The sequence below is a fragment of the Pseudomonas sp. B21-054 genome, assembly GCF_026016345.1.
Classification (GTDB): Bacteria; Pseudomonadota; Gammaproteobacteria; order Pseudomonadales; family Pseudomonadaceae; genus Aquipseudomonas.
This window is the reverse complement of the sequence record NZ_CP087204.1, coordinates 6,231,925-6,288,770: the sequence shown is the minus strand read 5'-3', so window position 1 is coordinate 6,288,770 and position 56,846 is coordinate 6,231,925. Positions and strand designations below refer to the sequence as shown.

The 56,846-nt window shown below is 57.7% G+C and carries 52 protein-coding genes and 1 tRNA gene (2 of these 53 only partly in view); 25 read left to right on the top strand and 28 right to left on the bottom strand.

Translation table 11 applies throughout. The features are described 5' to 3' along the window. The 4 genes from LOY70_RS27400 to LOY70_RS27385 all read right to left on the bottom strand — a co-directional run. Window positions 1–771, bottom strand: the 5' portion of a protein-coding gene (locus LOY70_RS27400; protein ID WP_265031598.1) for a serine/threonine protein kinase. 204 nt of this gene lie to the left of the window's left edge; the window shows 771 of its 975 coding nt (coding positions 1–771); it begins with the start codon at window positions 769–771; its stop codon lies beyond the left edge, outside the window. Window positions 772–957: 186 nt separating this feature from the next. After that, window positions 958–2,859 (bottom strand): PhoX family protein, encoded by a 1,902-nt coding sequence (locus LOY70_RS27395; protein WP_265031596.1) that lies wholly within the window; start codon window positions 2,857–2,859, stop codon window positions 958–960. A 67-nt stretch (window positions 2,860–2,926) separates the two neighbouring features. Further along, window positions 2,927–3,691 carry a TOBE domain-containing protein gene (locus LOY70_RS27390; RefSeq protein WP_265031595.1) on the bottom strand — a complete coding sequence of 255 codons (765 nt, stop codon included), beginning with the start codon at window positions 3,689–3,691 and terminating at the stop codon, window positions 2,927–2,929. A gap of 58 nt (window positions 3,692–3,749) precedes the next feature. Next, window positions 3,750–4,490 (bottom strand): ComF family protein, encoded by a 741-nt coding sequence (locus LOY70_RS27385; RefSeq protein WP_265031593.1) that lies wholly within the window; start codon window positions 4,488–4,490, stop codon window positions 3,750–3,752. Between the two features lie 90 nt (window positions 4,491–4,580). Between LOY70_RS27385 and bioB the strand changes: the two genes are divergently transcribed. From bioB to LOY70_RS27330, 11 genes are all read left to right on the top strand, one after another. Further along, window positions 4,581–5,636 carry a biotin synthase BioB gene (gene bioB, locus LOY70_RS27380; protein WP_123343780.1) on the top strand — a complete coding sequence of 352 codons (1,056 nt, stop codon included), beginning with the start codon at window positions 4,581–4,583 and terminating at the stop codon, window positions 5,634–5,636. Window positions 5,637–5,789: 153 nt separating this feature from the next. Further along, complete coding sequence (gene bioF, locus LOY70_RS27375) at window positions 5,790–6,968, top strand: 8-amino-7-oxononanoate synthase (RefSeq protein ID WP_265031592.1); 1,179 nt, start codon at window positions 5,790–5,792, stop codon at window positions 6,966–6,968. After that, window positions 6,961–7,692 carry an alpha/beta fold hydrolase gene (locus LOY70_RS27370; protein ID WP_123416075.1) on the top strand — a complete coding sequence of 244 codons (732 nt, stop codon included), beginning with the start codon at window positions 6,961–6,963 and terminating at the stop codon, window positions 7,690–7,692. The genes bioF and LOY70_RS27370 overlap by 8 nt, the downstream gene beginning before the upstream one ends. Next, a complete protein-coding gene (bioC, locus tag LOY70_RS27365) occupies window positions 7,685–8,497 on the top strand; it encodes a malonyl-ACP O-methyltransferase BioC (protein ID WP_265031588.1) in 813 nt (270 codons plus the stop codon). Before LOY70_RS27370 ends, bioC begins: the two co-directional genes overlap by 8 nt. Then, window positions 8,494–9,174, top strand: coding sequence for a dethiobiotin synthase (gene bioD / locus LOY70_RS27360; protein ID WP_265031587.1), 681 nt, complete (start codon window positions 8,494–8,496; stop codon window positions 9,172–9,174). The genes bioC and bioD overlap by 4 nt, the downstream gene beginning before the upstream one ends. A 121-nt stretch (window positions 9,175–9,295) precedes the next feature. Next, entirely contained in the window at window positions 9,296–9,592 is a 297-nt protein-coding gene (locus tag LOY70_RS27355) for a pyrroloquinoline quinone biosynthesis protein PqqE (RefSeq protein WP_123343785.1), read from the top strand. A 275-nt stretch (window positions 9,593–9,867) separates the two neighbouring features. Beyond that, window positions 9,868–11,673, top strand: coding sequence for a phenylacyl-CoA dehydrogenase (locus LOY70_RS27350; RefSeq protein WP_265031586.1), 1,806 nt, complete (start codon window positions 9,868–9,870; stop codon window positions 11,671–11,673). A gap of 331 nt (window positions 11,674–12,004) precedes the next feature. After that, window positions 12,005–13,294, top strand: coding sequence for a GGDEF domain-containing protein (locus LOY70_RS27345; RefSeq protein ID WP_123343787.1), 1,290 nt, complete (start codon window positions 12,005–12,007; stop codon window positions 13,292–13,294). A 91-nt stretch (window positions 13,295–13,385) separates the two neighbouring features. Beyond that, complete coding sequence (locus LOY70_RS27340) at window positions 13,386–15,182, top strand: acyl-CoA dehydrogenase C-terminal domain-containing protein (RefSeq protein ID WP_265031583.1); 1,797 nt, start codon at window positions 13,386–13,388, stop codon at window positions 15,180–15,182. Between the two features lie 139 nt (window positions 15,183–15,321). Then, a complete protein-coding gene (locus LOY70_RS27335) occupies window positions 15,322–17,100 on the top strand; it encodes an acyl-CoA dehydrogenase C-terminal domain-containing protein (RefSeq protein WP_265031581.1) in 1,779 nt (592 codons plus the stop codon). A 347-nt stretch (window positions 17,101–17,447) separates the two neighbouring features. Further along, window positions 17,448–17,606: a YqaE/Pmp3 family membrane protein gene (locus tag LOY70_RS27330; RefSeq protein ID WP_038436734.1), complete on the top strand. Its 159-nt coding sequence runs from the start codon at window positions 17,448–17,450 to the stop codon at window positions 17,604–17,606. Between the two features lie 75 nt (window positions 17,607–17,681). Here the strand turns inward: LOY70_RS27330 and LOY70_RS27325 are convergent, their stop codons facing one another. The 9 genes from LOY70_RS27325 to LOY70_RS27285 form a co-directional block, all read right to left on the bottom strand. Next, window positions 17,682–19,508: an alpha/beta hydrolase family protein gene (locus LOY70_RS27325; protein WP_265031577.1), complete on the bottom strand. Its 1,827-nt coding sequence runs from the start codon at window positions 19,506–19,508 to the stop codon at window positions 17,682–17,684. Continuing rightward, window positions 19,474–20,643 (bottom strand): pyrroloquinoline quinone biosynthesis protein PqqE, encoded by a 1,170-nt coding sequence (gene pqqE / locus LOY70_RS27320; protein WP_265031575.1) that lies wholly within the window; start codon window positions 20,641–20,643, stop codon window positions 19,474–19,476. Before pqqE ends, LOY70_RS27325 begins: the two co-directional genes overlap by 35 nt. After that, window positions 20,615–20,890: a pyrroloquinoline quinone biosynthesis peptide chaperone PqqD gene (pqqD, locus tag LOY70_RS27315; protein ID WP_123416066.1), complete on the bottom strand. Its 276-nt coding sequence runs from the start codon at window positions 20,888–20,890 to the stop codon at window positions 20,615–20,617. Before pqqD ends, pqqE begins: the two co-directional genes overlap by 29 nt. Next, a complete protein-coding gene (gene pqqC / locus LOY70_RS27310; RefSeq protein WP_265031573.1) occupies window positions 20,887–21,639 on the bottom strand; it encodes a pyrroloquinoline-quinone synthase PqqC in 753 nt (250 codons plus the stop codon). The genes pqqD and pqqC overlap by 4 nt, the downstream gene beginning before the upstream one ends. A gap of 11 nt (window positions 21,640–21,650) precedes the next feature. Then, window positions 21,651–22,562: a pyrroloquinoline quinone biosynthesis protein PqqB gene (gene pqqB, locus LOY70_RS27305; protein WP_265031571.1), complete on the bottom strand. Its 912-nt coding sequence runs from the start codon at window positions 22,560–22,562 to the stop codon at window positions 21,651–21,653. A gap of 81 nt (window positions 22,563–22,643) precedes the next feature. Further along, window positions 22,644–22,718, bottom strand: a complete 75-nt coding sequence (gene pqqA / locus LOY70_RS27300; protein WP_003177660.1) for a pyrroloquinoline quinone precursor peptide PqqA — start codon at window positions 22,716–22,718, stop codon at window positions 22,644–22,646. A gap of 157 nt (window positions 22,719–22,875) precedes the next feature. Further along, entirely contained in the window at window positions 22,876–25,305 is a 2,430-nt protein-coding gene (pqqF, locus tag LOY70_RS27295) for a pyrroloquinoline quinone biosynthesis protein PqqF (protein ID WP_265031569.1), read from the bottom strand. Window positions 25,306–25,392: 87 nt separating this feature from the next. Next, window positions 25,393–26,187 (bottom strand): carbon-nitrogen hydrolase family protein, encoded by a 795-nt coding sequence (locus LOY70_RS27290; protein WP_265031567.1) that lies wholly within the window; start codon window positions 26,185–26,187, stop codon window positions 25,393–25,395. Between the two features lie 12 nt (window positions 26,188–26,199). Beyond that, window positions 26,200–27,882 (bottom strand): flavin monoamine oxidase family protein, encoded by a 1,683-nt coding sequence (locus tag LOY70_RS27285; RefSeq protein WP_265031566.1) that lies wholly within the window; start codon window positions 27,880–27,882, stop codon window positions 26,200–26,202. A gap of 363 nt (window positions 27,883–28,245) precedes the next feature. Between LOY70_RS27285 and LOY70_RS27280 the strand changes: the two genes are divergently transcribed. Then, window positions 28,246–28,611, top strand: coding sequence for a type II toxin-antitoxin system RelE/ParE family toxin (locus tag LOY70_RS27280; RefSeq protein ID WP_207284157.1), 366 nt, complete (start codon window positions 28,246–28,248; stop codon window positions 28,609–28,611). Continuing rightward, window positions 28,604–28,918, top strand: coding sequence for an XRE family transcriptional regulator (locus tag LOY70_RS27275; protein ID WP_025215812.1), 315 nt, complete (start codon window positions 28,604–28,606; stop codon window positions 28,916–28,918). The genes LOY70_RS27280 and LOY70_RS27275 overlap by 8 nt, the downstream gene beginning before the upstream one ends. Before the next feature lie 35 nt (window positions 28,919–28,953). Here the strand turns inward: LOY70_RS27275 and LOY70_RS27270 are convergent, their stop codons facing one another. The 3 genes from LOY70_RS27270 to LOY70_RS27260 all read right to left on the bottom strand — a co-directional run bounded on the left by LOY70_RS27270 (window position 28,954) and on the right by LOY70_RS27260 (window position 32,704). Continuing rightward, entirely contained in the window at window positions 28,954–29,415 is a 462-nt protein-coding gene (locus tag LOY70_RS27270; protein ID WP_060743121.1) for an Lrp/AsnC family transcriptional regulator, read from the bottom strand. A 35-nt stretch (window positions 29,416–29,450) separates the two neighbouring features. After that, window positions 29,451–31,910 carry a hypothetical protein gene (locus LOY70_RS27265; RefSeq protein ID WP_413776660.1) on the bottom strand — a complete coding sequence of 820 codons (2,460 nt, stop codon included), beginning with the start codon at window positions 31,908–31,910 and terminating at the stop codon, window positions 29,451–29,453. A 113-nt stretch (window positions 31,911–32,023) separates the two neighbouring features. After that, entirely contained in the window at window positions 32,024–32,704 is a 681-nt protein-coding gene (locus LOY70_RS27260) for a GntR family transcriptional regulator (protein WP_123416060.1), read from the bottom strand. Between the two features lie 284 nt (window positions 32,705–32,988). Between LOY70_RS27260 and LOY70_RS27255 the strand changes: the two genes are divergently transcribed. From LOY70_RS27255 to LOY70_RS27225, 7 genes are all read left to right on the top strand, one after another. Continuing rightward, window positions 32,989–34,074 carry a phosphotransferase gene (locus LOY70_RS27255; protein WP_265031559.1) on the top strand — a complete coding sequence of 362 codons (1,086 nt, stop codon included), beginning with the start codon at window positions 32,989–32,991 and terminating at the stop codon, window positions 34,072–34,074. A 25-nt stretch (window positions 34,075–34,099) separates the two neighbouring features. Continuing rightward, window positions 34,100–35,455, top strand: a complete 1,356-nt coding sequence (locus LOY70_RS27250; protein WP_265031557.1) for an aspartate aminotransferase family protein — start codon at window positions 34,100–34,102, stop codon at window positions 35,453–35,455. 192 nt (window positions 35,456–35,647) lie between these two features. Beyond that, the gene (locus LOY70_RS27245; protein WP_265031555.1) at window positions 35,648–36,316 is read left to right on the top strand and encodes a haloacid dehalogenase type II; all 669 of its coding nucleotides are present in this window, start codon (window positions 35,648–35,650) and stop codon (window positions 36,314–36,316) included. Between the two features lie 110 nt (window positions 36,317–36,426). Continuing rightward, the gene (locus LOY70_RS27240) at window positions 36,427–37,752 is read left to right on the top strand and encodes an NAD(P)/FAD-dependent oxidoreductase (protein ID WP_265031554.1); all 1,326 of its coding nucleotides are present in this window, start codon (window positions 36,427–36,429) and stop codon (window positions 37,750–37,752) included. 509 nt (window positions 37,753–38,261) lie between these two features. Next, window positions 38,262–38,897, top strand: coding sequence for a 3'-5' exonuclease (locus LOY70_RS27235; protein ID WP_265031552.1), 636 nt, complete (start codon window positions 38,262–38,264; stop codon window positions 38,895–38,897). A 239-nt stretch (window positions 38,898–39,136) separates the two neighbouring features. Further along, entirely contained in the window at window positions 39,137–40,444 is a 1,308-nt protein-coding gene (locus tag LOY70_RS27230) for a nucleotide-binding domain-containing protein (RefSeq protein WP_265031550.1), read from the top strand. After that, on the top strand, window positions 40,441–41,052 hold the full coding sequence (locus tag LOY70_RS27225; protein WP_265031549.1) for an SLATT domain-containing protein: 612 nt from the start codon (window positions 40,441–40,443) through the stop codon (window positions 41,050–41,052). Before LOY70_RS27230 ends, LOY70_RS27225 begins: the two co-directional genes overlap by 4 nt. Before the next feature lie 74 nt (window positions 41,053–41,126). Here the strand turns inward: LOY70_RS27225 and LOY70_RS27220 are convergent, their stop codons facing one another. From LOY70_RS27220 to LOY70_RS27195, 6 genes are all read right to left on the bottom strand, one after another. Beyond that, entirely contained in the window at window positions 41,127–41,834 is a 708-nt protein-coding gene (locus LOY70_RS27220; protein ID WP_265031547.1) for a DUF6977 family protein, read from the bottom strand. Between the two features lie 17 nt (window positions 41,835–41,851). Beyond that, a complete protein-coding gene (locus LOY70_RS27215; protein ID WP_265031545.1) occupies window positions 41,852–42,490 on the bottom strand; it encodes a DUF4433 domain-containing protein in 639 nt (212 codons plus the stop codon). 209 nt (window positions 42,491–42,699) lie between these two features. Beyond that, window positions 42,700–44,901, bottom strand: a complete 2,202-nt coding sequence (locus LOY70_RS27210; RefSeq protein WP_265031544.1) for a S8 family peptidase — start codon at window positions 44,899–44,901, stop codon at window positions 42,700–42,702. After that, window positions 44,898–45,977, bottom strand: coding sequence for an AAA family ATPase (locus tag LOY70_RS27205; RefSeq protein WP_265031542.1), 1,080 nt, complete (start codon window positions 45,975–45,977; stop codon window positions 44,898–44,900). The genes LOY70_RS27210 and LOY70_RS27205 overlap by 4 nt, the downstream gene beginning before the upstream one ends. 455 nt (window positions 45,978–46,432) lie before the next feature. Next, complete coding sequence (locus LOY70_RS27200; RefSeq protein WP_265031540.1) at window positions 46,433–47,419, bottom strand: hypothetical protein; 987 nt, start codon at window positions 47,417–47,419, stop codon at window positions 46,433–46,435. 132 nt (window positions 47,420–47,551) lie between these two features. Further along, a complete protein-coding gene (locus tag LOY70_RS27195) occupies window positions 47,552–48,109 on the bottom strand; it encodes a plasmid mobilization relaxosome protein MobC (RefSeq protein ID WP_003177672.1) in 558 nt (185 codons plus the stop codon). Between the two features lie 448 nt (window positions 48,110–48,557). Here LOY70_RS27195 and virB5 point away from each other — a divergent pair, with 448 nt between their 5' ends. The 5 genes from virB5 (at window position 48,558) to LOY70_RS27170 (ending at window position 51,701) form a co-directional block, all read left to right on the top strand. Further along, window positions 48,558–49,289: a P-type DNA transfer protein VirB5 gene (gene virB5 / locus LOY70_RS27190; protein WP_265031537.1), complete on the top strand. Its 732-nt coding sequence runs from the start codon at window positions 48,558–48,560 to the stop codon at window positions 49,287–49,289. A 12-nt stretch (window positions 49,290–49,301) separates the two neighbouring features. Beyond that, entirely contained in the window at window positions 49,302–49,787 is a 486-nt protein-coding gene (locus tag LOY70_RS27185) for a hypothetical protein (protein WP_265031535.1), read from the top strand. Continuing rightward, window positions 49,784–50,044 carry an EexN family lipoprotein gene (locus tag LOY70_RS27180; RefSeq protein WP_265031533.1) on the top strand — a complete coding sequence of 87 codons (261 nt, stop codon included), beginning with the start codon at window positions 49,784–49,786 and terminating at the stop codon, window positions 50,042–50,044. The genes LOY70_RS27185 and LOY70_RS27180 overlap by 4 nt, the downstream gene beginning before the upstream one ends. Window positions 50,045–50,046: 2 nt before the next feature. After that, window positions 50,047–51,132, top strand: coding sequence for a type IV secretion system protein (locus LOY70_RS27175; RefSeq protein WP_265031531.1), 1,086 nt, complete (start codon window positions 50,047–50,049; stop codon window positions 51,130–51,132). 302 nt (window positions 51,133–51,434) lie between these two features. Continuing rightward, on the top strand, window positions 51,435–51,701 hold the full coding sequence (locus LOY70_RS27170; RefSeq protein ID WP_265031529.1) for an antitoxin VbhA family protein: 267 nt from the start codon (window positions 51,435–51,437) through the stop codon (window positions 51,699–51,701). 181 nt (window positions 51,702–51,882) lie between these two features. On the opposite strand, the gene LOY70_RS27165 is transcribed toward LOY70_RS27170, so the two are convergent. The 6 genes from LOY70_RS27165 to LOY70_RS27140 all read right to left on the bottom strand — a co-directional run. Beyond that, window positions 51,883–52,644, bottom strand: a complete 762-nt coding sequence (locus tag LOY70_RS27165) for a helix-turn-helix domain-containing protein (RefSeq protein ID WP_265031527.1) — start codon at window positions 52,642–52,644, stop codon at window positions 51,883–51,885. A gap of 2 nt (window positions 52,645–52,646) precedes the next feature. Beyond that, window positions 52,647–52,877, bottom strand: coding sequence for a hypothetical protein (locus LOY70_RS27160; protein ID WP_033045894.1), 231 nt, complete (start codon window positions 52,875–52,877; stop codon window positions 52,647–52,649). Between the two features lie 443 nt (window positions 52,878–53,320). Further along, on the bottom strand, window positions 53,321–53,731 hold the full coding sequence (locus LOY70_RS27155) for a hypothetical protein (RefSeq protein ID WP_265031524.1): 411 nt from the start codon (window positions 53,729–53,731) through the stop codon (window positions 53,321–53,323). A gap of 611 nt (window positions 53,732–54,342) precedes the next feature. Next, window positions 54,343–55,398: a tyrosine-type recombinase/integrase gene (locus LOY70_RS27150; protein ID WP_003177678.1), complete on the bottom strand. Its 1,056-nt coding sequence runs from the start codon at window positions 55,396–55,398 to the stop codon at window positions 54,343–54,345. A 126-nt stretch (window positions 55,399–55,524) separates the two neighbouring features. Next, window positions 55,525–55,601, bottom strand: a tRNA-Ile gene (locus LOY70_RS27145). A 15-nt stretch (window positions 55,602–55,616) separates the two neighbouring features. Then, on the bottom strand, window positions 55,617–56,846 hold the 3' portion of the coding sequence (locus LOY70_RS27140) for a bifunctional diguanylate cyclase/phosphodiesterase (RefSeq protein WP_265031520.1). 2,514 nt of this gene lie beyond the right edge of the window; only the last 1,230 of its 3,744 coding nucleotides appear in the window; its start codon lies off the right edge, out of view; its stop codon occupies window positions 55,617–55,619.

Below are 56,846 nucleotides of genomic sequence, written 5' to 3'. Positions count from 1 at the left end.
GAAGTCGTGGAACTCACGGTAGCCGTCCATCAATTCCGACAGCTGTCCCAGGCATTCCTGGCGATCGCCGGCGAGCATCATCCACAAATCCTGCACCGCCGGGCCCATGCGGCAGTCGTCCAGATCGACAATGTGGAACACCTCGTCGCGGCACATCATGTTGCCGGGGTGGCAGTCGCCATGCATGCGGATGTTCTTGTGAGGCGTGACGGCGTAGACCTCCTCGACACGCTTGAGCAGATCCCTGGCCACCGACTCGTAGGCCGGCAGCAGGCTGCGGGGGACAAAACCACTCTCCAGCACGGTGGCCAGCGAGTCATGGCCGAAGTTTTTCACGCCCAAGGCTTCACGATGCTCGAACGGACGCGTCGCCCCCAGGGCGTGCAGGCGCCCGAGCAACTGCCCCAGGCGATAGAGCTGATCGAGGTTGCCGGGCTCCGGTGCGCGGCCGCCACGACGGGGAAACAGGGTGAAGCGAAACCCGGCGTGCTCATGCAGGCTGGCGCCGTTGTGGATCAGCGGTGCCACCACTGGCACTTCGTATTCAGCCAGTTCGAAGGTGAAGCTGTGTTCTTCCAGGATCGCTTCGTTGGTCCAGCGCTGGGGGCGGTAGAACTTGGCGATCAGCGGTTCGCCGTCTTCGATGCCTACCTGATAGACGCGGTTTTCGTAGCTATTGAGGGCCAGCACCCGGGCGTCGCTGAGGAAGCCAATGCTTTCAACGGCATCGAGTACCAGGTCGGGCGTGAGGGTTTCAAACGGATGAGACATGCTGACTCCTGCGCAGCGGCAGGGCTGCCGCGTCCGGCCCAGCATGGTAGCGCAAAGCAGCCTGGATTGATCGGTGATCGTTCCCTCGCTCTGCGTGGGAATGCCTCATGTGACGCTCCGCGTTACGCTTTGGGACGCGGAGCGTCCCTGGCTGCATTCCCACGCAGAGCGTGGGAACGATCAGTATCAGGCGCCGATGACCCCGCCGTCTTCCCGGGTAATCACCATCACCGACGAGCGCGGCTTGCCGTTGGGCAGGTGCTCGGGGAAGGTCGAACCGCCGTTTTCCCCCGGATGCTGGATCCCGACGAATAGGGACTTGAAGTCCGGCGCAAAACTGATCCCGGTCACTTCGCAGCCCACCGGTCCGACCATGAAGCGACGGATTTCGCCGCTGTCAGGGTCGGCACAGAGCATCTGGTTGTTGCCCATGCCGGCAAAGTCCCCGGTGTTGCTGACGTCACCGTCGGTGAGGATCCACAGCCGGCCAGCCTTGTCGAAACCCAGGCCATCCGGGCTGTTGAACATGTTCTGCGCAGTGACGTTGGACGAACCGGCCTTTGGCGTGCCGGCGTGTACCGTCGGGTTGCCGGCGACCACGAACAAGTCCCAGTCGAAGCGCTTGGAGGCGTGATCGTCGCGGTCGGTGCGCCAGCGCAGGATCTGCCCGTAGACGTTCTTGGCCCGAGGGTTCGGCCCGCCCACCGGTTGGCCGTCTTCGCCGCGCTTGGCGTTGTTGGTCAGGGTGCAGTAAACCTGGCCATCTTTCGGGCTGACCACGATCCATTCCGGGCGATCCATGCGTGTGGCGCCAACCACGCTGGCGGCCAGGCGCGCATGAATCAGCACTTCGGCCTGGTCGGCGAAGCCGCTGCTGGCGTCCAGGCCGTTCTTGCCGTGGGTCAGTTCGATCCACTGGCCCTTGCCTTTCGGGTGGTCCGGGTTGCTGTCGCCGGCATCGAAGCGCGCCACGTACAAGGTGCCATGGTCCAGCAGGTCGCGGTTGGCCTTGGCATTGCGGTGGTTGATGCGGTCGCGGCTGACGAATTTGTAGATGAATTCGCCGCGTTCATCGTCACCCATGTACACCACGGCGCGACCGTCATTGGTCTGGGCCAAGGCGGCGTTCTCGTGCTTGAAGCGACCCAGGGCGGTGCGTTTGACCGGGGTGGATTGCGGATCGAACGGATCGATTTCCACCACCCAGCCATGGCGGTTGAGTTCGTTGGGATTCTTCGCCAGGTCGAAGCGCGGATCGTACAGGTGCCAGTTGATCTCGCGGCTGCTGACGGTAGCGCCGTAGCGCTTCTGCGCTTCGTCGAACTGCAGGTCGGACTTGCTGCTGCCGAAGCAGTCGGTGAAGTTCTCTTCGCAGGTCAGGTAGGTGCCCCACGGCGTCATGCCGTTGGCGCAGTTCTGGAAAGTCCCCAGCACTTTCTTGCCGCTCTTGTCGGCGCTGGTCTTCAGCAGGTCGTGTCCGGCCGCCGGGCCACGCAGGCGAATCGGCGTGTTGCCGTGGATCCTGCGGTTGTAGCGCGACTCCTGGACGAACTGCCATTGGCCGCCCCGACGCCGGACCTCGATCACCGACACGCCTTCGCTGGCCTGGGCCTTGTGCACGTCTTCGGCCGACTGCGGTTGGCCGCCGTGGGCAAAGAGGTAGCGATAGTTGGTGTATTCGTTGTTGATTGCCATCAGCGCCCGGTCGTTGTCGCCGGGGAACGGGAACAGGCTCATGCCGTCGTTGTTGTCGCCGAATTGCATTTCCTGTGCGCGGGCGGTGCCGTTGCCGCTCGGGTCGAACGCCGGTGCATTTTTCTGCAGCGGTTGGCCCCAACTGATCAGCACAGAGGATTTATAGCCCGGCGGCAGCGTGATGGTGTCGGTCGTGGCGGCGGCGATGCTGTCAAAACCCAGCAGCTTGCTGTTGCCCTCGCTCACGGCGGCGGCCAGCACGCTGCGACTCAGCAGGTTGCCGCCCAAAAACATCGCCGCACCGCACAGGGCGCCGGCGCTGATGAAACGGCGACGGCTCAGGCCGACGATCTTTTCCAGGTCGGTGGATTGGTGTTCTTCTAATAGGCTCATCATCAGGCTCCCTGCTGGTTTTGGCAGTCACCTTAATGCGGGTCGATGAATATTTTGTTTCAGCGCCTTATAACGGCGTGCCGAGCAGCACGTTTGTCGATGAAAATGCCACGTGCACCGCAGATCCGACTTCCAGGTTCTGTTCGTTCAGTTGCAGCGGATCGGCCAGGGCGCACAGCGTCTGGCCGTTGGGCAGGCCGATGCGCACTTCGCTGGGGCCGTCTTCGGCGGCGTCGACCTGTTCGATCACACCGCGCAATGTATTGATTCGTGGCTGTTCCGCGGGCTCGACAGCGTGCAATTCCAACCAACCGGCCTTGATCAGGGCCACCACTTCAGTGCCGGTCTCCAGTTCCAGGCGCAGCGTGCTGTCGTGGGTGATCTGGGCCTCGATGACCAGGCCCCGAGCCAGCTCCAGGCGAATCCGGTCGTTGTGGCCCTGGGCCTCGATGCTCTGGACCGTGCCGTGCAGCTGATTGCGGGCGCTGGTGCGCAGCATCAGCCGACTCAACAGGCCCAGATCCCCTGCGTCTTCGCTGGCTTCCAGCAGCTGCGCCTGTAAGGCTTGCAGGCGCTGATACAAGCGCAACACGCGTTGCCCTTCAGCCGACAGTTTGGCGCCGCCACCGCCCTTGCCGCCGACGCTGCGTTCCACCAAGGGTTGGTCCGCCAGGTTGTTCAACTCGTCAATGGCGTCCCAGGCCGCCTTGTAGCTCAGCCCCGCGCTCTTGGCGGCGCGGGTGATCGAGCCTTGCTCGGCAATGTGCTGCAACAGGGCGATGCGTTGTGGACGCCGAACGATGTGTTGGCTCAGTAGGGTGGGCAATGACATGACGGACAACTGCGGGCAAGGGTTGATGAACGGACGTTGGCGCTTGGGGCGCGGCGCGTCAAGTCGGGTCAGCGGGTTTCGGCGTACGGGCCAGGCAATACACATCGACCCGCGCAGCGCCGGCATCGGTCAGCAAGCGAGCCAGTGCCTCGGCGGTAGCGCCGGTAGTGAGGACATCGTCCACCAGTGCCAGGTGTCGGTTGCGCAACGATGCACCCGGGGCCAGGGCAAAGGCCTGGCGCAGGTTTCGCCGCCTGGCTTGGGCATCGAGTGCCTGCTGGGCGGGGGTGTCCTGGATGCGGCGCAACAGGTTTTCTTCGCAAGGGATCTGCAACGGCCCGCTGAGCCAGCGGGCGAGCAACGTCGCCTGATTGAATCCCCGTTGACGCAAACGCCGGAGCGCCAGCGGCACCGGTACCAACGCGTCGGGCCGTTCCAGCCCTTCATCGAAATGATGTTGCAGTGACTGGGCGAGCAGTTCGCCCATCAACCGGCCAAAGGGCCATTTCGCCTGATGCTTGAAACGGGTGATCAGGCTGTCCACTGGAAAGTCGTAGGCCCAGGGTGCCAGGACCCGCTCGAAGGCCGGTGGCTGCGCGGCGCATTGGCCACAACGCAGCCCGGCCATGGGCAGCGGCAGGGCGCAGACGCCGCATTGATCGGCGAGCCAGGGCAGCTCGCTTTCGCAAGGTGTGCAAATCGGCTGCGGGGTGTCGGTGTATTCGCCGCACAGCAGGCAGGATTGTTTGTTTTTTAACCAGATGTAAACCGGTCCTTCGTATCGTGGTTGACAGCGCATGGCTCTTCCTTAAATATGCCGAACATCCGTGTCGCGCCTGTGGGTATTCCGTGCCCCAGGCGCCAGCCAAGCATAATCAAGGAAATGCCCATGAGCGCCAGCACCACTGCCAACCTGCGTCATGACTGGTCTTTGGCCGAAGTCAAAGCTCTCTTCGTCCAGCCATTCAATGACCTGCTATTCCAGGCGCAGACCGTGCACCGCGCGCACTTCGACGCCAACCGCGTCCAGGTTTCCACGCTGCTGTCGATCAAGACCGGCGCCTGCCCGGAAGATTGCAAATATTGTCCGCAGTCCGGTCACTACAACACCGGGCTGGAAAAAGAAAAGTTGCTGGAAGTGCAGAAGGTCCTCGAAGAGGCCGCGCGTGCCAAGGCCATTGGTTCGACCCGTTTCTGCATGGGCGCGGCGTGGAAGCATCCGTCGGCCAAGGACATGCCTTATGTGTTGGAAATGGTCAAAGGCGTGAAGGCCATGGGCCTGGAAACCTGCATGACCCTGGGTCGCCTCGACCAGGAACAGACCGCCGCACTGGCCCAGGCCGGCCTGGACTACTACAACCACAACCTCGACACCTCGCCGGAGTTCTACGGCAGCATCATCACCACCCGTACCTACGGCGAACGTTTGCAAACCTTGGCCTACGTGCGTGATTCGGGGATGAAAATCTGTTCCGGTGGCATCCTGGGCATGGGCGAGTCCCTGGACGACCGCGCCAACCTGCTGATCCAGCTGGCAAACCTGCCGGAGCATCCGGAGTCGGTGCCGATCAACATGTTGGTCAAGGTCGCTGGCACGCCGCTGGAAAATGCTGAGGACGTGGATCCGTTCGATTTCATCCGCATGCTCGCCGTGGCGCGGATCCTGATGCCTAAGTCTCATGTGCGCCTGTCCGCCGGCCGCGAAGCGATGAACGAACAAATGCAGGCCCTGGCATTCTTTGCCGGTGCCAACTCGATTTTCTACGGCGACAAGCTGCTGACCACCGCCAACCCGCAAGCCGACAAGGACATGCAACTGTTCGCACGCCTGGGTATCCAGCCAGAAGCCCGTGAAGAACATGCCGACGAAGTGCATCAGGCGGCGATTGAACAGGCGCTGGTGGAGCAGAAGAGTAGCGAGCAGTTTTACAACGCCGCTGTTTGAGTCGCCGCAAACCAAGTGTGGGAGCGGGCTTGCTCGCGAAGGCGGTGCAACAGTCAGCACACCTGTTGAATGTGATGACCCCTTCGCGAGCAAGCCCGCTCCCACATTGGATTTCATTAGTTTTCTAAATAGCGGTTCACCCCCGAGGCCTGCATGCCCTTCGATCTCGCCGCACGCCTGGCTGCCCGTCGTGCCGAAAACCTCTACCGTCAACGCCCGTTGCTTGAAAGCCCGCAGGGGCCGGAAGTGGTGGTGGATGGCCAGCCGTTGCTGGCGTTCTGCAACAACGATTACCTGGGCCTGGCCAATCACCCGCAAGTGATCGAAGCCTGGCGCGCCGGGGCGGCCCGGTGGGGCGTCGGTGGCGGCGCATCTCATCTGGTGATCGGCCACAGCAGCCCTCATCACGCCCTGGAAGAAGCCTTGGCCGACCTGACAGGCCGTCCGCGGGCGTTGCTGTTCACCACCGGCTACATGGCCAACCTCGGCGCGGTCACCGCGCTGGTAGGACAGGGCGATACAGTGCTGGAAGACCGACTCAATCACGCCTCGTTGCTCGACGCCGGGCTGTTGTCCGGTGCACGCTTCAACCGGTATCTGCATAACGATGCCCAGAGCCTGGCCAGCCGTCTGGAGAAAGCCACCGGCAATACCCTGGTGGTCACCGATGGTGTGTTCAGCATGGACGGCGATATCGCCGACCTGCCGGCCCTGGTCCAGGCCGCCAAAGCCAAGGGCGCCTGGCTGATGGTCGATGATGCCCATGGTTTCGGCCCACTGGGGGCTAATGGCGGCGGTATCGTCGAGCATTTTGGCTTGAGCCAGGAAGATGTACCGGTATTGGTTGGCACCCTGGGCAAGGCCTTCGGCACCGCCGGCGCCTTTGTGGCCGGCAGTGAAGAACTGATCGAAAGCCTGATCCAGTTCGCGCGTCCCTATATCTATACCACCAGCCAACCGCCGGCCTTGGCCTGTGCGACCCTCAAGAGTCTTGAATTGCTGCGCAGCGAACATTGGCGACGGGAGCATTTGCAGGTGCTGATCCGCCAGTTCCGCCACGGCGCCGAGCAGATTGGCCTGCAACTGATGGACAGTTTCACGCCGATCCAGCCGATTCTGATCGGTGATGCGGGGCGGGCGATGCGCTTGTCGCAGATGTTGCGCGAGCGTGGGCTGATGGTCACCGCGATTCGTCCGCCCACCGTGCCGGCCGGCAGCGCCCGGTTGCGCGTTACCTTGACCGCCGCCCACAGCGAAGCCCAAGTGCAACGATTGCTCAGTGCGCTGGCGGAATGTTTTGCTCAACTGGGACCGGAGCCAAGTCATGCGTGATCGACTGATATTGCTGCCCGGCTGGGGTTTGGGCGTGTCACCGCTGGAACCATTGGCGGCGGCGCTGCAAGGGCTCGACGAACATCTGCGGGTGGAAATCGAGCCGTTGCCGGCACTGGCATCGAATGATCCCGATGAATGGCTCGAAGAGCTGGACGCCTGCGTGCCCCAGGATGCCTGGCTGGGTGGCTGGTCCCTGGGCGGCATGCTGGCCTCGGCGCTGGCGGCGCGGCGGGGCGAGCGCTGCTGCGGCCTGCTGACCCTGGCGAGCAATCCGTCCTTCGTCGCCCATGAACAATGGCCGAGCGCGATGGCTGGCGAAACCTTCGACGGTTTTCTCGCCGGATGCGCTGGCGATCCACGCCAGACCCTCAAGCGTTTCAGTTTGTTGTGCGCCCAGGGCTGCAGCGATCCGCGCGGGTTGTCGCGGTTGCTGCTGGCCGGTGCGCCGAATACTGCGCCAGAGGTATTGATGGCCGGGCTCGAGGTGCTGGCGCAACTGGACACCCGCCAGGCGTTGCAGAGCTTTCGAGGCCCGCAACTGCATCTGTTTGCCGGGCTCGATGCCCTGGTCCCGGCTGAAGCCGCGGGTGAGTTGCTGGTATTGCTGCCGGATGTCGAAATCGGTCTGATCGAACAGGCCGGCCACGGATTCCTTCTGGAAGACCCTCACGGTGTGGCGGGGGCGATCCAGGCTTTTTTGCATGAGTCCGGTGATGACTGATCTATCCCTGCCCAAATTACCCGGAGCCTTGCCCGACAAACGCCAAGTGGCAGCCTCGTTTTCCCGGGCAGCGACCAGCTATGACAGCGTGGCCGAGTTGCAACGCGATGTGGGCCAGCAATTGCTCGCGCGCCTGCCTGCCTCACCCTTGCCGGGGCGATGGATGGACCTGGGCTGCGGCACCGGTTATTTCACCCGGGCTCTGGGTGCGCGCTTTGGTGAGGCGACCGGCCTGGCGCTGGATATCGCCGAAGGCATGCTCAATCACGCTCGTCCCCAGGGCGGAGCGGCACATTTTGTCGCCGGCGATGCCGAGCGCTTGCCCTTGCAGACGGCGAGCTGCGACCTGGTGTTCTCCAGCCTGGCAGTGCAATGGTGTGCAGATTTTGCCTCGGTGTTAAGCGAGGCCCATCGTGTATTGAAACCGGGTGGCGTATTTGCCTTTACTAGCCTTTGCGTCGGCACCTTGTACGAATTGCGCGACAGTTGGCGTCAGGTGGATGGCCTGGTGCACGTCAACCGTTTCCGCACGTTCGAGACCTACCAACAACTGTGTGCGAGCAGTGGGCTGAAGGTTGTCAGCCTTGAAAATCGTCCGCATGTGTTGCATTACCCGGATGTGCGCGGGCTGACCCATGAACTGAAAGCCTTGGGCGCCCACAATCTGAACCCTGGGCGGCCCGATGGGTTGACGGGCAGGGCACGGATCCTGGCATTGGTTGAAGCCTACGAAGGTTTTCGCCAGGCGCAGGGTTTGCCCGCGACCTATCAGGTGGTCTACGCCGTCTTGGAGAAACCGCTATGAGCCAGGCTTATTTCATTACCGGCACCGACACTGACGTGGGCAAGACCACCATTGCGGCCGGTCTGCTGCACGCTGCGCGGCAGGCCGGCTTGAGCACCGCCGCCGGTAAACCGGTGGCCTCGGGCTGTGAGGTGACGCCCCAGGGCCTGCGCAACGCCGATGCCCTCGCGCTGCTGGCTGAGTGCTCGGTGCCGCTTGAGTACGCGCAGGTCAATCCACTGGCGTTCGAACCGGCTATCGCGCCTCACTTGGCCGCCCGGGAAGCCGGCGTGGCGCTGACGGTGCAATCGTTGCTGGGCCCCATGCGGGCAGTGCTGGCCCTGGAGGCCGATTTCACCTTGATCGAGGGCGCGGGTGGTTGGCGCGTGCCGCTGGCCGACCAGGACAACCTTTCGGACCTGGCCATGGCACTGGGCCTGCCGGTGATCCTGGTGGTGGGTGTGCGCCTGGGTTGCATCAGCCACGCGCTGCTGACCGCCGAGGCCATCGCCCGTGACGGCCTGCAGCTGGCTGGCTGGGTGGCGAACATCATTGATCCCAAGACATCGCGCCTGGAAGAAAACCTGGCCACCCTGGCCGAACGCCTCCCGGCGCCGTGTCTGGGGCGAGTACCGAGAATCAAGAACGTGACCGCCGAAATCGTGGCCGAGCATCTGCACCTGGATTTACTGGATTAATCTGCCGGGCGAAGGTTTTTACTATGACCAGGCACTGTGCCATTAGTGTTTTTGTCGGGTCTTTTCCCCAGGCTTCTGATTCAATGGCCACTGTCGACCCTTCAAGAAGACGAGCTCTGCCATGGAAATCTCAGGAAACACCGCGTTCTATGCCGGTCTGAGCACTATTCAGACAGGGCAGAACCGCGTCGATCAAGCGTCCAGCCAGATCGCCAATAACACGATCGAGCGTGCGGTCACCAGCCAGTCGTCCGAAGTTCAGGTCGATCGCCTGCGTTCGGTGGACCGTAGCCAGCAATCGGACGTGACCAGCAACATGGTCGATATGGCCCAAGGCAAGTTCCAGGTGCAACTGGGCGTGAATGTCGCCAAGGCGGCCGACGAAATGCTCGGGACGTTAATCGATACCTTTGCCTGATCGTGTATTTCCCGATTTGCAAAAACGCCGCGATTATTCGCGGCGTTTTTGTCTCTAACATCTTGTTGCTCAACTAATCTTTCCTACGCGCATTGCGGATCCTTCACCGCTGTGGATTTTCTGTGTCCGACATTTTTACTGGCTGATGACGAACGGCAAAAGATCGGCCCTTGACAAGATTTCGGCGTAAACGTATGTTTCAAACAACTGTTTGATCGCTACAACAAATCCACGCGGTCGCTCATTCCCGGTTACATCAGCAGAGGTTTATCGCTATGCCTGACTACAAGGCCCCCTTGCGTGATATTCGCTTCGTTCGTGACGAACTGCTCGGTTACGAGGCGCATTATCAGAGCCTTCCGGCTTGCCAGGACGCAACGCCAGACATGGTTGGCGCCATTCTCGAAGAAGGCGCCAAGTTTTGTGAGCAGGTGCTGGCGCCGCTGAACCGCGTGGGTGACCTCGAAGGCTGCACCTGGAGCGAGTCCGGTGTGAAAACCCCGACCGGTTTCAAGGAAGCCTACAAGCAATTCGTCGAAGGCGGCTGGCCAAGCCTGGCCCACGACGTCGAGCACGGCGGTCAAGGCCTGCCGGAATCCCTCGGCCTGGCAGTCAGCGAGATGGTCGGTGAAGCCAACTGGTCGTGGGGCATGTACCCGGGCCTGTCCCATGGTGCGATGAACACCATTTCCGAGCACGGTACGCCGGAGCAACAAGAGGCTTACCTGACCAAGCTGGTGTCCGGCGAATGGACCGGCACCATGTGCTTGACCGAACCGCACTGCGGCACCGACCTGGGCATGCTGCGCACCAAGGCCGAGCCGCAAGCGGACGGTTCCTACAAGGTTTCCGGTACCAAGATCTTCATTTCGGCTGGCGAACACGACATGGCCGACAACATCGTCCATATCGTCCTGGCGCGCCTGCCGGACGCACCGGCCGGTACCAAGGGCATTTCGCTGTTCATCGTGCCAAAATTCCTGCCTAACGCCGACGGTACCATCGGCCAGCGCAATGCGGTGAGCTGCGGTTCCCTGGAACACAAGATGGGCATCCACGGCAACGCCACTTGCGTGATGAACTTCGACGCGGCCACCGGTTTCCTGATCGGCCCGGCGAACAAAGGCCTGAACTGCATGTTCACCTTCATGAACACCGCACGCCTGGGCACCGCACTGCAAGGCCTGGCCCACGCCGAAATCGGTTTCCAGGGTGGCCTGAAATACGCCCGTGACCGCCTGCAAATGCGTTCCTTGACCGGCCCGAAAGCACCGGACAAGGCCGCCGACCCGATCATCGTGCACCCTGACGTGCGTCGCATGCTGCTGACCATGAAGGCCTTCGCCGAAGGTAACCGGGCGATGGTCTACTTCACCGCCAAGCAGGTCGACATCGTCAAATACGGTGTGGACGAGGAAGAGAAGAAAAAAGCCGATGCGCTGTTGGCGTTCATGACGCCAATCGCCAAGGCCTTCATGACCGAAGTCGGCTTCGAATCGGCCAACCATGGCGTGCAGATCTACGGCGGCCATGGCTTCATCGCCGAGTGGGGCATGGAGCAGAACGTTCGCGACAGCCGTATCTCGATGCTGTACGAAGGCACCACCGGCATCCAGGCCCTCGACCTGCTGGGCCGCAAAGTGTTGATGACCCAGGGCGAGGCACTCAAGGGCTTCACCAAGATCGTCCACAAATTCTGCCAGGGCAACGAAGGCAACGAAGCGGTCAAGGAGTTCGTAGAACCCCTGGCTGCACTGAACAAGGAATGGGGCGAGCTGACCATGAAGGTCGGCATGGCGGCCATGAAGGATCGCGAGGAAGTCGGCGCGGCGTCGGTGGACTACCTGATGTACTCCGGTTACGCCTGCCTGGCTTACTTCTGGGCCGACATGGCGCGTCTGGCAGCGGAAAAACTCGCCGCCGGCACCACTGAAGAAGCCTTCTACACCGCCAAGCTGCAGACCGCGCGCTTCTACTTCCAGCGCATCCTGCCGCGTACGCGTACTCACGTGGCAACCATGCTGTCGGGCGCCAACAACCTGATGGACATGAAAGAAGAAGACTTCGCGCTGGGTTACTAAGCCTCAAGCGGGTCTTACCAGCCGCTGCTTTCCTTCGGGAGCAGCGGCTTTTTCATGTCCGTTACGAATCCCTTGTGGGAGCGAGCTTGCTCGCGATGACGGCGGTACATTCGGCATCATTCTCAGCAGTCATACCGCTATCGCGAGCAAGCTCGCTCCCACGGCAGTGCTCCAACGTTCGTGAAATAACATTCATTCAACAAATCGCTAAGAAAACATTCCCTCCTGCCGTTACAGGGATGGCAGTGTGACATCTGTCACATCTCCAGTGCCTTACGCCGCAATAGCAGGCACAATGCCATCTTTGCTCAGCCCGGTCGGAGCTTTACCCTTGCCGCGTTCTTCCGCTGTACGTTTCAGCCATTTCCTACCGTCATTGCTGCTGTTGCTGGCGGGGCTCGCGGCTGCCTACGTCAAGGATCTCAACGTTTTCTTCACCTCGCTGTTCAACGTGCTTCCGACGTTGGTGTTGCTGCTGGGCGGTGCCTATTGCGCGGTCTATCGTCGCCAGCGTGAGCTGTTCCTGATGGTCACGGTGTACATCGCCTACTTTTTGCTGGACACCCAGACCGACTTCTATCGCGACAACGGCAAGGTGCGTGAAGACGCCGCAGTGGTGTTCCACCTTGTCTGCCTGTTGCTGCCGCTGTTGTTCGGGCTGTTCGCGGCGTGGCAGGAGCGCACTCATTTGTTCCAGGACATGGTGGCGCGGTTCGCGGTGTTGCTGGTCTTTGGCAGCGTGGCGCTGGCCCTGGAGCAAAGTTTCCCCCAGGCATTGCTGCTGTGGCTTTCGGAGATACGCTGGCCGGCGTTGCACGGCGCCTGGATGAGCTTGATCCAACTGTCCTATCCGGTGTTCGCCGCGGTGTTTGTGTTGCTGGCCTGGCAATACTGGCGCAACCCCCGCCCCCTGCATGCCGCGCAATTGGTGGGCTTGCTGGGGGTGTTCTGGATGCTGCCCAAGACCTTCATCCTGCCGTTCACCCTGAACATCATGTGCAGCCAAGTGATGTTGATGATCGCCGCCGCGGTCGCTCATGAGGCCTATCAAATGGCTTTCCGTGACGAGCTGACCGGTCTGCCGGGGCGACGGGCCCTGAATGAACGCATGCAACGCCTGGGACGCAATTATGTGTTGGCGATGAGCGACGTGGACCACTTCAAGAAATTCAACGACACCCACGGCCACGACGTGGGCGACCAGGTGTTACGCCTGGTCGCCAGCAAACTGTCGAAGATCGGCGGTGGAGGGAGGGCGTATCGCTACGGCGGTGAGGAATTCGCGCTGGTGTTTGCCGGCAAGACCATCGACGAGTGCATGCCCCATCTGGAAGTCATCCGCCAGTCCATCGAGACGTACAGCATTCAGTTGCGTAATCCCGACAGTCGTCCCCAGGATGATCAACAAGGCCGCCAGCGTCGCGCCGGGGCCGGTGCGTCCAGTGTCTCGGTGACGGTCAGCATCGGCGTCGCGGAACGCCTCGAGCAACGCACCCCCGAAGAAGTACTCAAGTCCGCCGACCAGGCGCTCTATAACGCCAAGGGCGCGGGGCGTAACTGTGTGATTGCCTTCGGCCAGAACCGCCGTGGTGCGGTGCGCATGGACGCCGCCGCGGGTTGAGTGATGACGGCGCATTCAGCGCCTGGACTGTGATTGTGGGGTTCGGTGGCCGGCAGTAGGTTGAAACGATCTGCTGCCGGAGAAAACCACCATGCCCGAGTACAAAGCCCCGCTGCGCGACATGCGCTTCCTGATCGATCACGTCTTTGACTTCCATGGCCGTTATGCCGAGCTGGGTGTCAGCGATGCCAGCCCGGACATGGTCAGCGCGATCCTCGAGGAAGGCGCCAAATTCTGTGAGAACGTGCTGGCGCCGCTCAATCGCCCGGGTGACGAAGAAGGCTGCCACTTCGACAACGGCGTCGTCACCACGCCTACCGGTTTCAAGCAGGCTTTCGCACAGTACGTGGAGGGCGGCTGGCACGGGCTGGCGGCGGATCCGACCTATGGCGGCCAGGGGCTGCCCAGCTCCCTGGGCCTGGTCATCAGCGAGATGATCGGCTCCAGCAATACCTCCTGGGGCATGTACCCGGGCCTGACCCACGGCGCCATGTCGGCCATTCACGCCCATGGCACCGAAGCGCAGAAGCAGACCTACCTGAGCAAACTCACCGCCGGTCAGTGGACCGGCACCATGTGCCTGACCGAAGCCCACTGCGGCACGGACCTGGGCATCATCAAGACCCGCGCCGTGCCCCAGGCCGACGGCAGCTACGCGATCTCTGGCAGCAAGATCTTCATATCCGCCGGCGAACACGACATGAGCGACAACATCATCCACCTGGTGCTGGCCAAGCTGCCGGACGCTCCCGCCGGCACCAAGGGTATCTCGTTGTTCATCGTGCCCAAGTTCCTGCCCGACGCCAGCGGCGAGGCAGGGGCGCGCAATGACGTTGCCTGCGGCTCGATCGAACACAAGATGGGCATCAAGGCCTCCGCCACTTGCGTGTTGAATTTCGATGGGGCCAAGGGTTTCCTGATCGGCGAGCCGAACAAGGGCTTGAACTGCATGTTCACCATGATGAACCACGCCCGTCTCGGCACCGGCATGCAGGGCCTGTGTCTGGGGGAGGCGAGCTTCCAGGGCGCCATCAAGTATGCCAATGACCGTTTGCAGATGCGCGCGCTGACCGGCCCCAAGGCGCCGGACAAGGCCGCCGATCCGATCATCGTCCATCCCGATGTGCGCAGGATGCTGTTGACCATGAAAGCCTTCAACGAGGGCAATCGGGCGCTGACCTATTTCACCGCGCAACTGCTGGACACCGCGCACCTGAGCCCGGACGAAACCGCCCGCCAGGAGGCCGAGGACTTGCTGGCCTTTCTTACGCCGATCTGCAAGGCCTTCATGACCGACACCGGGCTGGAAGTGACGAACCACGGCATGCAGGTGTTCGGCGGCCACGGTTTCATTCGCGAATGGGGCATGGAACAGTTGGTGCGCGACTGCCGCATCGCGCCGATCTATGAGGGCACCAACGGCATCCAGGCCCTGGACCTATTGGGGCGCAAGGTGCTGGGCAGCCAGGGCAAATTGCTGCGCGGCTTCACCAAGATTGTTCATAAATTCTGCGCTGCCAACGCGCAACATCCGCAGCTCAAGGAATATGTCGCGCAACTCGACGGGCTCAACCAGCAGTGGGGCGAGCTGACCACTCGGGTTGGCATCGCCGCCATGAAGAATCCAGATGAAGTCGGCGCCGCCTCCGTGGATTATTTGATGTACAGCGGTTACATCATCCTGGCCTACCTGTGGTTGCGCATGGCCCTGGTGGCCCAGTCGCAACTCGACAGCGGCAGCGGTGACGGCGATTTCTGCCAGGCCAAACTGGCGACCTGCGAGTTCTACTTCAAGCGCCTGCTGCCACGTACGACCGCCCATCGTGCCGCTGTCGAGGCTGGGAGCGACTGCCTGATGAAGCTGCCGGCAGAGTTGTTTGCCCTCTGACAATCTATTGGTCGTGACTAAAAATAACAAAACGGTCATGGGTTGACCCTATGTGTCGCAAAAGTTGTTGAGGTACACTCCGACCCATGCAAAAACCGTTTTCTTACGAACCAACTGTTTAGATCCTGCGAGGTTTGCCATGGCTGACTACAAAGCGCCCCTGCGCGATATGCGCTTCGTCCTCAATGAAGTCTTCGAGGTCACGAAACTCTGGGCCCAATTGCCGGCGTTGGCCGACACCGTAGACGCTGAAACTGTCGAAGCGATCCTTGAAGAAGCCGGCAAAGTCACCAGCAAGAGCATTGCCCCCCTCAGTCGTGCGGCTGACGAAGAAGGTTGCCACTGGGCCGACGGCGCCGTCACCACGCCGGCCGGTTTCCCACAGGCTTATCAGACTTATGCTGAAGGCGGCTGGGTCGGTGTCGGTGGTGATCCGGCTTACGGCGGCATGGGCATGCCAAAGGCCGTTTCCGCCCAGGTCGAGGAAATGGTCAACTCCGCGAGCCTGTCCTTCGGTCTGTACCCGATGCTGACCGCCGGGGCTTGCCTGTCGATCAACGCCCACGCCAGCGAAGAGCTGAAAGCCGCATACCTGCCGAACATGTACGCCGGTGTCTGGGCGGGCTCCATGTGCCTGACCGAACCACATGCCGGCACCGACCTGGGGATCATTCGGACCAAGGCCGAACCCCAGGCCGACGGTTCCTACAAAGTCAGCGGCACCAAGATATTTATCACCGGCGGCGAGCACGACCTCACCGAGAACATCATTCACTTGGTGTTGGCGAAGCTGCCGGACGCACCTGCTGGGCCGAAAGGTATTTCGCTGTTCCTGGTGCCCAAGTTCATGGTCAATGCCGACGGCAGCCTGGGCGCCCGCAACCCGGCCAACTGCGGCTCGATTGAACACAAGATGGGTATCCAGGCGTCCGCCACATGCGTGATGAACTTCGACGAAGCCGTGGGTTATCTGGTCGGCGAGCCGAACAAAGGCCTGGCGGCGATGTTCACCATGATGAACTACGAGCGTCTGGGCGTCGGTATCCAGGGCCTGGCCTCTGGTGAGCGCTCCTACCAGAACGCCATCGAATACGCCCGTGACCGCCTGCAAAGCCGTTCGCCAACCGGCGCGCAGAACAAGGACAAGGTGGCCGACCCGATTATCGTCCACCCGGACGTACGTCGGATGCTGTTGACCATGAAAGCCTCGAACGAGGGGGGCCGGGCGTTCTCCACCTACGTGGCGATGCAATTGGACACCGCCAAGTTCAGTGAAGACCCGACCACCCGCAAGCGCGCCGAAGACCTGGTGGCATTGCTGACGCCGGTGGCGAAGGCTTTCCTGACTGACCTGGGCCTGGAAACCACGGTCCACGGCCAGCAGGTTTTCGGCGGTCACGGCTACATCCGTGAATGGGGCCAGGAGCAGCTGGTCCGTGATGTGCGCATCACCCAAATCTACGAAGGCACCAACGGTATCCAGGCGCTGGACCTGGTGGGGCGCAAGATCGTCGGCACCGGCGGTGCGTTCTACAAACTGTTTGCCGATGAGATCCGCCATTTCACCGCCACTGCAAGCAGCGACCTGGCGGAGTTCACCAAGCCTCTGAACGACGCGGTCGGTACGCTGGATGAGTTGACTGAATGGTTGCTGGACCGGGCGAAGAACAACCCCAACGAAATTGGCGCCGCCTCGGTGGAGTACCTCCAGGCGTTCGGCTACACCGCCTACGCCTACATGTGGGCGTTGATGGCCAAGGCGGCCTCTGGCAAAGAAAACCAGGATGATTTCTACGCGAGCAAATTGGGTACGGCGCGCTTCTACTTTGCCCGCCTGCTGCCGCGTATTCATTCCCTGAGTGCTTCGGTGAAGGCGGGGAGCGAGTCGCTGTTCCTGCTGGAGCCCGGGCAGTTCTAAAAACTGACATTGTGTAAGCAAACGCTTACACAATGTGCTGGCATTTTCCCTCTATCGGCAGGTTGGATCCAAGGCTAATCTACTTCACATGGACGTCGCGCAGGATGCGCAAAGCAACAGCACGGACACGTAGGATTCTGCCAGGATGGCGGAGTGAAATGGATGTCAGGGAAACAGTCTGCAAAGCCCCGCTTCGGCGGGGTTTTCTTTTGCCTGCGTTTTTTGTCGTTGCGCAGGTTTGGCCGTTCGGGCCGTCTTTCTTGATTGTTTTTCACTGAACCCTGGCGAGCGGTCGGGGGTCAATGAGCTGTATGGCAACGTAGCCATCGCCAATCAGGGAGTCATCCATGGATATCATTCGAATCATCATCGCCATCCTGCTGCCGCCACTGGGTGTTTTTCTGCAGGTCGGTTTTGGCGGGGCTTTCTGGCTGAATATCCTGCTGACATTGCTGGGTTACATCCCGGGCATCGTGCATGCGGTGTACATCATCGCCAAGCGCTGAGGATCTGGCGCGAATTCGATTACATGGTCTATCCCCCCTGTGGGAGCGAGCAAGCTCCCACAGTTTTTCCTCTACCTACAGGCTGTCCTCGATCACCCGGCGATAAAACAACCACTCATGCTCCAGCGCATGAGCCTGGTTCGCCGCCTTGCGAAAGCCATGACGCTCATCCGGATAGTAGTGCGCTTCGACCGTAACGCCGTTCGCCTCTAAAGCCCTGACCATATCCCGCGTCTGCTGTGGCACGACCACGGCGTCCAACTCGCCTTGAAAGAAGATGACCGGTACGCGAATCCCCTCGGCATGCAGCAACGGCGTCCGGGCACGGTAGCGTTCGGCATCCTGTTGCGGGTCGCCGATCAACCAGTCCAGGTAATCCCCTTCGAACTTGTGTGTAGCGCGGCTGAGAGCGACAGGGTCGCTGACGCCATAGAGGCTGGCGCCGGCCCGGAACACCTCATGGAACGCCAGGGCGCACAGGGTCGTATACCCACCGGCACTGCCGCCACGAATGAACGCACAGCGACCATTGATCAGGCCTTGCTCGTCCAGATACGCGACCACCGCGCAAGCGTCCTCGACATCCACAACCCCCCAGTTCAAATGCAGCGTTTGTCGATACGCCCGGCCATAGCCAGTGCTGCCACGGTAGTTGAGGTCGGCGACGGCGAAACCGCGCTGGGTCCAGTACTGGATGCGTGGATCAAAGATGGGGTAGCACGCTGAGGTCGGTCCGCCGTGGATAAACACCACCAGCGGCGGTTTCTCGATAGCATTCATGGCCGGATAAAAGAACCCATGGGCTTCGCTTGAGCCCGAGGGGTATCGCAGGGTGCGGGGCCGACTGATCTGCTCGGTGGCCAGTGGTGCGGCACCACCGGCCAGTATTGTCACTTCATGGCTGTGCCGTTCAATCGCAATGACCGCCGACGGACCGGTCGGCGAAGCCGCGATGGCGTAGACGAACCGCTCATCCAGCGCCAGGCTGCGAAAACGGGTGTAAGGGCCAGTAAAGTCTTCGTTCGCGTCGTCACGGCGAAGGCCCAGACGCCCGAACCCCGCTTCGGTCCAACTCGCCAGGTAAGTGCGCTCATCCAGCGGCAGCCAGGTGCAGCCACCCAGTTGCCACGGCGCGGGTGCGTGATCGGCTGCTGCGGCGGGCAGTGGCTCCAGACCGCGGGCCGATTCAACCCAAGGCTGCCAGTAGCCACCGCGATCAGTCAGGCAATAAAGACGATTGGAGTCATCGAAACGCGGCTGCTGGATGGACTCCTCTGCGGCGTTACCCGCCACACAACGTGGCTCAGCCCAACCCGAAGCATTGCGCTCGGCCAGCATCAACCGGGTGGCCGTCCACGGCTGATGCGGACGGCTCCATTCAATCCACGCGAGCCGCTGCCCATCGGGGCTGATGGTCGGCGAAGCATAGAAGTCCGCGCCTTGAGCCAGCAGATACCGCCGCTGATCTGCCAGCCCGATCGACACCAGGCGATGCTGATTGGCCTGTTCCTCCACCGCCAGCACCTGATCATCGGCGAAGCCAAGATCCCCGTACCGACAGTCTCCCGAGGTCAGCGCTACGGGGCGCTCACCGGTCAGCGACTGTTGGTACACCTGCTGGTCGGCCTCATTGACGAACAGCACGCCGTCATCACTCAGGCAGAATGCTCCGCCGCCGTACTCATAGACCCGACTGCGGGCGCTGAATCCGTCTGGCGTCAGGCAGCGAGCCTTGGCGTCTTGCCAATGCCAGATCCGGCAGGCGCCGTCTTCGGGACGGTATTCATTCCAGAACAGGCCCTGGGCCCCGACCTGCAGTTCGGCGAAGTCGGTACCGGCGGCAACGGCTTGGGCGGCGCTGAAAGGATCAGCCTTTGGCGATGAGGCGCGAGTTTCGTTCATTGCGGAAGGCCAGTTGCTCAATGGTTTGCGTGGCATGCTCGGCGTCTTCGCGAGCCTGCAGGATTATCCCGTGATGTGCGGATTTACTACACACCGGATCAGCATTGCTGGCGTCCCCCGTGAGCATGAACGCCTGGCAGCGACAGCCGCCGAAGTCCTTTTCCTTTTCATCGCAGGAACGGCACGGCTCGGGCATCCAGTCATAACCGCGGAAACGGTTGAAGCCGAACGAGTCGTACCAGATGTGCTGCATGCTGTGGTCGCGCACGTTGGGAAATTGCACCGGCAGTTGGCGGGCGCCGTGACAGGGCAATGCGGTGCCGTCCGGCGTGACGGTGAGGAAAATGCTGCCCCAGCCGTTCATGCAGCCCTTGGGGCGCTCTTCATAGTAGTCCGGCGTGACGAAGATCAGCTTGCACGGATTGCCTTCGGCTTCCAGCTTGGTGCGATATTCGTTGGTGACGCGCTCGGCACGCACCAGTTGCTCCCGGGTGGGCAGCAGGCCGACGCGGTTGAGCTGCGCCCAGCCGTAGAACTGGCACGTGGCAAGCTCGACGAAGTCGGCTTCAAGGGCGATGCACAGCTCGATGATGCGGTCGATCTTGTCGATGTTGTGCCGATGGGTCACGAAGTTCAGCACCATCGGGTAGCCGTGGGCTTTCACCGCCCGGGCCATTTCCAGTTTTTGCGCGAAGGCTTTCTTCGAACCGGCCAGCAGATTGTTGACCTGTTCGTCGCTGGCCTGGAAGCTGATCTGGATATGGTCCAGGCCGGCTTTCTTGAAGTCGCTGATTTTCTGCTCGGTCAAACCAATGCCGGAGGTGATCAGGTTGGTATAGAAACCCAGCCGGCGTGCCTCGCCGATCAGTTCGGCCAAGTCCTGGCGCACCAGCGGCTCGCCGCCGGAAAAGCCCAGTTGCGCGGCGCCCATTTCCCGGGCCTCGCGAAAGACCTTGAACCACTGCTCGGTGCTCAGCTCCTTGCCCTGCTCGGCGAAGTCCAGCGGGTTGGAGCAGTACGGGCATTGCAGCGGGCAACGGTAGGTCAGCTCCGCCAGCAGCCACAGCGGTAGGCCGACTTCAGGCTTGGGCGGCAAGCCGGTGGTCTCAGGCAAGTTCGATCCAGTGCTGTGCACGGGCGACCTCCATGAATTGCTCGATGTCGTCATCGAGTTCCGGTACGTCGGGAAACTGCTTCGCCAACTCGCCGATGATGGCCGCGACATCCCGTTCACCGTCGATCAGGCCGCCGATCAGCGCAGCGCTGTCGTTCAGCTTGATCATGCCTTCAGGATAGAGCAGCACGTGGCCTTTCTGTGCCGGTTCGTACTGGAAGCGATAGCCGGGGCGCCAGTGCGGGGTTTTGCTGCGATCGAAACTCATAAGGTGATCCCTTTGTGCCACACCCGTTGCCCGGTCACGCTGTGGTAGGGCGGGCGGTTCAATTCGTAGGCCATGCTCATGGCGTCGAGCATGCTCCAGAGGATGTCCAGTTTGAACTGGAGAATCTCCAGCATGCGCTCCTGCCCTGCGCGGGTGGTGTAGTGCTGCAAGGTGATCGCCAGGCCATGCTCCACGTCTCGGCGGGCCTGGCCCAGGCGGGTGCGGAAGTATTGATAGCCGGCTGGGTCGATCCACGGGTAATGCTGCGGCCAGCTGTCCAGGCGCGACTGATGGATCTGCGGGGCGAACAGTTCGGTCAGCGAGCTGCTGGCGGCCTCTTGCCAACTGGCCCGGCGGGCGAAGTTGACGTAGGCGTCCACGGCAAAACGCACGCCTGGCAGCACCAGCTCCTGGGAGCGCAGTTGGTCAGGGTCCAGGCCCACCGCCTGGCCCAGCCGCAGCCAGGCTTCGATGCCGCCGTCCTCACCGGGCGCGCCGTCATGGTCGAGCAGGCGCTGGATCCACTCGCGACGGATTTCCCGGTCCGGGCAGTTGGCCAGGATCGCGGCGTCCTTGAGCGGGATATTCACCTGATAGTAGAAACGGTTCGCGACCCAGCCCTGAATCTGCTCGCGAGTGGCGCGGCCTTCATACATCGCCACGTGATACGGGTGATGGATGTGGTAATACGCGCCCTTGGCACGCAGGGCCGCTTCGAACTCGGCGGGGGACAGGGGGGTGTCAGTCATTTCGGTTGCTCCTACAGTTCAATACTCATGCCGTCGTAAGCCACTTCGACATTGCGCCGCACCAGCTCGGCCCGCTCGGCGGAGTCTTCATCGAGGATCGGGTTGGTGTTGTTGATATGGATAAGGACCTTGCGCTGATTGGGCAGTTGCTCCAGCACTTCCAGCATCCCGCCGGGACCATTCTGCGCCAGGTGGCCCATTTCCTGACCGGTGCGGGTGCCAACGCCACGGCGCTGCATTTCATCGTCGTTCCACATCGTGCCGTCCACCAGCAGGCAATCGCTGCCGGCCATGATCTCCAGCAATGGCCCATCGACCTTGCCCAGGCCGGGGGCGTAGAACAGTTTGCCGCCAGTGCGCAGGTCTTCGACGATCAGCCCGATGTTGTCGCCCGGATGCGGGTCGAAGCGGTGCGGTGAATAGGGCGGCGCGGCGCTGCGCAATGGCAACGGGGTGAAGCGCAGGTTCGGGCAGGCCGGGATGGTGAACGACTGGTCGAGCTCGATACGGTTCCAGCTCAGCCCGCCGTTCCAGTGGGTCAGCATGTTGAACAGCGGGAAACCGGTGCTCAGGTCTTCATGGACCATGTCGGTGCACCAGACCTGGTGCGGGCAGCCTTCGCGCAGGCTGAGCAGGCCCGTGGTGTGGTCGATCTGACTGTCCATCAGGATGATCGCGCCAATGCCTGTGTCCCGCAGGGCCCGGCCCGGCTGCATAGGGGCGAAACTCTGAAGCTGGGCGCGAATGTCCGGAGAGGCGTTGCACAGCACCCAACTCACACCGTCATCGGAAATCGCGATGGATGATTGGGTGCGCGCCTGGGCCCGCAGGCTGCCGTCGCGAAAACCTGCGCAATTGGCGCAGTTGCAGTTCCACTGGGGGAAACCGCCACCGGCGGCGGAACCTAGAATCTGGACAAACATGGCCGCTCCATCTGCAAACCAAAATAAAAAACGCCCCGGCTGACCGAGGCGTTGTGCTGCGTGTTTAAGTGCCTGCAGCAATCAACGGCTGGCGAAGTACATGGTGACTTCGAAACCGATACGCAGGTCGATATATGCGGGTTTGGACCAGGACATGGAAATACTCCTTTGGTTGGGGGGAGACGGTTTGGATCTATACATATAGTCCACCTCCGTTCGGAGATGTTCAGATGCTTAGGCGGCTATGTTACTAAATCTGACAAATTCGTTCGCCGCGATTCTCGAAGAAAGCTCATTGCAGCGGCTGTAATGATCAATCCGCCGCTTGCCAGGGCGATCCTGGGCAGGCCCCGGTAGCCAGGCAATACCGGCCACCTGCAGCGTCAATCAACTGCCTGGCGGCATTGAGTAGCTGTTCGCGATCCACAAGCACGATGGCGTCGGCTAACGGTTGGAGATAATCCGACGGGAGGCCGGCCAGTTTGCCCTGCCAGAGCAGCTCGGCCGCCTGGGCACAGGGCAGGGTGTCGATCTGAAGCTGCGCGGCGAGGGCTCGCTGCTGGCGGGCCAGGGTCGAGTCGTCGATCTGCCGGATCAGTTCCGGTAACCCGTTCAGGAAGTGTTCGACGTGGGTGATCAACTGCCCTGCCGAGGCGTTGGGCGATTGCACGCCAAACAACAGGCCGGTTTGCCCATTGATCTGCCTCAGCCCACTGAACACCGCATAACCCAACTGCAACTCAACCCGCAAGCGCTGGTAAAACGGGGTCTGGCACAGCTGTGCCAGTAACCGCCACGCCGCTGCGTCGGGCAAGGCCTGGGTTGGCGCGGGGCAAAACAGCAACACAGCCTGTTCATCGCCGTGGGTCTGGAGGCTGTGCCAGATAGATTGTCTGGAAGGTGTCGTCGGTTCGATTTCCAGGTCGGCCATGCCCGGCACCCGGGCCAGCGCGGGGCCCATGGCGGCCTGGGTGGCTGTCGACAGGCCGATGGCCAGGCCATCCCACCGGGCCGTCGCCCACACGCTGTCGGGCAGCGGCAAGGCCGGAGGTTGCTCGTTTTGCTGGCAATGCTTCGGCAATTCCTTCAGCAGGTGTCGAATCGGCATCAGGGGGGCTTCAGTCCTGGGCTGGACCATCGGCAGCGGTTCGCCCAGCTGGGTCAGGATGTGCTCGAGCACCAGCGGCATGGGCGCCTGCAAGCCCACCAGCTTCAGCAGCCATTGATTGCCAACGGGTTCGAAGGTGACATCCACGCCAGCCTGGCGGGCATCCTCGCGCAGATCCTGCAGATGCCGGTCGAGCCTGGCTTGAAAGTCGAGCGGTGCCTGGGTCGCCAGCCGCCAACGCAGATACACCGCGCCTTCTCGGCTGTCGTTTGGCAGCGCCTGGCTGAACTGCATCGGCGAGCGTTCCCGGCGGCCCCGGGAGCGATCCTGGGCGAAGGTGCGCAAACCGCGATGGGCGCTGGTCTGGCCGCGTATCAGGCCGGCGCGAGGTGGCTCGTTTGCCGATTGCAGGAACGGGTTGGGCGCGGGCAGCTGCCATTGCCCGGTCACGGTATCGGCAGGGTGCAATTGCTTGAGGATTTCCCTGAGCCTTGCGAGGTCGATTTCCGACAGTGGTCCTTCGCGTTGTTCGCTGTCCCAACGCGCCAATTGCAGCGCCGTGCCGGTCTCTTGTCGACGTTGCAGCAGCGCGGTGAATTCCGCGCGCAACGGTGCCCAGTCGTCCTGGGCGGCAAAAAAGCCCAGCCAATCGTGCAGCAACGGCTGGATTTCGTTCGACGCTTGATCGTTGTCGAGCTTGAACTCGATGTGCAGCAGCGCCTGGCCGGCAAACGCATACAGCGGCGTGGCCTTGAGACTGTCAGCCAGGCCGCGCTGACGCAACGTGGCGAGCAGGCCACCCGGTTTGCTGGCGTTCAGCCCGTTACAGAGGAAGTCCATGGCTTGAGGCGAGGCGGCCGGTAAATCTTCGAAGGCGAACAGCAGATCGAGACAGCCTTCGCGCAGCTGTTGATAGCCACCCAACGACGATTCCATCAGCTTCGGGGGCGACGACCTGGCAACCCTTTTGCCCTCCGGCAGGTTTCCGCCGAACTGTTCGGCCAGCGCCTTCAACGCTTCGACGCTCTGCGGGCCGGCCAGGCTCAGGGTCATTTGACCGCGCTGGTAGAACGTTCGATAGAAATCGTGCAGGGCAGCCTGGAATCCGGGCTGTGACACGGCAAGGGTGTCGCGATTGCCCGCGTGGAAGCCGCGCAGCGGATGATCCGCCGACAGTCCGTCATGCAGGGCCAGCTGTTGCTGAGCCGCCGCATCCTGGGACCAGGCAATGAACTCTGCGTGCAGGACTTCCCGTTCCCGCAACTGATCGGCTTCATCCAGGCGCGGATGAGCGAGCATGTCCCCGAGCCGCTCCAGCCCGCCGGCGAAGGCTGCGGGTGGCAATTCGAAGAAGAAATCCGTGGTCCGTTCGCTGGTGCGAGCATTGATCTGGCCACCGTGCCTTTGCACGTAGGCCATCAGATTCTCCCCTGTAGGAAATCGCTCAGTGCCCAGGAAGAAAAGATGCTCGAGGAAGTGCGCCAGGCCCGGCCAGGCCAGGGGTACATCATGGCTGCCCGCCGCCACGCGCAACACCGCGGCGCTGCGCTTGAGGTCGGGCACGTGACGCAATGTCACCTGCAAGCCATTGGCCAGGGTTTCAGTATGAGGGCGAAGAGAATCGGGGACCGGCATGAGCGCTTCCAAAACAGAGATGCGCCCATGCTAGCGGATTGGGGAACGTTCTCAATGAGTTTCCCCTGGCGGTGTGTCCTGACGCGGTCAGTGCTTGGGCAAGTCACCGTAGAGCTCGGGGCGCCGGTCGTGCAGGTAGTTGTAGGCCCCACGGGAATTTTCCATCAACTGGCGATCCAGCTCCCCTACGATCAAGGCCTCGTCCAACCCGGCCAGCGCAGGGCGGCTGCCATCCGGTGCGGCGATGCTGCTTTGGCCGCAATACTGCAATTCACCTTCGTGACCGCAGTAATTGGCGTACGCCACGAAACACTGGTTCTCGATGGCCCGGGCGCGCACGGTGACATCGGCGATGAATTCGTAGGGTTGCATGTTGGCCGTCGGCACCAGGATCAGTTCAGCACCGGCCAGGGCCAGGCGTCGGGCGTTTTCCGGGAACTCCAGGTCGTAGCAGATCAGGAAGCCGAGTTTCCAACCATTGAGTTCCACGATGGGCAGCGCTGAGTCGCCAGCGCTGAACATGGCGTGATCGAGGTCACCGAACAGGTGGCTCTTGCGATAGTTGGCCAGACGCTCGCCCTGGGCGTCGATCAGTTGCACCGCGTTGTAGATCTGCCCGCTTTCGCTGCGCTCAGGGTAGCCATAGACAATCGCCAGGCCAGCTGCCTTGGCGATGCGGCCGATCTGCTGCGCCCATTCGCCGTTGTAGACCTCGGCCAATACATTCACCGCGTCGACGCCGATGTTGTAGCCGGTCATGAACATCTCCGGCAGCACCAACACATCGGCGCCCCTGGCCTCCAGCGCCACTTGATGCAGGCGTTGCAGGTTGCCGGCCGGATCCAGTGGCAGCGGTGGGCATTGATAAAGGGCTACACGCATCTAAAACTCCTTTTATTCGGGCAGGGCGATCGGACCGATCTCGTGGAACACATCTCCTGGACCCGGGTTCTCGGCGTGAGTTTCACCGCCGAAGTGCTTCATGATTCCCCACACGGCATTGAGCGAGGTCTGTACCGCGCCTTCGACCCAGGCCGGTGTCCATGAGACGTCATCGCCGGCGATAAAGATCCCGCGTTGTTCGGCCGGCATGTCGTCCTGCATGAAATGCGCGTACATACGCTGGTTGTAGCGATAGTGGCCGGGCAGGGCGCCCTTGAATGCGCCGAGAAAATGCGGGTCGGCTTCCCAGGACACGGTGATCGGATCGCCGATGATCCGCGCGGCAATGTCCACCTTGGGGTAGATTTTCTTCAGGGCATCGAGAGCCAGCTTCACGCGTTTTTCCACCGGATGCGGCAGCATTTTCAGCGCATCGCTCATCCAGGAATACGACAGGCAGATCACCCCCGGTTTGTCATCGCCGTTGTCGAACAGGTAAGTGCCACGGGTGAGGCGATCAGTGAGGGTCATGCTCATCAGGTCGCGCCCGGTTTCCGGGTCTTTGTCTTTCCAGAACGGGCGGTCGACCATCACGAAGGTCTTCGACGATTGCATGTAACGGGTGCGGTCCAGGGCCATCCACATTTTTTGTGAGAACAGCGCCTCCTCACATTCGATCTGGGTGGTCAGCAGCCAGCTCTGGCAGGTGACCAGCACTGCGGCGTATTCACGGGTGTTGTCCCATACGTCCGTCACGCTGAACCGACCATCAGCCGCGCGAGCGATGCGCTTCACGCCGCTGCGAGGGGCACCCAGGTGCAATGAACTCAGGCTGGTCCCCTCCGGCCAGTGCACGCAGCGTTCCGGCACGTGGCTCCAGATGCCGTGGGGCACCTGCTCGACGCCGCCGACCACCAGGTGCTGATGGTCGTCGCAGTTGGTCATCACGACGCGGAAGATTTCCAGCATCGAATTGGGGAAGTCCGAATCCCAGCCGCCGGTGCCGAAACCGACCTGGCCGAACACTTCGCGGTGCTGGAACGAGAGCTTGGCGAACGCCTTGGAGGTGGCGACAAAGTCGTAGAAGGTGCGGTCGTCCCACAGCGGCACCAAGGTGTTCCACAATTCCTTGAGGCGTGGCACGTCGCGGTCGCGGATCGCCTGCTGGATGTCGCCGAAGCGCGAACCATCCTCCAGCGCATCGGCCCAGGCGTCGGCGACTTCCTGGAACAGTGCGGGCAGGTCCGCCAGTTTCTGTGCGTAATAGGTCTGGCCTTCCAGGTCGATGACTGTGCTGCCGGACGCCGGGGTCAGCGGGTTGGGAAAGGGTTTGGTTTCCAGGCCCAGTTTGTCGACGTAATGGTAGAACGCGGTGGATGATACCGGAAAACGCATGCCGCCCAACTCGGCGATCACGCCTTCGGCGCCGTTGAACGCTTGTGAGCGCAGGCGCCCGCCCATTTTCGATGCTTCGTAGACCACCGGCTTGAGGCCCAGCTTCATCAACTCGTACGCCGCCACCAGCCCAGCGATACCGGCACCGACGATCGCCACTTCCGCGCCGTGGTTGTGCGCCGGAATACTGCCCAGGCCAGCCGGATGTTCAATCCAGTCGTCAAAGGCGAAAGGAAAGTCCGGCCCGAAAATGGTGATGGGCTTCTTACCGTCTGCGGGGTGGCGATTGTGCTTGTTCATGGCTGACCTTGATGGGCGACTCGACGCGGTGTCCGCGTCTGAGTATAGGAAAGATGCCAGCCATTCTAGGGGGGGTGAAACACGTTAATAAGACACAATATGTCGTCGTTTTGAATGTAGTCCAGTCATTTTGATCTGCTCTACAATCATAATGACGAATCCTGTCCCATGTCGGAGCGAGCTTGCTCACGATAGCGCCGGTTCAGTCAGCGCTTTCATAGAGTGACAGACCGCTATCGCGAGCAAGCTCGCTCTCCCGGAAACTCTCCTTAACAATTGCTTGCGCGATCAACAGGAGCAGATACCCGCCCCAACTCCTATGATTATTCCCTTGAGGTTATATGACCTGGGTGGCATATTTGAATGAAATGGGACGTTGAATACACTGACGAATTTGAGATGTGGTGGAACCGTCTCTGTGAATCTGAGCAAGATTCGGTACAGGCCTCGGTAATGCTGCTCGGCGACACCGGGCCGTATCTGGGCTTTCCTCACACCAGTGATATCAAAGGTTCGCGTCACGGCAACCTTCGTGAGTTACGAGTGCAACACGCAGGTAGGCCTTATCGTGTGCTCTATGCGTTTGATCCCCGCCGCTGCGCCATCCTGCTGATCGGGGGAGACAAAACCGGCCAGGGCCGTTGGTACCAGGAATATGTGCCTTTGGCCGAACGCCTCTATGACGAGCATTTGGAAGTATTGAAGAGAGAGGGCTTTGACAATGGCTAAGAAATTTTCCGACTTGATGGCGCGTCGGTCGCCTGACTCCCAGGCTCGTGCACAGGCTCTGTATCAGACGTTGCGTGCAGAAATGCCGTTGCACGAGTTGCGCCAGGCGCAGGAGTTGAGCCAGGAGGCCTTGGCCAAGGCACTACATATCAACCAGGCGGCAGTCTCGAAAATGGAGCGCCGGACGGATATGTACATCAGTACGTTGCGAAATTACATCCGGGCCATGGGAGGGGAATTGGAGATTATCGCGACCTTTCCAGAGGGGCAGGTCAGGATCGAAAATTTCTCCCATCCAACACCGTAACTGGCGATATTCCCACAGGTTAAGTCATGCAGGGGCTAGACCGGCTGACCTCGGTCGATCTTGCTGCTGAGGATGATCGAGGTGGTGGTCTTCTCCACGCCATCCACACTGCCGATCTGGTCCAGCAACTGGTCCAGTTGTTCCGGTGAATCGGTGCGCAGCCAGGCCACATAGTCGAACTCGCCACTTACCGCACACAATTGCTGGACCTGGGCCATGGCGCTCAAGCGTCGCAGCACATCCTTGCCGGAGCGCGGTTGCACCTTGATGCCCACGTAAGCCTGCAAACCACCATCAATCACCCGTTGTCCCAGCCGCACACCGTATCCAGTAATCACCTTGGTCTTTTCCAGGCGCGCCAGGCGCGAGGTTACGGTCGTCCGGGCGATGCCCAACTGCCGGGCCAGCATGGCGACGCTTTCCCGGGCATTGATCTGCAGGGCCGCGATCAGTTGGCGGTCGATTTCATCGAGGACGGGAGGGCGGGTGTCAGGCAAGGTGGGCTCCGGCGTGGGCATCTTTGGCGGGCATGTTACAGGCTCTCGCGTTCAAAATAGCCAATGGCGGGTAACGTCAGTGCTCGCCAGGCGGGGGTTAGGTGTACTTGCGAAGACCTGAGCCAGAAACCGTCCTGGCACACCAGCTGTTCAGCAGGCGCTTGCAGCAAAAGGGTCAGAGGCAATGACTGTACTGAACCTGAGTCGTCATCGTCTTCAGCTTCCCAATCGCGCTCAAAACAGCGCACGCGCACCTGATCGTCGTCGAAAGCTTCAAACAGGGGGCGGTTGCCCAGCCATTGCGGATGCACTCGCAATGTGTGCGCCTGGACATCCAGCAGCAGCAACTGCCAGCCTCGATAGCTGCCACACAGCTCGGTCACGTCGGTAGCCATACAGGTAAGGGCCAGATAGCGACCATCCGCCGACCAGATCATCGAGGGTGCCAGGTCGCTCAACGCGCAGCCTGATGCGGTCAGCAGGTAGCCGCCAAGCCGAGGCGCCTGCGCCCGCACCCAACTGTCGGCATATTCCGTCTCGCTGCCGAACAACCAGGCCGCATCCTGCTGGTTGGGGGCGGGCAGGATGAAGTCTCCTTCGGCATTGGCGACTTGCGGGCGATCCACCAAGCGCCAGGGGGGCATTCTGTGCAGTTGCGAATCCCTCACCTGCAGTTCCACGGTGTCGTAGAACAGCCGGGATTGTTCGTCGGGCTGAAAGAATGAAGGGGCGCTACCGACCTGTGGCGCGGGGATGTTGAAGCGTTGCAGCGCGTTGCTCTCCAGGTCTTGATCGAGACGGCCGGCCACCACCGCCAGGCTCAGCCGGCCCGCGCGGAAGTCGAGCAGGCGAGCGACCCACATCGCGGGCCCCTGCAGCAGCTGTCGCTCCTTCAGATCGGCAACCACCCCGTGGGTCGCGACCGTCGTGGCACCGTCGAAGGGCAGCAGGGCCAGGTAACGCCCGCAATCGGAGACCCGATGATCCAGCAACCAGCGGCCAGGCAACTGCCAGTCGCCGATCTGACAGCGATAACCGCCCAGTCCGTCGGGATTATCGCCAAGCCAGGTCAGCCGTGCGCGCACCCCGTCCTGCATCGGCTGCGTTTCGATGCATGAATCGCCGCGCTGGCCTTGGCTGTCCAGCGGCATCGCGATGGTCATGCGGGTCAGCGCAAATTCGCCCACCTGCACGCGACCTTGGGCATCGTGGCCGACCTGGGTCTCGGTATCGCCGTGGATGCTGTCCAAGCGGTAGCCATAACGCCCGGAGCCCGGTCGCGGATAGTCAAGGTACGAGCCGATCTGCACCTGGCTTGCGTCGAGACCCAGCAACTCGTGCCAATAGAAGGACGGTTCTGCTTCGTTCTTCACCCAAGGCGAGGGCAGGGCGCGCCAGCCCAGGTCGAGCTGCCACAGCCAATACTGGTCGCCGTCTGCATGCGGGGATTGTTCCTGGGCCAGACACACCAGGGCGCGTTGATCGCTGCTCCATGCCAACGGCGCATTGGCCGCCATCAGCAGGCCGGACGGTTGCCCGTCGACGCTGATGGTATAGCGCGGTGAAACCAGCGGTTCCAGCGGCTGGGCCAGGTCGCGAAATGTCGCGGGCAAGGCAATGTCGCCCCGCAGGCAGTGCTGGCCGTCCGCAGAACGCCGCTCGAAGGCTTGCTGAACCTGCTCCGGATGCCAACCGGATTCCAACCACAGGTCGGCGAAGGGGACCAGATGGGTAACGCTGGCCGTCTGGAACAGCTCCTCCAACCGGATTTCGCACCCGCTGTCGTCTACCAGCGGGCTATGGCGCCCACTCAACACGCCGAGGTCAAACCCGTCCAACTCCCAGAGTTCGCTGTCGGCACAGCGGTACACCTGGCGCTGTTGACGGTCGAGCACGACCAGCCCCCAGTTCTGCCGGGACGGCACCGTCGCCGCAAAATAGCGCCCGTCGTGGGAGAACAGTGACGAAGAACCAAGGCCTTGCAGGAGCACACCATCGGGAAACAGGTAGTCGCAATAGGTGGGTCCGCCCATGGCGATTTCACTGTGGTTGAACACCCGGATCGGCTCGCCTTCCGGCGTCAGTTGCGGCTCGCTTCCACCCCAGGCGCTGGCGCCCTTGCCGGAAACGGGCGCCAAGCCTAGACGCCTCTCCCAGGCACTGACACACGCCAGCCCGCCGCCGATGCTGGCAATGGCTGCCAGGATGCCCCACCACTCAGGCAAGGCCCGACCCACACTGAACCCCAGGCCGAACACGGCCCCAACGATCAGCCTGCCACAGACTCGCCCGGCCGACAGAAAGCCGAATCGTGCGGCAACCCCCATTAGCAGGCCGAAAAACAACACCGCCAGCAGCGCCAGCGGCGGAGGCAATATCGTGACGAAAAAAGCCGGCACCAGCAGGATGCCGAGTTGCCAGAACAGTTCAAGAAACAGTCGGGAGAGGCTGGGACTGGCGATGATGGTTATCTCATTGGGGGCTTTAAGGGACAGGCTGGGCTTGGGGAATCAGGTACTGATTCATGGCTGTATCCGCACGCGCCGTTTGTCTGGGGCGCTTATGGACAACTGAATGCTGTACCCCTGTTAGCTCGCTGGTTTCATTTTCAGGATCGCCGGCGTTCGAAATGCGCTCGTAACAGCTTTGAACTCAAGTCTTCCCAATGCTCGACAAACGCTACGCGTGCAGTCTCGAAGTCTCTGCTGCGCAGGCACTCTATCAAGTGTTCGTGATCGGAGACGATCTGCTTGGGATCTTCATAGCAGGGTTGTTGCAGCACCAGCAGCAGCTCGATCTCGCTCTCCAGCATTGCATAACTTCGTTGCAATCGCGGGCTGCCACTGGCGCGGATAATGGCCCGATGAAAGTCACCATCGGCGATGACAATTTCCGAACGTGGTGCATCGGCAGGGGTAGCACGCAGTTTTTCCACGGCGCTCAGTGCGTCAGGTGGAATAACGCCACTCAGAATAATCATGCGTACCGCTTCAGTTTCCAGTACCCCTCGCAACCTGGCGATGTCCACGATTTCGTTCGGTCCGAACTCGGGGATGCAAAAACCGCGATGAGGCACCTTCAGCAGCAAGCCGAATGAAACCAGCAGTTGGGCTGCGCTGCGGAATGTGTTGCGCGCGACGTCGTACTCCTCCGCCATTTTTACGTCCCGCAGAAACTCACCGGGCTCGAAGTCACCGTTCAGGATCCTGGCTTTGAGCTTTGCAGCCAGCACCTCGACCGCCGAGGGCTTGGCTGGCTGCGTTTCAATGTTCGCGCTGGAAATCATCATCTTTATACATGACCAGGGTGGGGGGCTCGGCTGGGGGCGATTCTAATACGTCTGGGCTATATCGCACGAGGCGGGCCTACTGAATCCTTGAATTGTTCAACAATTGTATTTGTCATAAAAAATAATCTAATTATTTTTACCATAAAAAACAATGTATTAACGTGTGATTTAGGCTTCTTCATGAAAAAACCGTGATTAATCTCTTTTAATTTTAAAAATTGTAGCACAATATTCGGGCATCCAAGACGTGCGGTGATGGCTTGTCCAAGGCCCGGAGTTCAACGATGCGAGTGATTCGGAAAGACGGGTTCAGTGAGGGGCTTGCGGCGCTACAGGGAGATCTGGCGGCTCCCTTCTCCCCTGTTTCGGTCGAGGAAGGCGGGCGGATTCTGCGAGACCGCTTTGGGATCGAGGCTGAGCTGACGCGATTCGCGACGGAAAAAGACGATACGTTTCGATGCGACAGTTCGGACGGGCAGTCTTACGTTCTTAAAATTGCCAACCCCCAGGAAGCACCGCTGGAACTCTCGCTGCAAATTGAAGTGATGCGACACATTGAGCGCAAGGCGCCGCAGCTTCCGATTCCCAGGGTTTATCCATCCCAGGACGGGGAGTACCTGGCTCGAATTGAAACGAATCATGGCGAGTCAAGGCAGGTGAGGCTAATGAGCTTCCTGCCCGGCACGCCCCTGGATAAAACCAGCGTGAACTTGCAGGGGCGCGAGCGTATCGGCGAATTGCTTGCCCGCCTCAGGCTTGCCACTGCCGACTTCTCTCACCCGGGAGAGTCTCGGAAGGTGTGCTGGGATGTGCAAAACCTGAGGACGCTAGAGCCTTTGCTGAAGTGTGTGCCTGAGCCGATGCGCCGACAGCAATTGGAAAGGGCCCTCGAACGATTTTCTGATGTTGAAGTCTCGATCGCGGGCTGTCGAAAACAAGTACTGCACAACGACTTCAATACTTCCAACATCGTCGTTGACGAGCACAATCCGCAAGTTGTCAGCGGAGTGATTGATTTCGGCGATGTGGTCAAGACAGCCATTGCCATTGATGTATCCACGGCAATGATGAACCAGTTAGGGGCCGGGGGAGGGGGCAACGAAGTTGATATTTTCGCCCCGGCAAAAGATGTTCTAAGAGGCTATTTGCGTGTTGCCGACCTGACCTCTGAAGAACTGTCCCTTATCCCGCACCTTGCCATGGCGCGCCTGATCACCAGAGCCTTGATAACCACCTGGCGATCGCAGCTGTTCCCGCAAAACAGTACCTACATCTTAAGGAATGCCGCGCCGGGGTGGGGCCAGCTTGGCTGGATGCTTAACCGATCTCCGTCACAAATGTCCGAACTTCTGATGTCCTTCGCTGATTGATTCATCCTTGTTAGAGGGGATTTAAATGAGCCATATAAAAATCGAGGCTGTCCGCGGTGATATGCCTAACGGATTCAACCCGGCCAATACCGATCATCTGGACGCCACGGCGCGCGAGCATATTCAACGCCGAGCCAATCTTTTAGGGCCTGCTTATCGGTTGTTCTATAACGAGCCGGTGGGTGTTGTCCGCGCCAAAGGTGCCTACTTGTACGACAAGGACGGCAATGAGTATCTGGACGCCTACAACAATGTCGTGTCGGTTGGGCACTGCCATCCCCGTGTCGTCGCTGCGATAACTGAGCAGTTGAGTACCCTGTGCAGCCATACAAGGTACATGCAGGATGGGATTCTTGATTATGCGCAGCAGCTGCGTGCCACCGCAGACGGTGAGATGGGGGCTGACGGTCATTTGATGTTCACCTGCAGCGGTTCGGAAGCCAACGACCTGGCCATTCGCATTGCGCGCCACCACACCGGTAATACCGGCGTCATCGTCACGGCCGAGGCGTACCACGGAAACTCTGCAACCGTGGCCGCTTTTTCACCCTCCCTAGGCGCCAATGCCAAGCTTGATCCATTTGTGCGTCGGGTACCCGCGCCGGATTCCTACCGCATTCCCCGTGAAGCACTGGGTCGGTACATGGCGGACCAAGTCTCTGCGCAGATTCAGGATATCCAGCGCCATGGCGGTGGAGTGGCGGCGTTCATTGCTGACTGCCTGTTTTCGTCGGATGGCCTGTTCTGTGATCCGGTGGACGTGTTCGGCCCCATTGCCGAGGTGGTGCGCAAAGCCGGGGGGCTGTTTATTGCCGATGAGGTTCAGTCAGGGTTTGGTCGAAGCGGAACGCATTTCTGGGGGCACCAGCGTCATGGTGTCGTGCCGGACATCATCACAATGGGTAAACCCATGGGTAACGGCTACCCCGTGGCGGGGTTGATGGTGCGCCCGGAAGTGGTCGCAGGTTTTGGGCGTGACATGCGTTATTTCAACACCTTTGGCGGCAATAGCGTCGCGATTGCGGCTGCCCAGGCCACCCTCGACGTTATTCGGGAAGAGCAACTCATGGCCAACGCCAACCGTGTGGGTGGCCTGATCATGGCGGGCCTTAAAGACCTGGCCACGCGGTATGAACAGATTGGTGATGTTCGAGGCACCGGCATGTACTTTGGCGTCGAGTTGGTCACCGACAGGGGCAGCAAAGCACCTGATATGAAAACCGCTCTGCAGCTGGTTAACCACTTGCGTGAAAAGCGGGTGCTTATTTCCGCCACGGGACCTGATGCGAGCATTCTGAAAATTCGCCCGCCATTGATATGGACTGAAAGGGAAGCTGGTCGGCTCCTTGACGTACTGGAAGGCGCTTTTTCCGAGTTGTAAACACCTGCCAGCTTCAACGGCAAAGTCTGCCGAGGCCGGCCTGTTAAACGATCATTTGTGCCAGTTGGCCCGAGTTTTTAACCGTTTATGCATGGCCTCATGGTGTTGTAATAAATCCATGATGCCCCGATGCCTCAGCGCTGAGTAACTGCTTGCCCGTTATGACCTCAACACTCATTCAGGACTGCATTCATGAGCATTCTTCGTCCCAAGTACATTACCTTCGACTGCTATGGCACTTTGACTAATTTCAGAACCGGAGCCCTGACGCGTGAGCTGTTCGCCGACCGCGTTCCCTCCGGGCAGATGGATCAATTCATCAAGGATTTCGCGGCCTATCGTCTTGACCAGGTGATGGGGGATTGGCGCCCTTATGATGAGATTCTCAAGACCGCCCTGACGCGGACATGCAAGCGATGGGGCATTGAGTACCGGGGCGAAGGCCAGCTGTACTACGACGCGGTGCCGAGTTGGGGTCCCCACCCTGATGTGCCGGCTGGCCTGGCAAAAATCGCCGGTAAGATTCCATTGGTGATCTTCTCCAATGCCATGGACGAACAAATCATGTCCAACGTCGACAAGCTCGGCGCACCTTTCCATAAAGTCTTCACCGCCCAGCAGGCCCAAGCCTATAAGCCGCGCCTGGCCGCCTTCGAATTCATGCTCGATAGCCTTGGTTGCGGGCCGGAGGATGTTCTGCACGTGTCCTCGAGTTTCCGTTATGACCTGATGTCGGCCCACGACATGAAGATCAAGCACAAGGCCTTCGTTGCCCGTGGGCATGAGCAGCCGGCGAACGCCGCCTTTGGCTACCACCAAATCCCGGACATCGGTGGGCTGGCGGGGTTGGTCGGGCTTTAGTCCCAGGACATTCTCCAAGGCAAAAGGAACCAGGCCGGATTGAGGCCAATCCGGTGTTGCCCGATGTGGTGCCGCCTACTTCATTATCGACCTCCACGGATACCCAGAACATGCCTGCGCCTTTAACTCCTGTAGAAACCTCCCCCGATCTGCCGACGGACGCTGATGTGGTCGTGATTGGCGGCGGCATCATCGGTGCGTTTACCGCCTACTACCTGGCCAAGCGCGGCATGAAGGTTGCCCTGGTCGAAAAGGGCCGCATAGGCGCTGAGCAATCGAGTCGCAACTGGGGTTGGTGCCGTCAGCAAAATCGCGATGCGCGTGAGCTACCGATGGCCACCAAAAGCCTGGAGTTGTGGGAGCAGTTCGGCGCGCAAACGGGCGAGCAAACAGGGTTTACGCGGTGCGGCTTGCTCTACTTGAGCAACAATGAAAAGGAAATCGCAGGTTGGGCGCGTTGGGGTGAGTTTGCCCGTACCGTCAATGTCGAGACCTACATGCTCACTGCGCAGCAGGCTGCTGAGCGGGGTAGGGCGACCGGCAAACAATGGAAAGGTGGGGTTTTTTCACCCTCCGATGGCATTGCGGACCCGTCCCGCGCAGCCCCGGCGGTCGCTCGCGCCATCATGGCCCTTGGCGGTACCGTGCATCAGGGCTGTGCCGTCCGAGGCATCGAGACCCAAGCCGGTCGACTGTCTGCAGTCGTTACCGAAAAAGGCACCATCTCCACCCGGCTCGCGGTTCTCGCGGCAGGCGCCTGGGCGTCCTCGTTCTGTCGGCAATACGGCATTCGTTTTCCCCAGGCCACCATTCGTCAGACCGTGCTCTCTGTTTCTCCCCCAAGCCATGAGATACCGAGTGCGCTGCACACGCCTGGTGTATCCATGACGCGCCGTGTGGATGGCGGCTACACACTGGCGATCAGCGGCAGAGGGCGTGTTGACCCTACCCCTCAACTGCTCGGTTTCGCCCCGCAATTCCTGCCGATGTTCCAGCGCCGGTGGCGCAATCTGGCACCCGGCGGGCTTGAAGGCCTGCGCTCGGGCCACGAGAGCTGGAAGCGCTGGCGGCTGGACCAGCCGACGCCGATGGAGAAGATGCGAATTCTCGATCCCAGTGTTGATGCCGCGGCCGTTGAACTGACCTACAAACGTGCGGTGGAGCTCATCCCATTGCTGAAAGAGTCTTCGATCACGGCGGCTTGGGCGGGTTATGTGGACAGTACACCTGACGGCGTTCCAGGCATTGGCGAGATGGCCAGCCTCCCTGGGTTGGTATTGGCGGCAGGATTCAGTGGGCATGGCTTCGGTATTGGTCCGGGCGCGGGCCATTTGATTGCCGACATCGTCAGTGGCGTCGCGCCCATCGTCGATCCGCGACCGTATCACCCTGACCGCTTTCAGTCGTCCGCCTGGGGCAAGGTTGCGGACTTCTGAGCGTCCGATGACCCATGGTTTCACCGAAAACACAAAAGCCGCGCAATGCGCGGCTTTGAGTTTGGTGGGCCCACACGGACTCGAACCGTGGACCAAAGGATTATGAGTTGCTGGGCGAGGTGCTATGCCTAGAGAAATCGTTCGAAGGTGAACGTAGGTTGGCATAGCTGGAGGCCTCGTCGTTACTGGTGTTGAGTGTAATTTTGAGAAGGTTGCTCAAGCTGGGCACTGTACCGCAAAGGTACTGTTTTTGCAGCTTGGCACATTTGTAAGCAAGGATCGGCTCCAAGGCAAACTCGCAGGTGGTGATGCTCACTAGATCTGGCGAACTATGTAATGGTCCCTTCTTTCTCGAAGAGGCTAAACGGATGGTTGGCGATGAGGTCTTACTAAGAAGGTTGGCAAATGAGTAATTTTTCTCTGCCATTCAGCAAGCCCTACGCATCACGCCCCGTCTTGTCACCCTCTACGCCAATGGAGTGTTGAAGATCCCGATTCTAGGAACGCAGATGAAAACTCAACCCAATACCAAACAATTGCAGGCGTTCGAGACATTTATAAGTGCTTTCGATTTTATGCTATGCGTCGACCTTGAAGCGACATGCGACGAGCTCATGGAGTCCGAGACTCCTCGAGCACTGATCGTAAGGCCGGATGAGATGGAAACTATCGAGATAGGGCTAGCCGTGGTGGATCTGCGAACACTAGAAACAGTTGAAATGTTTCAGCGCTATGTCCGTCCGGTCCTTCATCCTGCTTTGACAAAGTTCTGTACCCGCCTGACCTCAATTAAGCAAGCTGATGTGGATGCCGCCCAAGCATTCTCGGAGGTCGCCATGGAGGTCACTGCGCTCCTACAAAAATATCCCAGTGCATTGTGGGGTTCTTGGGGACATTACGATGCTGACCAGCTTGCGGCTGATGTCCTGAGAGCCAATTGCAGGCCGATACTGCCTGGAATTGCGTACTTGGATCTGGAGCGGCGCTATTGCGAAATATTCGCATGTTCATCATTAGGGTTGAGGCCCGCAGTCGAAGCGCTTGGCCTAGCTTGGAGCGGCCGCTACCACCGAGGCATCGATGATGCTAGGAATCTCGCCAATATGGTTACGCTGCTGTTGGAAAAGGCTCGACGCATCTCGTAGCTGCTTGTTCCCGGTACCTATCGAAAGAGTGCTCCGATCCTAGCCGGTACCCGTCCTATCGACGGGCAATTATGAGCTCTCACTCATTTTTTGCCGGGGACTATGGATAGTAGGTTTTCGCCGGCTCTTACCCGCGTGGCCCACTAAAATGTTAGGCGATGGACCTTTATGATAGCCGTCGGCTACTATGCTCGTACTCCAATAGAGCGTGATTGGGGACTTGACCAGTAGGGATGCCGATGTCAGTAGCTGTTATTTTCAAGGATTTTGTATCCAATCTGCGCATCACCAACCACGTAACGATTGAAGATCGTTACGCTGGTATCACCCGCTCGCTGAATAAATATTTTCGGACGTTGGATTCCGCCGCCAATAACCTCCAGGTAGGTTCGTATGGCCGGTGGACAGCCATCAAAGGCGTTTCCGACCTCGATATGTTGTACATCATGCCCGACAGTGATTGGGATAGGTACAACAAGGAGGGGGGGCAATCGAAGCTGCTTTCAGATACCAGGGCTGCAATCCAGGAACGGTACTCCACGACCACGATTACGGTTGACCGTCTGGTGGTGTGCGTCAAGTTCCAGAATTTCAACGTCGAGGTTCAGCCCGTATTCAAGCAAGACGACGGCAGCTTCAAATATCCTGATACGTACAACGGCGGATCGTGGAAGATCACTAAGCCCAAAGATGAAATCAAGGCTACTAGCGACGTCGATGCTGACCAAAATGGAAACCTGCGTCGCCTCTGCAAAATGCTTCGGGCGTGGAAGAACAAGCATGGCATCGGGATTGGGGGTCTCCTGATCGACACGCTGGCACATAACTTCCTCACGCAGACGGACGATTATGCTGACAAAAGTTTCGCCTCATACGACTGCATGGTCAGAGATTTCTTTTACTACGCATCAAACCTTCCACAACAGGAACGTTACGCGGCGCTGGGCAGTCGCCAGCATGTCAAAGTGAAACAGAAATTTCAAAAGCCGGCCAAGCGTGCGTATGAGCTTTCCCTGAAGGCCATTGAAGCTGCGGGTAAGGAAAATGAGGGAGATCGGTGGAAGAAAGTATTTGGTCGCGACTTTCCGACCACACGTACAGCCGCACGTGCCGCTATGGAGTCAATGGCCAAGTCCCTTTATACCTTCAGGGACACAGAGGAATTCATTGAGGATCTCGCCCCAATCGATGTCCGCTACCCCTTGGTACTCGACTGTGATGTGGAGCAAAAAGGTTTTCGAGAACGTTTGCTGAGTGAATTGATTTCACTAGGATTGCCCCTTCAGGCGCGCAAGACTCTAAAATTCAAGATTGCTCTAAATGACGTTCCAGAGCCGTACACCGTAAAATGGAAGGTTCTCAATATCGGGCAAGAAGCTGAGAAGCGAGATTGTATCCGCGGCTACATAACCGCCGACCAGGGCCATGAGACAATCCAGGAGTCCACGAGCTTTAAAGGCGACCACTCGGTTGAGTGCTATATCCTCAAGGATGGTGTTGTCGTGGCTCGCAGCGAAATAACTGTACCTATCAGTGAAAACATATGAGCCAAGCGTCGTTACTCAAAAGTATCGCAGAGACGGGCTACAACGTTGGCTTTGGTGGACGCAAGCACTGGGCTACGTATGACATCGTAGACAAGATCCCAGGATTGATTGGGTTTATTGGTACGGCCGTAGGTATTTTTTCTCTGGTATACGAGTCATTGTCCGCCAAAAATGTTTCTGCGTTTATGGCCGTTTTTGGCGTTATCGGTATTTATATCTCGGTTTACGATTCGAAAAAATCGGACTACGAGAAGTCTGCCGTGGAGATAACCAAGATTTTCAATGGGCTGCGTGACCTGTACCGCGAGGTTGAAGTGTTGGCGGCAAATGCAGACTTTTCCATCTATTGGGCACGACTGGCTACATTTGAATCTCAATATTATGGTGCTTCCATCAGCAAGCAAATTCTATTCAGCGACTGGTACGCGCACTACAAATTCTTCTGGCAGTATCAAATTGACTGGGTAGCAGCGCAGAAGAGCTTTAGCTTTTGGAGAGACAAGGTGCCGCTTACGGCATGGCTGGCTATGGCCGCAATTTTCGTGTTGATCGTCACCTGTTTCGCTTTACACATAGACTCAGTTAAGAGTTGTTTCGGTATTGTCTGACCCGTGCCGGGGTTTGCAAGGATAGCGACATTAGCGGTTTCCTATGACGGCGGGTCTGACAGTGCCTTTACAGCCTACCTCAGAAAGTCGCCTTGAATGGTGTCGTCGCGATGCGTATTGCTGACCTTTGCGCTTTCTACGATTTCCAGAAACGCATCTTTCGAGCTGGCTGCCTGTTCAAGTAGGCCGCGCTGCTCGAGCGCTATGAACAGTGCAACAGAGTACGCTTGGCAATTTATCGAGCGCTCAGGATTAAACTCAATATCTGTAAACGCTGAATATAACGTTAGCTGAGTTGCGATCAATGGATGCTTTTTGAGCGCGTTGATGTATAGCCAATCATAAAATGCGGTTCTTGGCTCGAGTGGCCATTCAATGCCGAAAAACTGAAATGCTGTAAGCCTTCCCGACGATTTTAGTCTCTCATCTTTCTTGGCTTCCCGGGAGGTTAGGGAAAAAATATCGCGATAGGGTCCGCCATGCTCAAAAACCTTGCTGCCCTGAAATGCACATTCAACACTAAACGTCAGATTGTTTTTGAGCGTGGTAATTGTGAGGTTGAAAGCACTGAGAGCGATCCCAAGGTCGAGCTTCGATTTGCTGGACACCTCAAGGACGTCGGTGAGTGAGGGGATCTGATCCTTTGCTGCTTGATGCAGCGACTCAACAGATTTCTGTTTTTGAGAAACTGATAGTCCTGGAAACCATTTGAATTCGACATGCCTAGTATCTACTAGCGTAGATCCTGTAATGTTCGGGATGAAAATCGGTCTAGATGCCATAAAAATCCTATTTTTCCTCAGCCCCATGTCCGAGCATATTTACGGCTTGCGAACATGCCTTTGTGGTTCGAATGCACATACGGCTTTCGGTCGCCTAGAAAATGTGCATAGACATCACGGACAAGGGCCTTCTCGTAAATAACTCCGATAATGTACTGCGGCTCGATTACATCGAAAACCAAAACCTCCGCTTGAACGTCGGTAGGATCTGATATTTTCAATCGTTGATCAGCCCGCGGCAAGCATCCGTCGATTTCCTCGAACATACCCAAGAGCGATTCGGGCGTCATTAATTCGGGGAGCGGGCAGCAACTGATTCGGCCATCAGCGGCATTGTGCTTGCAGAATGCGCAGTCTTTAACCCATAAAATGCTGGGGTGTAGGACCAGAATAACCCAATCGACGAGGGGCTCGGCCATTCTGTACTTGTACAGCATCTGGCTATTTGGAAATCCGATAGAGACCGAGTTGCTATCTTTATGACCGTCAAGGCGCAGTTGATCGTTGATCTGGGGAGCTAAGCCGATTTCGTGTGCCCTTCCTATTGGGTACAGCCCATATTGAAGGATTGTAGGAAGGTTTGATGCTCGTGTGAAATGGAGTAGGTAAGGGAGACTGCGAGCGTTGGAGTGAGCTTGAATCGTCTGCCTTAGCATAAATTTACCCTCGAAGGCTATTTGATATTGCCTGTATACCGAGGCTATTCCAATTCAGAGCAGACGTCCATGGCGTTGAACTGCCATGAAAGAGGCCCGTGGCCAAAGCCAGGAAGCAAATGATTATGAATTGAAAATTACTAGTCTTCGTTAACTCGGCTGCCAGAGCAACCCGCTGGGCTGCTCATGGTTTATAGAGCGCAGTTAGACTAGGATTTAATCTCGACTCTAGTCCTTACATTGATAGCCTGTAATGTTTGGTTTTCTTGCAGTATCTTGTTGTAAATGCTGTTGTCACCTTCCGCTCGTATTGTAAGGATTAATGTGTAGCGAATTGCAGGTAGATTTTCGCTAATGATTCCGCCTTGCTCGCGGGCATGATATTTAACATCAAAAACTGGGGATTGAAGAGTCGATCGTTTAAAGCGTTGATGCCTAGATAGTGTGGTTTCCCATTTGTGAGCATCCTCTCTCAATTCGTATTCGCTGGGGTATAGTTTTCCTAACGAAAAAAATGGTTTGGTGTCTGCATTGGCTCCTTCCATCGCAAACCGATCTTCATTTGCTCGAAACGAAATTTCAAGACCGGATCTGGTGTAATGCAATGGATGTTCAGGATCGACGATGGCACTTATACAAAATGTAGCGCTTAAATGTACCCACGTTGAGTCAATTGATGCCGGGAGGGGTACTGGGATTCGGAGATGCTTTGAGTTCTCAAGCTCGCCTTGGAATACGATAGTCGCCTCATCATCAAGGCATGTAATTACCGACTCAGGCGAGGTAGGGAATCTGCCCCAGCCTACATTTTTCAGATCATGCTCATCTGGTTTAGCAGCGTGCACCATCAGCGCTTTAACTGTATTTGTGGATAGATTGAAGTCTGTAATGGCGTCAATGCCTGCAGCCACACGTAATGCGTATGGGGCAGCATAGCTTGTGCCCATAGTATCTACGAAAGAATGGATCCTCGGTGAGTAGACTCTGAACAGGTTGTGAGGCGCGCCACCGAATATCACTCCATCAGGTTTTACCACTCCTGGACTACGGCCTGGCCCTACGCAGCTGTAAGGCGCTCTTGCCCACAATCCTTGGAGTTCCCCATCACTCGCCCCAACCGAAAGGCTGTTGACCATATCACTAGGTGGTTGTACGCGACCATAATCTCCTGGTAGGTCACCGTCGTTTCCTACTGCGACGACTGCGAGACAGTCACCATCCTGAAGAAGCGCATCGATAACCGATGTCCACACATGAACCTCGTCATCGTCAATCGCAATATTAGGGCCAAGGCTCAAATTTATATATTTATAGGCTTTGAGCTTCAGGGTATCTTCAATGCGAGTGAGTACATCAAATAGGTCAGGGTCGTTGTCACCCTGGGAAATAACTCTGACTATGTCGACGGTAGTGTACGGCGATCCCAATGTACAGTCTGAACCCAACGCTGGTCCGAATAAGTATGTTGAGCAAACTTCGCTGCCGTGAGCAAGATACTCTGGATGTGAACCTTCCATTCCTGCTGGAATGATCTCGGTTACCCAGTTTGATATATGATTTCCGTCTCCTAAACCTCCATCGAAAATGCAAACCTTGAAATCACGATTCAAGATGTCTGGATTCCAGTTAGGAAGAAGAACTGGGTTGCTCACAGGGCTGCGTAGAGTTTCAGGTTTGTTCATTCTCAGCTTTGGAATGCTTCTGAGCACTCTAAGTTGAGAGAATTTTGCAAGTGTATGCTCCTTGCCACGTGCAATACTTACAGGCAAAAATGTCAAACCGCCTACGACTTTGGCTTTTTCTCGTCTTACTGACCCACCGTTGAGAGAAGCATAATTATCGAAAGCACGAACGACATACTCGTCATCAGCGGATGCGTGTATCACCACTTCAAGGTTCAAACTGTCGCCAGAGGTATCGATGCTTTTTATCTTTTCGGCGGCATCAAAATACTCAACACTTTCAAGAGTTCTTATAATGTCTTCGGATGCTCTTGTTAACGAGTTCGAGGTGAGGTCAGTTAACAGTTTTCTGTATTGACTTTTTTTACCGGATACAAAAACGCAGCTAGCCAATCCAGCTTCCGGGTGTTTTTTTACACCCCATTTTTCAGGTTTTACGGTTACCGCACGGGAGCCAATATCCTCCATTCCGTAGGCAGAGAATAGTTTTCTCGGATAGTAAGATTTTGCTAGATATGAAGGGTGCTGAATGAATTTTATAACTACCTTGCCGCCAGCGCACTCTGCATCTGGTTTGCTTTCAATTTCCGATATTATTTCTTCAAGTTGAGAGCTAATGCGCTTTATCGCGTCGGGTATTGAGTAGGGATGTTTTTTATCGCCACCTCCACCACTAATATCTACCTTTGTAGTAAGCGTTTCGCCATATCCGACTATAAAATTGTTCATTGGGTTTCCTTACATTCGACGTGTTGGTCCATAATTTTTTTTACGGTTGGTCTGCTTATTTCAAGTGCGATAGATATGGCTCTCTGAGACATTCCTTCTGCGGCTAGTCTAATAACATCTTTCTTTTTTAGTTCGACTTTGTTTCCTGGTTTGCTCTCGATGGTTCCAGTAATGCAGGTGATAAAGTTACTGTCATTTAATATGCTTTTCTTTTTGGCTTTCCTGAGGCTTCGATCAATATCGCTGTATGAAATTTCGCCAAAAAATGTTGAAAGATTATCTGCGTATTTAGTTAGCTCAGGCCAGTAGCTAATGATGTAAGCTTTGCGCATTTGCTCGCTTGGTAGATCAAATGATATTTCAAGGTCGAACCGACGCCAGATGGCAGGATCCAAGAGGTCGCCATGATTTGTTGCGGCTATTAGTATCGACGATTCAGGCCAGTCATCAATTGCCTGTAACAGTACAGTGACCAATCGTTTAAGTTCTCCAAGCTCCCTATCATCATCTCGCCGCTTAGCTACTGCATCGAATTCATCAAGAAGCAATACGCAGGGAAATGAAGACGCATGATCAATCACTGCCTTGATATTATTTCCTGTTTTGCCTAGAAAGCTGCTCATGACAGTTGCTAGGTCGAGCGTTAAAAACGGGAGGCCTAGCCTTGATGCAAGCCACCGTGCTGTCATCGTCTTGCCGACTCCAGGTGGCCCTTGGAATAATAGTGATTTAGCAGGAGCCAAACCTTCGGCTAATAGCTTTGATGCCGATTTTCGCTCAAGAACGACTTGGTCTAGAAGTGCCAGGATGTCTTCGGAGTAAATGGGGGCGTCATCCATGACTACCGGATTTTCGACCCTGACTAAATTTAGTCGACTGTCTGAATCCACTGGGATAGGTTTCGCTGGCTGAGCTGATCTCAGACCGTTTGCCGATAGTCGTGACAGGATTTTTTCAGACAACTCTGGATCCTGGCGTCCGGTTTTGACCGCCATTTTGTGAAGATGCATGCGCAGAGTGCGCGGATCTCCGCCTAGCGCTAGGTCTATGAGGCTTAAAATTGCTTTGCTGTCCATGTGTGCTCCGGAAGCGCACGGCTCTGACCTATAGATGAGATGCCGTAAAATTTACCATTTCTCGGTCTGAGCTTACCATAAGTGGTAAATTTTCTAGGTGTTTTTGGTTTTTGTTTACCATTTCAAGAGTGCGCTTCGGTTCCGGATTGGCTTGAGGACCGACCAGCAGTGGTCGAACCGAAAAGGGAGAGGGCTTCGTTTATCTAGGGTCAACGAAAAGAACTGGGGGCACACGTCCGGGGCAGACATGCGGCGCATTCCTAGAGACCGCGAAGCTCAAGATCGACAGCAGGGGGTTGGGGGCGGCGCAGAATTCTGATCAGCGAACTCGATGGCATCGAGTTAGGTCAGTGGGCGATAGGCAATTTTCCGGGTGCTCAAGCGAGTTAATGCTGGTGGTCGTTCTGTCAGCATTAAGCAATTTGAGAGAAATCTTCAGTGTTGACTAAACGGCTTCAGAGCTCCACTGGCTCTCCCAATAACACTTCTTCGCCTGCGAGGCTAAGAGAGAAGTTGTGTCGATGGTTCACTGGCACTTGCCTGGAATAGAGATGCCAGTATTCAGTAGGCGTCGCCGCCTGGATATAGTAAGTAACAGACTCAATTTTGTAATTGGCAGAAAGTCGTCTTAGACCCTCTCTTAGTCTTCCGTACTCCAGAGTTTTGCTTTTTTCCTGGCTTTTAGTTCCGAAATAATGAATGAGTCCGTGCTCTAGCAGTATGCCTTCCTCCATCTTTTGTACTTCATCTATTGCAGAGTTGCTAACTGCGAAGCTAATTAGATATGGGTTTGACTGTGTAACTGAAGTCGCTTTAAATAGGTTGTAATAGACAAAAATGTCTCTTTCATCGGTGGGCGTGTCATATAGCGAATCACTGTAGCCTCGGTGGTCTCGCTTCAACGGGCGGGTTGCGGGGTCATCGGTGGAGCCAACGTATAATATTTCGGTATCGATTCCAATATTGATATTCTCCCCCATTAAAAACTCGTGCACCGATACTCCTACAGGCTTACTCTGATCGCTGCCCCAAATTGAAATGAATCGTCCATTATCAACGATAATGGGCAGTCGTCTGCCGCTAAGAGATGGCGATGCCAGGAAGCGCAGTTTTCTAACTGTTCGCTTCTTGCCTATTTCTAGATAAATTATTATCTCTCGCTTTGTTAGACTGTATTTCGGGGACTTTCTAGTGCTAAATCGAACTTTTTGTCTGGCGGCTATGAAATACACAAAACGTTTGTCATTGCTCTCTTTTACTGCGTCGCGATAGTCCTTCAGGTATTCAGCGGCTACTTTCTGAAAGTCGATTCCTGGGGGCGAATTGATCATGAGATCGAACCAAAAGACCGTATAGTCGGCTAGTTCGACGTACCAGTTTTTTTCAGAGTCTTTGTAGGCTGGGGTGTCTTTAATGAAGCTGAAAAAACCACGTGATTTCATAGCGCCATCCATTGGATATTGAACTGATCATCGGTGCAGCATGAGCGCGCTCTCATTGCGAGGCATACGTGGCCTGACTCGATGGGTGAAGATGGCTTGTGTGTGGTAAGCAGTACTCCATCGGAGAAATTATCACTCGACATTCCATCGCTCTAGGCTTGCCCTTATAGCTCTGTTGACGATGTCTGTATGGTTATCAACGATGCGGGTTAGCGCTTCGATCCGCTCGACAGTTACCGGCTCGTATGCACCTTCGTTCAGGCGACGAGAGATCTGGTTCAGATTGCGGCCAAGGGCCAAAAGCTGATAGTTCGACTCACCCAGTGCGTCGATCTCACTCATTCCAAATTGCGGCTCATGAGTCAGTCCAGCTCGGATGGCATCGACAATCCACCGGCGCATTGAACACCTTTCCATCTGCGCCCGTTCTTTTATTGCCGCTTTTTCAGAAGCCGTCAGTAGGACTTCAAATCGTTGTTTAGGCTCGGCGGCAGGTGCTTCGTGGATCTGATGGTAAATCTTCGGCTGCGGATTTGCGGCCGCCTTCGCCAGCTGCTGCTCGATAGCCTCTTTGATTGCCGCGCCGGGCTTCTTACCGAGAGCCTTGCAGTAATCGCCCCATGGCTCTTTGAGCGCCCCCAAGTAAACGTCCAGGTACTGAGCCGACTTCGGCATCTTCGCTTTCTCCATATGTGACTAGCGCCTCAATGAATAAAGCCCCGGCAGGGCGATCAGAAACTACCGGGGTAGTTTACCGGCGGTTAGCCTATCCTGCACTAGTCTTCATACCTTTGCATTTCTTCGTCATGACGAAATTTGCGATCAGGGAGTGCGCTCATTAAAACTGCGAGCAAATTGCTGGTTGAACATTTTTGCATCATCGACATCTTCTAGCCAAAATGGGAAAATGTCGCACGCCAGAATGAATAGTTTTGGTCTTCTAACGAACGTTGCTCTACCCCAAGAACGCCTCGCGCGTACCGGGTGCCGGCCTGAGAAGAAGGGCCTGACCGCCAAGAACAGAATGGCCGCCTAGTCGCCCCAAGAACGCTCAGCGTGCCGGGCGCGGTTCCTAAACAGACCGACAGATCGGAACAGTACGATCCTGCGTTCGCCCCCAACCTTTGGAGTGGCGAATATGAAAAATCCCCTACCTTCTTGGTTCTTGGCTGTAGGCATTGCAATGCCTTCAGCAGCCTTCGCGCAAATACCTGTAACAGTAACTACCCAGGCAAGTGACTCGCCGATGACCATGGCCGAGTTCTCGGCCAACACTGCGCGCTGGGCGCAGCAAGTCGAGCAGATGACGTCGCAGATTGACCAGATGAAGCAGCAGTACCAGTCGATCACCGGATCGCGTGGAATGGGCAGCATCATGGACAACCCGGCTCTGCGTGATTACCTGCCGCGAGACTGGCAACAGGTCTACGACTCCGTGAGGGACGGTGGCTATGCCGGCCTGAGTGGTCGCGGTAAACAGGTCTATGCCGCCAACAAGACATTTGATAGCTGCAACTTCATCAACTCCCGCGACGCGCAACGGGCGTGTGAAGCGCGGGCGGTCAAACCATCGCAAGACAAAGCGGTTGCCCTTGATGCCTACGACGCGGCTAAAAGCCGGCTTTCGCAAATAGATGGGCTCATGTCGCGTATCAATACGACGCAAGATCCGAAGGCCATTGCGGAATTACAAGGCCGGATTGCGATTGAACAGGCGAAAATCCAGAACGAGCAAACCAAGCTTCAGATGTTTCAGATGGTGGCGCAGGCAGAGGACCGTTTGCAGCAACAACGGCAGCGGGAGCTCAACGCCCAGGCCAATGCCCGACGCGGTTGGATACAACCGAACGCATCGAACAATTTGAACTGAGGGGGACGCGTCATGATTTCATTCATTCAGCTTCCTATTCTGGCAGTCTGTTTTTTCCTCTTGCTAGCCATGCGCCGTTTCTGGATCTGCATCGACAAGATGGGCTTCCTTCGGGAGGTGGGCCGTCGCGCACCTGCGTTGGTTCACACCGACATCCTCGTTGCATCGCTCGCATTTTTGCCCTTCGTAATTGCAGCGGTCGATTGGTTCGGGATTCCACTGCCGTACCAGGAAGGATCGGTTTCACCGGTGCTAGCTGCCTTTCTTTCAGTTGGGTGTTTAGGTGGTGCGGTGCTGTCATTACACGATTCCGGAAATCGCTTCGCTGGACATTGGGCTGGCACTCGGGAAAGCGCCCTGCGCACTGTCGCGACGCTCCGCATCATCGATGCTGCTGAGCTTGCTTACGCTTTGGATTTCGCGCAGCAACATGAGGCTCGTCATGGGTCGAGTCGAGGTGTTGTGATCGATGTAGAAAAGCAGGAGGTGCGGAAATGAGAGTTTCTTTCCTAACTCTGGTGATCGCTTGGGGGCTGGCTGGATGTGGCGAAAACACTCCCGTGCAAACTGTCGATTGGTACAAACAGCACGACTCGGAAAGAAAAGCGATGGTCGCCAAATGTAAAACCAGCCCTGGTGAGCTGGCCGCCTCGCCGAACTGCATTAATGCGCAGCAGGCCGACAACGAAAAAGCCAATGCCCGACGCGGGTGGGTCACTCCAGGTGCAGTCGATCTCGACAAGAAGGGAGAGTGAACATGGACGATCCGATGATTTTTCAGTTTATCGGGGCTTTTCTCGATACTGCATTGAATGCATTCGTGAGCCAAACCGCCGGCAATGTCATTACGATGTTTACGCTGTTCGCGCTTGGGGGCACCACGCTTTACCTGACTGTCATGGGTTACATGATCGGCTGGGGGTATATCGAAGCGCCGATGTCCACCTTTCTGAAAACCTGCGCCAAGCTCATTTTGATCGCAGCATTTGCGCTGAATGCTGACATGTATATGGAATGGATTGTCGGGGGCATTCGGTCCTTGGAGGTGGGCTTCACTTCGGCCTTTGCCGGCACGGGTTCCTCTGGCGGGGAGGCCACTTCCGTGTATCAAGTAGTAGATCACGCCTTAGGTCGAGGATGGGGAGTCGCTGGTGACCTTTGGGAGCGGGCGGCCAATCGTGACTGGTCGGAAATCGGCATGGCATTTGGTGAGTATTTCAATGCCGGCATCATTGCGGTGGCAACCGGCTTGCTGGGTATCCCGGCTGGCGGAATGATCGTTGTTGCTAAGGCGGGGTTAACGATCATGCTCGGTATAGGCCCTTTCTTTCTCATCGCTTTGATGTGGCCCGCCACTGCTCGTTTCTTCGATAGCTGGTTTGGCCAGGTTATGACCTATGTATTGCGTATCGCCCTCATGGCGGCTGTTGTAGGGCTGGCATTCAAAGGGTTCGATGCGCTGATAAACAGCGTTGACCTGGATAGCGAGCAAAATCCACTGTTCACGTCTCTGGTTCTGATCACCTTCACCATTGTCATGTTCTGGCTGCTGGGTGAGGCGAACTCAGTTGCAGGGCAGCTTGCCGGTGGAGTCAGCAGTGCGGCAGTCACACTGCGCGCGATGGCTCAGGGCGCGGCCTCGCCTATTCGAGCTGCTGCTCGGTTGATGAATGCTCCGAGTACGCGGCGTGATATGGAGTCCGGCATGATGGTGACAGCTGGACGTACAAATCATTTGGTGGCGGGTAATACCCTCTGGAATCCAGCTTACCGGCAACACGTAATGCAAAACTTAGGCAAGAATTGGGGACATGCGAAAGGTGGAAGGATTGGACAAGGCTAATCGTCCTCCATCGACTTCCTCTGGCTGCATGTGTGTTTGCCCTGCGCGCCCTGGCGAGCTTACCCAAAGGGGCTCTGCCCCTCTGGACTTCCTGCCCCTCGCCGGGTGGCAGGGCTGCGGGGATAACGCCTCCCGCAACCCAGCCAATAGGGTCATCGTGAGAAGCGCGTCAAGGGTTCGCTTCGCCGGCATCCTCACCCGGTCCCGCTTCGCGGGCTGCGGCTTGTGGTGCCGCCCTTGACCCACTGAGTCCGCGCTGAATTTGTCTTGTTATTAATCTGTCGGTGTTTCGGAGTGATCAAATGAAGCTACGCAATACCATTACCGACGAAGAGCGGAAGCGCAGGCAGGAAGCGGTCGATTATGCTCGAGCATCGACCGAGCTTTCGGGTTATAGCCTAAGCACTGAAGATGAAGCTCGCGCTCAGGCTTTTGTAAACGGCGATCTGAATCTGAGTGATTTTGTACGCTCTACAGCGCCGTCTGAGCTGGAAGATGTGTCAAGGGCATCACCGGAGGCCGCAGCGGAGCGGAGCCCTTCAGGGCGAGCACCGAACGGGCGAGGATGATGGGCGCAGCCTTTACCCTTGATACAGCTGCAAGCGTCCAAGCCTAGCGCCAGGGGTAGGAACCAGGCGAAGCCGCAGGACCTGCCCCTGCCGCCAGTCCGGCAAGGATAGGACGCGGGGTGCAACCGAAGGGGTTGCCCAAGCGGAGCGCGGAGAGGCCTAGAGCTCTTAAAAAACGTCATCATGGCGTTCGCTGTGGTCGTAACTGGGCGAGGAATCTGTTCCCCACTCCTCGATCCACTTTCACGTCGCTTGCGGGCGGCTTGTTTGGTGAGGGAAGGCTCGCCTGAGGGCTTCTGTTTTTTGCTATCTCCAAACCAAGGTTCGGTTTGAATTGCCCGGCCCGATATTTCATCGCTACCCCAGAGAGCCAGTATTCAGGTCCCTTTTTGATGAAACCTGCGGCCATAGCCCCGGCCAGTTCATCCAGAAGCGTCTGGGCGGCATCGGTGGGGATTCCTTGCAGGATCCTGCCAACTGAATCCTTGGAATGCTTCGTCAACCCTGGTGGATAAACCAGATGCCTGGGTGACGTGTCCGAAGGTAGTGGTGGCTTTGATTTGGTTTTATTTGGTAGTTCAAGGCCTGACATCTGCGTGGCGTCGGGCGGTGACACCCGGCTGACATTCCCCCCTGTCAGTTGAATGTCATGGGGGGGTGACATAGCTGTGACATCCCGCTCAACGTTAATAGTGTAGAAGTTACTGGTTTGTGAGCCGTCAGTTCTAAACCGTGGGGTAGAGGAAACAAGTCCGGCTTCACAGAGCTTCTTCAAGATCCTTTGTACTGTTCTGGCCGAAACGCCGCATTTAGCAGCTAACAGTTTTACGCTGGCAAAACAGGGCTCCTGTTCGTTTTCGCATTTGGCGATATAAACGAGAATGAGCTTGTCTTGCGCAGGTAGCTGCTGGTTATAAACCCAGTCTATAGTCCTGTAGCTCATGTTCAGGCCTGAAGAGCTGGGGTATCAAGAGACAGTGCCTGGTTGACTTGCAGAGTGCGGAAGTAGACTCGACGCCCAACGCGAACAACCGCAGGCTTCAGCTTTCTGGAGAGCTCTGAGTCGCTGTACATCGCTACTCTGAATCCGTCTGCAGAACGGTCCAACAAGTTTGCGACTTGAGCCATGCTCATCAACGGGCCAAACCGGTCCAAAAGGTATTGTTCGGAAGTCATATATTTCTCCGTAGTTACGTTGGCTTACGTATCATTTGTAATGTTCGGAGAAAGCTATCAATTAAATTTGGTGACAGTAAAGATAGGGGTTTGCTGGGAAGTTGTCGCCAACAGTAGTGTGGCTGTGTTGAAAAACAAATTGGTAACAACTAAAAAACACAGGAAAACTAAAGAAAACAAAATATAACAGAAGGAAAACAATAGAAGGCAGCAGCCGGATAGCTGCTACATTCTTTTTAAGGTCGGGAACTCAGCTGGTAATTGCACTCCACCTGACCACACATTTGCATTCGACTTGACCAGTCGTTTGCATCGGGTTTGACCAGCACACTGGGTGGCCCTGACTGGCTGAAGTCGACCCAAAGCCGACACCAGTTGCTGGAAGCAGTCGGCGCAAAGCGGCTTCAGATCAACAATGGGATCTCAGCTGCTGTGATTCACACCTACAAGCCGCATAGAATTTCGCGTCTCATCTGGAGAGCAATTGCTGCGAAGCCCTTTCCAGTGCCACGCTTGCGGGGCGCATAGTCTTGATTAGCAGAAACATCCTCCCATTGAATCACCGACTCCACGTACCTATGAGTGCTATCGGTTTCAATTTCAAACTCTATGAACCGCTCTGTTTGAGTGAGCAAAAGACCATAAAGGCTTGGCATTCCGGGAAAGTCGACTTCAAGGTCGAGTACGACGGTTTCTGACCATCTAATGCCTTTCGACTCGCCATGGTTTTTTAAGGCGAGGGGAATCCCTCCTGCCAACCAAGCTTTAGCGGTTACCATGAGTCTGTGGGCCACAAGAGCATTTTGCTCTTGCACGTTCAGTTGCCGCTTTTTTAACAGACGGTCAATGTCCACTTCAATCTCCTCAAAAATCGTCGCTTCCAGAATGACGATGACCTATCAAACGCGCAACGACTCAGGCGATTCCCATCTCCACGCTGCTACCCGGTCCGCACGGGGCGTAGCGACGTTCCGATGTCTTTAACGAGAGACGCCTTTCGACCCAAAGCTGACGGTGGCGGCAGGTAGAAATCGGCCCTGAGCAGACATTCAAGAGGCGACGTCAGTGGGACTGCTACTAAGCACCTCATAGGTCAACCCAGCCTCAAAATATGACGCTCTCCACTCAAGGAATCCTACTTCTGGCTCGCACAACAAGAGAACGGTACATCCAGCCTCCCCCATTGAAACCCTTTCCACCACGGCGATATCTCCAGGAGCCGCCTCCCGAGAGTTCATCCAGTCGCTGAGTACCACCGCTGCCCGGTCAATAGTGATCAGTTTTATGATACTGCCCTTGGAAAGTGTCATACCGTCTTGCCTAAACTTGTGAACGTATCTGGTTTGTAAACCTATTTGGAGATTTAAGGAAGGTCTGCTCCTGGCCGTTTTTTGCCGGTCAAGGCCACCCAGTGCGCTGGTCAAATCCGATGCAAATGGGTGGTCAAGTCCATGCAATTACGCACTCAGCCAAACTGATCGAGCTTGCGCACCAGATCCTCGGCACGTAAATGCGTATAGCGCTTGAGCATCTGCATCGATTTATGACCGCTGATCGCGGAAACCTCCTGATCAGAAAGTCCTCCCTCGACAAGCCTGCTGACAGCCTCGTGTCGAAGATCATGGAAGCGGAAATCGGGTACGTTAGCCTTTTTCTTGATCGTGCCCCAGATTTTCGTGAACGCATAAGGGCGACGCTTTTGGTCCTTTCCTGGTTCGCCGAAGAAGACCAAATCACAATCGATAGGACGTACCGGATTCGCCAGGGCGGTACGAAATACCTCGGTAGCTAATTTGCTCAGAGGGACGGTACGAGCGCTATCGTTTTTCGTGTCTGAGAGCCGCACTATCCGTTTTTGGATATCAATCTGTGAGCGACGTAGGCTCGCGATCTCAGAAGCGCGCATGCCCGTTGCCAAGGCGATCTGGACAATCCACCCCAGCATGGGGTTGCTGTGCTTGTTCACTGCTGCTAATAGGCGTTTTTCCTCATCAGCCATGAGGCGTCTATTTCGACCTTCGCCTGGGCTCGGCTTACGAATATTGAGCACTGGGTTAAAGGTCAATCCGAGCCCCCACTCTTGAATCGCAACAGTGAACAGATGGCTAAGCAAAGCCAGCTCCAGCCGCACCGTATTGTTACTCGTGGGATTGCCGCGGTTGGTGAGTGAGCCCAGTCGGGTGTCGCGATAATTGGCGATCACTTCGGACGATAACGCTGCGAGGGAATACTTGCCCAGATGCTGTATCAACTGCTGCGCCTTGGTGGCCTCTGCTCGCTGTGTAGTCGGCTTCTTGGTAGGGCTCACTTCGCGGAGATAGCGCTGGAGCGCCTTTTCGAGCGTAAGTCGCTCGGATCCGCTGCGCTGGATGTACACGCCGCGCACCATTTCGTCTTCGGTGCGTCGTGACCAGTCTTCGGCGTCGCGTTTGGTGCGGAAAGTTTTGGCGTTGGTCGGCCATCCGGTTTTGCGGATTACGGCCTTCCAAGTGCCAGCAGGGGTTTTGACGATTGTGGCCATATGAAGGACTCCAAAGGCGTGCAAGCGAAGCCGCACTGTACCTAATTTGTACCTTTGGACCATAGGACTGTATCCGCGATGGTTCCGCCAGAAACACGAAAGCCGCGCAATGCGCGGCTTTGGAGTTGGTGGGCCCACACGGACTTGAACCGTGGACCAAAGGATTATGAGTCCTCTGCTCTAACCAACTGAGCTATAGGCCCTCAGTAGGCCGCGGATTATAGCGACGGTTTCTCGGCTGTGCTATCCGAAAAATCCGATACGGTCATGCGCAGAAACGTGGCGGCAAACTCATCCGCGCCCAAGGGCAGGCTGACGATGTAGCCCTGGATCTGTTCACAACCCTCTTCGGCCAGGAATTGTTGCTGGGCCAGGGTTTCGACACCCTCGGCGATAATGGTGAATTGCATGCTGCGGCCTAGGGCGATGATTGCCCGTACGATGGCCGCATCGTGGGGGTCATCGGGTAGGCCGCGGACGAAAGACTGGTCGATCTTGAGGATGTCCAGCGGCAGGCGCTTGAGGTAGCTCAGGGATGAGTAACCGGTACCGAAGTCATCGATGGCCAGTTGTACGCCGAGTTTTTTCAGCTGGTGCAGTACTGTCAGGGCTTCTTCGGCCTGGCTCATGATGAAGTTTTCGGTAATTTCCAGTTGCAGTAAGCCGGGCTTGAGACGGTGTTCGCGCAGCAGTTGTTCGATACGCCCCAGCAGGTTGGGTTGGCGCAATTGCGCGCCGGCGAGGTTGACCGACAGCGGGCCGAGACTGTGATAGGTGTCGTTCCATTCGCACAGTTGTCGGCAGGCGCGCTCCAGTACCCAGTCGCCGATTTGCAGGATCATGCCGTTTTCCTCCGCCAGCGGGATGAAGTGTTCCGGCGGCACATCGCCAAACGTTGGGTGAGTCCAGCGAATCAGCGCCTCGGCACCTACCAGCCGGTTGTCAGCGAGGCTGATCTTGGGTTGGAAGGACAGTGACAACTCGTTGCGTTCAATCGCCCGCCGCAATTCGTGTTCCAGGGCCACTCGCTCGCTGGCCTGGGCGGTGAGGTCGCGGGTGTAGCTTTCCACCCGGTTGCGCCCCTTGGCCTTGGAGCGGTACATCGCCGCGTCGGCGTTCTTGACCAGCGTGGCGACGTCGCAACCATCCTGTGGGTAGAGGCTGGTGCCGATGCTGGCGCTGATGAAGAACTCGTGCTCGCCGGCCTGGAATGGCGCGGCAAAGCCGTTCAGTAGCTTCTGGGCAATGTGCTCGGCGTCGCTGGGTTGCTGCAGGCCCGGCAGCAGGATGATGAACTCGTCGCCCCCCAGGCGCGCCACGGTGTCGATGTCGCGCAACTGCTCGCGCAGCCGCACGGCGATGCCTTTGAGCAGCAGGTCGCCGACCGGATGTCCGAGACTGTCATTGATGTGCTTGAAACGGTCCAGGTCCAGGAACAGCACCGCGCC

What these genes read in the sequence shown, in the direction of transcription:
- LOY70_RS27290 (WP_265031567.1), bottom strand. Translation starts at nt 26,187, where the DNA reads ATGCGTGTAGCCCTTTATCAATGCCCACCGCTGCCACTGGATCCGGCC.
- pqqF (WP_265031569.1), bottom strand. Translation starts at nt 25,305, where the DNA reads ATGCCGGTCCCCGATTCTCTTCGCCCTCATACTGAAACCCTGGCCAAT.
- LOY70_RS27180 (WP_265031533.1), top strand. Translation starts at nt 49,784, where the DNA reads ATGAGAGTTTCTTTCCTAACTCTGGTGATCGCTTGGGGGCTGGCTGGA.
- pqqB (WP_265031571.1), bottom strand. Translation starts at nt 22,562, where the DNA reads ATGTTTGTCCAGATTCTAGGTTCCGCCGCCGGTGGCGGTTTCCCCCAG.
- LOY70_RS27225 (WP_265031549.1), top strand. Translation starts at nt 40,441, where the DNA reads ATGAGCCAAGCGTCGTTACTCAAAAGTATCGCAGAGACGGGCTACAAC.
- LOY70_RS27395 (WP_265031596.1), bottom strand. Translation starts at nt 2,859, where the DNA reads ATGAGCCTATTAGAAGAACACCAATCCACCGACCTGGAAAAGATCGTC.
- LOY70_RS27340 (WP_265031583.1), top strand. Translation starts at nt 13,386, where the DNA reads ATGCCCGAGTACAAAGCCCCGCTGCGCGACATGCGCTTCCTGATCGAT.
- LOY70_RS27195 (WP_003177672.1), bottom strand. Translation starts at nt 48,109, where the DNA reads ATGGAGAAAGCGAAGATGCCGAAGTCGGCTCAGTACCTGGACGTTTAC.
- bioF (WP_265031592.1), top strand. Translation starts at nt 5,790, where the DNA reads ATGCCCTTCGATCTCGCCGCACGCCTGGCTGCCCGTCGTGCCGAAAAC.
- LOY70_RS27330 (WP_038436734.1), top strand. Translation starts at nt 17,448, where the DNA reads ATGGATATCATTCGAATCATCATCGCCATCCTGCTGCCGCCACTGGGT.
- LOY70_RS27215 (WP_265031545.1), bottom strand. Translation starts at nt 42,490, where the DNA reads ATGCTAAGGCAGACGATTCAAGCTCACTCCAACGCTCGCAGTCTCCCT.
- LOY70_RS27170 (WP_265031529.1), top strand. Translation starts at nt 51,435, where the DNA reads ATGAAGCTACGCAATACCATTACCGACGAAGAGCGGAAGCGCAGGCAG.
- LOY70_RS27280 (WP_207284157.1), top strand. Translation starts at nt 28,246, where the DNA reads ATGAAATGGGACGTTGAATACACTGACGAATTTGAGATGTGGTGGAAC.
- LOY70_RS27355 (WP_123343785.1), top strand. Translation starts at nt 9,296, where the DNA reads ATGGAAATCTCAGGAAACACCGCGTTCTATGCCGGTCTGAGCACTATT.
- LOY70_RS27185 (WP_265031535.1), top strand. Translation starts at nt 49,302, where the DNA reads ATGATTTCATTCATTCAGCTTCCTATTCTGGCAGTCTGTTTTTTCCTC.
- LOY70_RS27325 (WP_265031577.1), bottom strand. Translation starts at nt 19,508, where the DNA reads ATGAACGAAACTCGCGCCTCATCGCCAAAGGCTGATCCTTTCAGCGCC.
- LOY70_RS27250 (WP_265031557.1), top strand. Translation starts at nt 34,100, where the DNA reads ATGAGCCATATAAAAATCGAGGCTGTCCGCGGTGATATGCCTAACGGA.
- LOY70_RS27350 (WP_265031586.1), top strand. Translation starts at nt 9,868, where the DNA reads ATGCCTGACTACAAGGCCCCCTTGCGTGATATTCGCTTCGTTCGTGAC.
- LOY70_RS27260 (WP_123416060.1), bottom strand. Translation starts at nt 32,704, where the DNA reads ATGATGATTTCCAGCGCGAACATTGAAACGCAGCCAGCCAAGCCCTCG.
- LOY70_RS27385 (WP_265031593.1), bottom strand. Translation starts at nt 4,490, where the DNA reads ATGCGCTGTCAACCACGATACGAAGGACCGGTTTACATCTGGTTAAAA.
- LOY70_RS27370 (WP_123416075.1), top strand. Translation starts at nt 6,961, where the DNA reads ATGCGTGATCGACTGATATTGCTGCCCGGCTGGGGTTTGGGCGTGTCA.
- LOY70_RS27255 (WP_265031559.1), top strand. Translation starts at nt 32,989, where the DNA reads ATGCGAGTGATTCGGAAAGACGGGTTCAGTGAGGGGCTTGCGGCGCTA.
- LOY70_RS27245 (WP_265031555.1), top strand. Translation starts at nt 35,648, where the DNA reads ATGAGCATTCTTCGTCCCAAGTACATTACCTTCGACTGCTATGGCACT.
- LOY70_RS27230 (WP_265031550.1), top strand. Translation starts at nt 39,137, where the DNA reads ATGTCAGTAGCTGTTATTTTCAAGGATTTTGTATCCAATCTGCGCATC.
- LOY70_RS27235 (WP_265031552.1), top strand. Translation starts at nt 38,262, where the DNA reads ATGAAAACTCAACCCAATACCAAACAATTGCAGGCGTTCGAGACATTT.
- virB5 (WP_265031537.1), top strand. Translation starts at nt 48,558, where the DNA reads ATGAAAAATCCCCTACCTTCTTGGTTCTTGGCTGTAGGCATTGCAATG.
- LOY70_RS27390 (WP_265031595.1), bottom strand. Translation starts at nt 3,691, where the DNA reads ATGTCATTGCCCACCCTACTGAGCCAACACATCGTTCGGCGTCCACAA.
- bioB (WP_123343780.1), top strand. Translation starts at nt 4,581, where the DNA reads ATGAGCGCCAGCACCACTGCCAACCTGCGTCATGACTGGTCTTTGGCC.
- bioC (WP_265031588.1), top strand. Translation starts at nt 7,685, where the DNA reads ATGACTGATCTATCCCTGCCCAAATTACCCGGAGCCTTGCCCGACAAA.
- LOY70_RS27165 (WP_265031527.1), bottom strand. Translation starts at nt 52,644, where the DNA reads ATGAGCTACAGGACTATAGACTGGGTTTATAACCAGCAGCTACCTGCG.
- LOY70_RS27200 (WP_265031540.1), bottom strand. Translation starts at nt 47,419, where the DNA reads ATGAAATCACGTGGTTTTTTCAGCTTCATTAAAGACACCCCAGCCTAC.
- LOY70_RS27220 (WP_265031547.1), bottom strand. Translation starts at nt 41,834, where the DNA reads ATGGCATCTAGACCGATTTTCATCCCGAACATTACAGGATCTACGCTA.
- LOY70_RS27240 (WP_265031554.1), top strand. Translation starts at nt 36,427, where the DNA reads ATGCCTGCGCCTTTAACTCCTGTAGAAACCTCCCCCGATCTGCCGACG.
- LOY70_RS27285 (WP_265031566.1), bottom strand. Translation starts at nt 27,882, where the DNA reads ATGAACAAGCACAATCGCCACCCCGCAGACGGTAAGAAGCCCATCACC.
- LOY70_RS27150 (WP_003177678.1), bottom strand. Translation starts at nt 55,398, where the DNA reads ATGGCCACAATCGTCAAAACCCCTGCTGGCACTTGGAAGGCCGTAATC.
- LOY70_RS27160 (WP_033045894.1), bottom strand. Translation starts at nt 52,877, where the DNA reads ATGACTTCCGAACAATACCTTTTGGACCGGTTTGGCCCGTTGATGAGC.
- pqqD (WP_123416066.1), bottom strand. Translation starts at nt 20,890, where the DNA reads ATGAGTTTCGATCGCAGCAAAACCCCGCACTGGCGCCCCGGCTATCGC.
- LOY70_RS27335 (WP_265031581.1), top strand. Translation starts at nt 15,322, where the DNA reads ATGGCTGACTACAAAGCGCCCCTGCGCGATATGCGCTTCGTCCTCAAT.
- LOY70_RS27210 (WP_265031544.1), bottom strand. Translation starts at nt 44,901, where the DNA reads ATGAACAATTTTATAGTCGGATATGGCGAAACGCTTACTACAAAGGTA.
- LOY70_RS27205 (WP_265031542.1), bottom strand. Translation starts at nt 45,977, where the DNA reads ATGGACAGCAAAGCAATTTTAAGCCTCATAGACCTAGCGCTAGGCGGA.
- LOY70_RS27275 (WP_025215812.1), top strand. Translation starts at nt 28,604, where the DNA reads ATGGCTAAGAAATTTTCCGACTTGATGGCGCGTCGGTCGCCTGACTCC.
- pqqC (WP_265031573.1), bottom strand. Translation starts at nt 21,639, where the DNA reads ATGACTGACACCCCCCTGTCCCCCGCCGAGTTCGAAGCGGCCCTGCGT.
- LOY70_RS27175 (WP_265031531.1), top strand. Translation starts at nt 50,047, where the DNA reads ATGGACGATCCGATGATTTTTCAGTTTATCGGGGCTTTTCTCGATACT.
- bioD (WP_265031587.1), top strand. Translation starts at nt 8,494, where the DNA reads ATGAGCCAGGCTTATTTCATTACCGGCACCGACACTGACGTGGGCAAG.